The organism is Spirilliplanes yamanashiensis (assembly GCF_016863475.1).
Taxonomy (GTDB): domain Bacteria; phylum Actinomycetota; class Actinomycetes; order Mycobacteriales; family Micromonosporaceae; genus Spirilliplanes; species Spirilliplanes yamanashiensis.
Genome location: NZ_BOOY01000010.1, coordinates 57,245 through 100,183, shown reverse-complemented (window position 1 = coordinate 100,183; position 42,939 = coordinate 57,245). Strand labels below are relative to the sequence as shown.

Annotated in this window: 45 protein-coding genes, 1 tRNA gene and 1 pseudogene (1 of these 47 running past the window's edge); 20 read left to right on the top strand and 27 right to left on the bottom strand. The window is 74.0% G+C overall.

Annotated features, from left to right (window positions below):
* Positions 1-149: 149 nt before the first annotated feature.
* The 8 genes and pseudogenes from Sya03_RS09285 to Sya03_RS09250 all read right to left on the bottom strand — a co-directional run bounded on the left by Sya03_RS09285 (position 150) and on the right by Sya03_RS09250 (position 9,466).
* A complete protein-coding gene (locus Sya03_RS09285; protein ID WP_239107249.1) occupies positions 150-1,769 on the bottom strand; it encodes a DUF4153 domain-containing protein in 1,620 nt (539 codons plus the stop codon).
* A 225-nt stretch (positions 1,770-1,994) separates the two neighbouring features.
* Positions 1,995-3,077 (bottom strand): sensor histidine kinase, encoded by a 1,083-nt coding sequence (locus Sya03_RS09280; protein WP_203937803.1) that lies wholly within the window; start codon positions 3,075-3,077, stop codon positions 1,995-1,997.
* Positions 3,074-3,745, bottom strand: a complete 672-nt coding sequence (locus Sya03_RS09275; RefSeq protein WP_203937802.1) for a response regulator transcription factor — start codon at positions 3,743-3,745, stop codon at positions 3,074-3,076. The genes Sya03_RS09280 and Sya03_RS09275 overlap by 4 nt, the downstream gene beginning before the upstream one ends.
* 213 nt (positions 3,746-3,958) lie before the next feature.
* Positions 3,959-4,708, bottom strand: a pseudogene (locus Sya03_RS09270) (LytR/AlgR family response regulator transcription factor).
* The gene (locus Sya03_RS09265; RefSeq protein WP_203937801.1) at positions 4,705-5,913 is read right to left on the bottom strand and encodes a sensor histidine kinase; all 1,209 of its coding nucleotides are present in this window, start codon (positions 5,911-5,913) and stop codon (positions 4,705-4,707) included. The pseudogene Sya03_RS09270 and the gene Sya03_RS09265 overlap by 4 nt, the downstream one beginning before the upstream one ends.
* A gap of 23 nt (positions 5,914-5,936) precedes the next feature.
* A complete protein-coding gene (locus tag Sya03_RS09260) occupies positions 5,937-6,710 on the bottom strand; it encodes a ZIP family metal transporter (RefSeq protein ID WP_203937800.1) in 774 nt (257 codons plus the stop codon).
* Between the two features lie 225 nt (positions 6,711-6,935).
* Positions 6,936-8,483 (bottom strand): sugar transferase, encoded by a 1,548-nt coding sequence (locus tag Sya03_RS09255; RefSeq protein ID WP_370871920.1) that lies wholly within the window; start codon positions 8,481-8,483, stop codon positions 6,936-6,938.
* Between the two features lie 122 nt (positions 8,484-8,605).
* The gene (locus Sya03_RS09250) at positions 8,606-9,466 is read right to left on the bottom strand and encodes an Fpg/Nei family DNA glycosylase (RefSeq protein ID WP_203937798.1); all 861 of its coding nucleotides are present in this window, start codon (positions 9,464-9,466) and stop codon (positions 8,606-8,608) included.
* Between the two features lie 37 nt (positions 9,467-9,503).
* Here Sya03_RS09250 and Sya03_RS09245 point away from each other — a divergent pair, with 37 nt between their 5' ends.
* Genes Sya03_RS09245 through Sya03_RS09235 form a run of 3 tightly spaced genes read left to right on the top strand, consistent with a single transcriptional unit; the run spans position 9,504 to position 13,016 of the window.
* Entirely contained in the window at positions 9,504-10,667 is a 1,164-nt protein-coding gene (locus Sya03_RS09245) for a glycosyltransferase (RefSeq protein WP_203937797.1), read from the top strand.
* Between the two features lie 30 nt (positions 10,668-10,697).
* Positions 10,698-12,236, top strand: a complete 1,539-nt coding sequence (locus Sya03_RS09240; RefSeq protein WP_203937796.1) for an arylsulfotransferase family protein — start codon at positions 10,698-10,700, stop codon at positions 12,234-12,236.
* A 39-nt stretch (positions 12,237-12,275) separates the two neighbouring features.
* Positions 12,276-13,016, top strand: coding sequence for a hypothetical protein (locus Sya03_RS09235; protein ID WP_203937795.1), 741 nt, complete (start codon positions 12,276-12,278; stop codon positions 13,014-13,016).
* Between the two features lie 18 nt (positions 13,017-13,034).
* On the opposite strand, the gene Sya03_RS09230 is transcribed toward Sya03_RS09235, so the two are convergent.
* The 4 genes from Sya03_RS09230 to Sya03_RS09215 all read right to left on the bottom strand — a co-directional run bounded on the left by Sya03_RS09230 (position 13,035) and on the right by Sya03_RS09215 (position 16,096).
* A complete protein-coding gene (locus tag Sya03_RS09230; RefSeq protein WP_203937794.1) occupies positions 13,035-13,760 on the bottom strand; it encodes a CDP-alcohol phosphatidyltransferase family protein in 726 nt (241 codons plus the stop codon).
* Positions 13,735-14,796 carry an iron-containing alcohol dehydrogenase family protein gene (locus Sya03_RS09225; RefSeq protein WP_203937793.1) on the bottom strand — a complete coding sequence of 354 codons (1,062 nt, stop codon included), beginning with the start codon at positions 14,794-14,796 and terminating at the stop codon, positions 13,735-13,737. Before Sya03_RS09225 ends, Sya03_RS09230 begins: the two co-directional genes overlap by 26 nt.
* Entirely contained in the window at positions 14,784-15,515 is a 732-nt protein-coding gene (locus Sya03_RS09220) for a phosphocholine cytidylyltransferase family protein (RefSeq protein WP_203937792.1), read from the bottom strand. Before Sya03_RS09220 ends, Sya03_RS09225 begins: the two co-directional genes overlap by 13 nt.
* 131 nt (positions 15,516-15,646) lie before the next feature.
* Entirely contained in the window at positions 15,647-16,096 is a 450-nt protein-coding gene (locus Sya03_RS09215) for an NUDIX domain-containing protein (protein WP_203937791.1), read from the bottom strand.
* Positions 16,097-16,134: 38 nt separating this feature from the next.
* On the opposite strand from Sya03_RS09215, the gene Sya03_RS09210 reads away from it, so the two are divergent.
* The 3 genes from Sya03_RS09210 (at position 16,135) to Sya03_RS09200 (ending at position 20,087) form a co-directional block, all read left to right on the top strand.
* Complete coding sequence (locus tag Sya03_RS09210; protein WP_203937790.1) at positions 16,135-17,232, top strand: aminotransferase-like domain-containing protein; 1,098 nt, start codon at positions 16,135-16,137, stop codon at positions 17,230-17,232.
* A gap of 264 nt (positions 17,233-17,496) precedes the next feature.
* Entirely contained in the window at positions 17,497-18,627 is a 1,131-nt protein-coding gene (gene corA / locus Sya03_RS09205) for a magnesium/cobalt transporter CorA (RefSeq protein WP_203937789.1), read from the top strand.
* A 56-nt stretch (positions 18,628-18,683) separates the two neighbouring features.
* Positions 18,684-20,087, top strand: coding sequence for an Nramp family divalent metal transporter (locus Sya03_RS09200; RefSeq protein WP_203937788.1), 1,404 nt, complete (start codon positions 18,684-18,686; stop codon positions 20,085-20,087).
* A 24-nt stretch (positions 20,088-20,111) separates the two neighbouring features.
* Here Sya03_RS09200 and Sya03_RS09195 read toward each other — a convergent pair whose 3' ends face one another.
* Entirely contained in the window at positions 20,112-20,807 is a 696-nt protein-coding gene (locus Sya03_RS09195) for a hypothetical protein (RefSeq protein WP_203937787.1), read from the bottom strand.
* 116 nt (positions 20,808-20,923) lie between these two features.
* On the opposite strand from Sya03_RS09195, the gene Sya03_RS09190 reads away from it, so the two are divergent.
* Positions 20,924-21,349, top strand: a complete 426-nt coding sequence (locus tag Sya03_RS09190; RefSeq protein WP_203937786.1) for a hypothetical protein — start codon at positions 20,924-20,926, stop codon at positions 21,347-21,349.
* Positions 21,350-22,499: 1,150 nt separating this feature from the next.
* On the opposite strand, the gene Sya03_RS09185 is transcribed toward Sya03_RS09190, so the two are convergent.
* Positions 22,500-22,982, bottom strand: coding sequence for a hypothetical protein (locus tag Sya03_RS09185; RefSeq protein ID WP_203937785.1), 483 nt, complete (start codon positions 22,980-22,982; stop codon positions 22,500-22,502).
* 173 nt (positions 22,983-23,155) lie between these two features.
* On the opposite strand from Sya03_RS09185, the gene Sya03_RS09180 reads away from it, so the two are divergent.
* From Sya03_RS09180 to Sya03_RS09170, 3 genes are read left to right on the top strand one after another with little or no spacing between them, the layout of a single operon-like run.
* Positions 23,156-23,824 (top strand): MOSC domain-containing protein, encoded by a 669-nt coding sequence (locus Sya03_RS09180; RefSeq protein WP_203937784.1) that lies wholly within the window; start codon positions 23,156-23,158, stop codon positions 23,822-23,824.
* Positions 23,821-24,378 carry an isochorismatase family protein gene (locus Sya03_RS09175; protein WP_203937783.1) on the top strand — a complete coding sequence of 186 codons (558 nt, stop codon included), beginning with the start codon at positions 23,821-23,823 and terminating at the stop codon, positions 24,376-24,378. The genes Sya03_RS09180 and Sya03_RS09175 overlap by 4 nt, the downstream gene beginning before the upstream one ends.
* A gap of 37 nt (positions 24,379-24,415) precedes the next feature.
* Positions 24,416-24,904 carry a hypothetical protein gene (locus Sya03_RS09170; protein ID WP_203937782.1) on the top strand — a complete coding sequence of 163 codons (489 nt, stop codon included), beginning with the start codon at positions 24,416-24,418 and terminating at the stop codon, positions 24,902-24,904.
* On the opposite strand, the gene Sya03_RS09165 is transcribed toward Sya03_RS09170, so the two are convergent.
* A complete protein-coding gene (locus tag Sya03_RS09165) occupies positions 24,901-25,470 on the bottom strand; it encodes a cadmium resistance transporter (RefSeq protein ID WP_239107248.1) in 570 nt (189 codons plus the stop codon). The genes Sya03_RS09170 and Sya03_RS09165 overlap by 4 nt on opposite strands.
* Before the next feature lie 80 nt (positions 25,471-25,550).
* On the opposite strand from Sya03_RS09165, the gene Sya03_RS09160 reads away from it, so the two are divergent.
* Complete coding sequence (locus tag Sya03_RS09160) at positions 25,551-25,982, top strand: hypothetical protein (protein ID WP_203937781.1); 432 nt, start codon at positions 25,551-25,553, stop codon at positions 25,980-25,982.
* A gap of 3 nt (positions 25,983-25,985) precedes the next feature.
* On the opposite strand, the gene Sya03_RS09155 is transcribed toward Sya03_RS09160, so the two are convergent.
* Both Sya03_RS09155 and Sya03_RS09150 read right to left on the bottom strand, forming a co-directional pair.
* Positions 25,986-27,287, bottom strand: a complete 1,302-nt coding sequence (locus tag Sya03_RS09155) for a caspase family protein (RefSeq protein WP_275411438.1) — start codon at positions 27,285-27,287, stop codon at positions 25,986-25,988.
* Positions 27,288-27,413: 126 nt separating this feature from the next.
* On the bottom strand, positions 27,414-27,803 hold the full coding sequence (locus Sya03_RS09150) for a DUF5655 domain-containing protein (RefSeq protein WP_203937779.1): 390 nt from the start codon (positions 27,801-27,803) through the stop codon (positions 27,414-27,416).
* Between the two features lie 484 nt (positions 27,804-28,287).
* Here Sya03_RS09150 and Sya03_RS09145 point away from each other — a divergent pair, with 484 nt between their 5' ends.
* Together Sya03_RS09145 and Sya03_RS09140 are read left to right on the top strand one after the other, a co-directional pair.
* A complete protein-coding gene (locus Sya03_RS09145; protein WP_203937778.1) occupies positions 28,288-29,025 on the top strand; it encodes a hypothetical protein in 738 nt (245 codons plus the stop codon).
* A gap of 122 nt (positions 29,026-29,147) precedes the next feature.
* Positions 29,148-29,330, top strand: coding sequence for a hypothetical protein (locus Sya03_RS09140; RefSeq protein WP_203937777.1), 183 nt, complete (start codon positions 29,148-29,150; stop codon positions 29,328-29,330).
* Positions 29,331-29,612: 282 nt separating this feature from the next.
* On the opposite strand, the gene Sya03_RS09135 is transcribed toward Sya03_RS09140, so the two are convergent.
* Positions 29,613-29,704 (bottom strand) — tRNA-Ser (locus tag Sya03_RS09135).
* Positions 29,705-29,904: 200 nt separating this feature from the next.
* On the opposite strand from Sya03_RS09135, the gene Sya03_RS09130 reads away from it, so the two are divergent.
* The 3 genes from Sya03_RS09130 to Sya03_RS09120 all read left to right on the top strand — a co-directional run bounded on the left by Sya03_RS09130 (position 29,905) and on the right by Sya03_RS09120 (position 32,395).
* Positions 29,905-30,534, top strand: coding sequence for a hypothetical protein (locus tag Sya03_RS09130; protein ID WP_203937776.1), 630 nt, complete (start codon positions 29,905-29,907; stop codon positions 30,532-30,534).
* Positions 30,531-31,391: a hypothetical protein gene (locus Sya03_RS09125; protein ID WP_203937775.1), complete on the top strand. Its 861-nt coding sequence runs from the start codon at positions 30,531-30,533 to the stop codon at positions 31,389-31,391. Before Sya03_RS09130 ends, Sya03_RS09125 begins: the two co-directional genes overlap by 4 nt.
* Before the next feature lie 71 nt (positions 31,392-31,462).
* Complete coding sequence (locus Sya03_RS09120) at positions 31,463-32,395, top strand: NAD(P)H-quinone oxidoreductase (protein ID WP_203937774.1); 933 nt, start codon at positions 31,463-31,465, stop codon at positions 32,393-32,395.
* Here the strand turns inward: Sya03_RS09120 and soxR are convergent.
* Positions 32,378-32,821, bottom strand: a complete 444-nt coding sequence (gene soxR, locus Sya03_RS09115) for a redox-sensitive transcriptional activator SoxR (RefSeq protein ID WP_370871919.1) — start codon at positions 32,819-32,821, stop codon at positions 32,378-32,380. The genes Sya03_RS09120 and soxR overlap by 18 nt on opposite strands.
* 46 nt (positions 32,822-32,867) lie before the next feature.
* Between soxR and Sya03_RS09110 the strand changes: the two genes are divergently transcribed.
* Both Sya03_RS09110 and Sya03_RS09105 read left to right on the top strand, forming a co-directional pair.
* On the top strand, positions 32,868-33,548 hold the full coding sequence (locus Sya03_RS09110) for a thiamine pyrophosphate-binding protein (RefSeq protein ID WP_203937772.1): 681 nt from the start codon (positions 32,868-32,870) through the stop codon (positions 33,546-33,548).
* 5 nt (positions 33,549-33,553) lie between these two features.
* Complete coding sequence (locus Sya03_RS09105; RefSeq protein ID WP_203937809.1) at positions 33,554-34,420, top strand: transketolase family protein; 867 nt, start codon at positions 33,554-33,556, stop codon at positions 34,418-34,420.
* Here the strand turns inward: Sya03_RS09105 and Sya03_RS09100 are convergent.
* The 3 genes from Sya03_RS09100 to Sya03_RS09090 are packed head-to-tail and all read right to left on the bottom strand — an operon-like array spanning position 34,404 to position 36,847.
* Positions 34,404-35,093, bottom strand: a complete 690-nt coding sequence (locus Sya03_RS09100) for a glycosyltransferase family 2 protein (protein ID WP_203937771.1) — start codon at positions 35,091-35,093, stop codon at positions 34,404-34,406. The two genes, Sya03_RS09105 and Sya03_RS09100, sit on opposite strands and share 17 nt — an antisense overlap.
* 39 nt (positions 35,094-35,132) lie before the next feature.
* The gene (locus Sya03_RS09095; RefSeq protein ID WP_203937770.1) at positions 35,133-35,639 is read right to left on the bottom strand and encodes a hypothetical protein; all 507 of its coding nucleotides are present in this window, start codon (positions 35,637-35,639) and stop codon (positions 35,133-35,135) included.
* Positions 35,640-35,698: 59 nt separating this feature from the next.
* On the bottom strand, positions 35,699-36,847 hold the full coding sequence (locus Sya03_RS09090) for a thiolase family protein (protein ID WP_203937769.1): 1,149 nt from the start codon (positions 36,845-36,847) through the stop codon (positions 35,699-35,701).
* A 31-nt stretch (positions 36,848-36,878) separates the two neighbouring features.
* Here Sya03_RS09090 and Sya03_RS09085 point away from each other — a divergent pair, with 31 nt between their 5' ends.
* Entirely contained in the window at positions 36,879-37,292 is a 414-nt protein-coding gene (locus Sya03_RS09085; protein ID WP_203937808.1) for a PH domain-containing protein, read from the top strand.
* Here the strand turns inward: Sya03_RS09085 and Sya03_RS09080 are convergent.
* Together Sya03_RS09080 and Sya03_RS09075 are read right to left on the bottom strand one after the other, a co-directional pair.
* A complete protein-coding gene (locus Sya03_RS09080; protein WP_203937768.1) occupies positions 37,282-38,205 on the bottom strand; it encodes a rhomboid family intramembrane serine protease in 924 nt (307 codons plus the stop codon). The genes Sya03_RS09085 and Sya03_RS09080 overlap by 11 nt on opposite strands.
* Positions 38,206-38,230: 25 nt before the next feature.
* Positions 38,231-38,752, bottom strand: coding sequence for a peptidylprolyl isomerase (locus Sya03_RS09075; protein ID WP_203937767.1), 522 nt, complete (start codon positions 38,750-38,752; stop codon positions 38,231-38,233).
* A gap of 159 nt (positions 38,753-38,911) precedes the next feature.
* On the opposite strand from Sya03_RS09075, the gene Sya03_RS09070 reads away from it, so the two are divergent.
* On the top strand, positions 38,912-39,556 hold the full coding sequence (locus Sya03_RS09070) for a hypothetical protein (RefSeq protein ID WP_203937766.1): 645 nt from the start codon (positions 38,912-38,914) through the stop codon (positions 39,554-39,556).
* Positions 39,557-39,623: 67 nt separating this feature from the next.
* Here Sya03_RS09070 and Sya03_RS09065 read toward each other — a convergent pair whose 3' ends face one another.
* The 3 genes from Sya03_RS09065 to Sya03_RS09055 form a co-directional block, all read right to left on the bottom strand.
* Entirely contained in the window at positions 39,624-40,325 is a 702-nt protein-coding gene (locus Sya03_RS09065; RefSeq protein WP_203937765.1) for a hypothetical protein, read from the bottom strand.
* A gap of 70 nt (positions 40,326-40,395) precedes the next feature.
* Positions 40,396-42,684, bottom strand: a complete 2,289-nt coding sequence (locus tag Sya03_RS09060) for a putative bifunctional diguanylate cyclase/phosphodiesterase (protein ID WP_203937764.1) — start codon at positions 42,682-42,684, stop codon at positions 40,396-40,398.
* 135 nt (positions 42,685-42,819) lie between these two features.
* On the bottom strand, positions 42,820-42,939 hold the 3' end of the coding sequence (locus Sya03_RS09055; protein WP_203937763.1) for a signal peptidase I. The gene runs 597 nt beyond the window's last position; 120 of the gene's 717 nt are visible here — the last part of the coding sequence; its start codon lies off the right edge, out of view; it ends in the stop codon at positions 42,820-42,822.

Genomic DNA, 42,939 nt, shown 5'->3' with positions numbered 1-42,939 from the left:
GCCGGGCCCGCTCGTGCCGGGCCCGGCTGCGCCGGCGTCGGCTGCCGGGCCAGGGGTGGGCGGGTCGGTGCGCGGCGGGTCGGCGCCGGGCATGGTCATGGTGCGGAGTCTTGCGGGTTGCGGGGCGATGTCAAGGCGCCGCCGCGCCGTCAGTCCACCGGGCACCCCAGCGGCTTCCCGCTCACCGAGATGCCGGTGAGCAGCGGGCGGGCGCGCTCGCGGGCCAGGTTGAACTCGTACCACGACTCCCTGGTCAGGTTGAGCGGGGAGGCGTTCTCGCCGAGCAGGCACAGGCGCAGGTGGGCGGGCGCCCGGTCCAGGGCGGGCACCGCGTCGGCGGAGAGGTTGCGCAGGTACCAGACGTCCACCGGGCCGTGGTTCAGGTTGTACTCGGCGATCGTGCGGTCCGGGTCGACGGCGGCGAGGCCGAGCAGCGCCGCGACGCCCGCGGCGAGCACCGCCCGGGGCAGCCACGGCGCGCGCAGCCGGACGCCCGCGATCAGCACCATGACGAACACCGCGCCCAGCCACAGCTCGCACGCGAACACCAGGATCCGCAGCCGGGTCAGCCCGTACGCGTCGGCGTACACCCCCATCCGGTACAGCGCGGACGCGACGATGAGCAGGGTCAGCCCGGCGAGCAGCCCGAGCAGGACGCGGACGACGGTGCGGTCGCCCCGGCCGGCGCGCGGCGCCCAGCGGACCGCACCGGCCAGCACCAGCAGCGTCAGCCCGGTGACGACGAGCAGCTGCCAGAACCCGGCGCGGGCGTACTCCGCGTAGGTCAGCCCGGCGGTCCGCAGCACGTGCCCCGCGCCGCCGAACAGCACGGTGGCCTGCACCGCCACGAACGCGGCGAACAGCAGGACCAGCGCCGCCAGCGGGACGAGCCACTCCAGGCGGCGCACCGGCCGGTATTGCGGCACGTCCAGGTGCGCGGTCGCCGGCGGGGCGGCCCGCCAGTACGCGGCCCCGGCGACGGCCGCCGTGAGGACCGGGAACAGCAGCGCCCAGCGCGCCACCGTGCCCGCGTCGAGGGTCGGCAGCAGGGACGACACCAGTTCGGCGAACGCCGGGTCCGCCGACGCGAACAGCCCCCCGAACACCAGCAGCAGCACGGCCGCGACGGCGGCGGTCAGCGCGTACCGGGCGCGCGTGCCGTCGCCGCGGCGCAGGACGGCGGCCCCGCGGCTCAGCCACGGCAGGGCGCGCAGCGCCGCGATGGGCTGGCCGGCGACCGTCCAGGCCACCGCCCGCACCGACCGCCCGCCGCCGACGGCCAGCGCCGCCGTGAACAGCGACGCCAGCACGCACAGCGCGAACAGCCACCCCGCCGCCCGGAACGTGCCCACGGTCAGCAGCGCCAGCGTGGCCGCCGCCCACCCGATGCGGTCGGCGTGCCGGGCGGGCGGCTTCGCGGGGATCAGCGCGGGCGGCATCCGGTCGGGCGCGGCGGCGCGGCCGGCGACGGCGAGCGCCGCGGCGGCGCCCGTGCCCGCGACCACCCACCCCATGCCGGGCCGGTCGAGCGGCAGGGCGAGCGTGCCGAGCGCGGCGGCCCCGAACACGGCGACGACGGCGGCCGGCGGCGCGGGCCGCGCCGGCCCGGGCCAGCGCCGCCAGGTGACGGGCTGCCACGGCCCGTGCGCCGGCTGCAGGTGCAGTGGCGCCTGTCCCTCGGCGCCGGCCGCCTGCTGGAGGGCGGCGGTCTGCCGCCCGTGGGCCCACGCCGCCCCGGTGCCACCCGGCGGCGGGCCGGGCTGCGGCACCGGCCCGGGGTGGGGTGGGAAGGCCGACGGCCCGGCAGCGGCCGACGGCCCGGAAGCGGGTGGCGGCGCCGCAGCGGGCGGGGGCCCGGCCGGCGGCGGAGCGGGTTCGTCCGCGGCGGGGGGTGTGGTCGTCATCGGGTGCGCCTCCTGGAAGCGGGTGTACGGCATCGCCCGGCCGCCCGGCGGAGAGAGCCCGCGGACCGGTCATGACAGTGCGGTCGAGGCCTACGTGGAGCCGGTCAGCGCCGGTGTCGTGGCGCCCGGCAGGCGGACGTGGACGTGGCAGCCGGGGGCGCCGTCGTCGTCGGCCGGGTCGACGACGGCGATCGTGCCGTGGTGCAGCTGGACGACCCAGCGGGCGATGGCCAGGCCCAGGCCGGTGCCGCCGCCGGTGGCGCGTTCGCCGCGGGTGAAGCGTTCGAAGACGCGGTCGCGTTCGGTGGCGGGGATGCCGTCGCCGGAGTCGGCGACGGCGAACAGCAGGTCGTCGTCCTGGCGTTCGACCCGGACGCGGACGGTGCCGCCGGGCGGGCTGTGCCGGGCCGCGTTGTCGAGGAGGTTGGCGAAGACCTGGTGGAGGCGTTCCGGGTCGCCGGGGACGGTGAGCCGCTCATCGCGCACGTCGAGTTCGAACCGCACGTCGCGGCCGCCGCCGGCCGCGTTGACCCGGGCCTCGGCGACGACCTGGCGCAGGAAGCCCGCCACCGCGATGGTCTCCCGCTGCATCGGCACGACCCCGGCATCGAGGCGGGACAGGTCGAGCAGTTCGGCGACGAGGCGGCCGAGGCGTTCGGTCTGGGCGAGGGCGGTGCGCATCTCGGCGGGGGACGGCTGGGCGACGCCGTCGACCACGTTCTCCAGCAGGCCGCGCAGGGCGGTGATGGGGGTGCGCAGCTCATGGGACACGTTGGCGATGAGTTCGCGGCGCTGCCGGTCGGCGGCGGCCAGGTCGCTGGCCATCTGGTTGAACGCGGCGGCCAGTTCGCCGACCTCGTCGCGGGAGTGGGTGCGGACCCGGCGGGTGTAGTCGCCGTGCGCCATCTCCCGGGCGGCGACGGTCATCTGGCGCAGCGGCACGATCGCCCCGTGCGCCATGACCTGGAGCGTGACGAGCGCCAGCGCGACGGCGACGGCGAGGAACGACGCCCGTAGTGGGATCCACTCCAGGCTGTACCACAGCACGAGCAGGCCGACGCCGCCCGCGAACCCGAGCGCCAGCGACAGTTTCGCCTTGATGGAGCGCACCGGGTCGAGCGGGCGGGGCAGCCACCCGAACACCGCCCCGGCGATGCGGCGCAGCCGGCTCACCGGCCGACCTCCAGCGCGTACCCGACGCCGTGCACGGTCCGGATGAGGTCGGCGCCGAGCTTGCGGCGCAGGCCCTTGATGTGGCTGTCGACGGTGCGGGTGCCGGACGCGTCGGCCCAGCCCCACACGTCCGCCAGCAGGCGTTCGCGGGGCAGCACGGTGCGCGGCCGCCCGGCGAGGTGCACGAGCAGGTCGAACTCGGTGGGGGTCAGGTGCGCCTCGACGCCGGCCCGGGTGACGCGCCGCTCGGCGCGGTTGATCTCCAGGTCGCCGAGGACGATGGGCGGCTCGCCGCCGGCCGCCTTCGTCATGCGCCGCAGCAGGGCGTGCACCCGCGCGGCCAGCTCGCGCATGGAGAACGGCTTGGTGAGGTAGTCGTCGGCGCCGACGGCCAGGCCGACGAGCAGGTCGGTCTCGTCGTCGCGGGCGGTCAGCATGAGGACGGGCACGGGCCGCTCGGCCTGCAGGCGGCGGCACACCTCCAGCCCGTCGAAGCCGGGGAGCATCACGTCGAGCACGACGGCGTCCGGCCGCAGCCGGCGGGCTGCCTCGACGGCGCCGGGGCCGTCGCCGGCGACGTGCACGGCGAAGCCCTCGGCCCGCAGCCGCGCGGCCACCGCGTCGGCGATCGTCCGCTCGTCCTCGACGACCAGAATCGTCCGCTGCACGTGCCACCCCTGTCGCTCCGGTGGACCGACCGGGTCGTACGCCCCCGTGCCGCACGACCCGACCGGCCGCCGCACCCCGTCGACTGACTTTCTAGCCTGCCGGGGCAAGCGGCCCTGTCGACAAGCAGCTTATGGATCACCCGTGGTGGCCCGGGGGTGGCGTTGTGAACAACCTGTGGAGAAACCCGCCCTGTGGACAAGCCTGTGGATAACTCAGCGGGTCCAGTCCTGCTTCGCCGCGCGGACCAGCCGGTCCTTCAGCTCGCGGGTGTGCCGGCGGCTGACCGGCAGCTCGGTGCCGTCGACCACGACGACGTACCCGGAGTTGGTGAGCCGCAGCTCGGCGATCAGGGCGAGCTGCACGAGGAACGACCGGTGGATGCGCACGAACCCGGCGTCCGCTCACCGCTCGGCCAGCGTCGCCAGCGACACCCGCACCAGGTGCGACGCGTCGAGGGTGTGCAGGCGGGCGTAGTCGCCCTGCGCCTCCACCCAGCGCACCGCCGACCGGGGCAGCATGCGGGTGGTGCCGGCCAGCTCGACGGGGATGGTCGGGTCGGGCGGGGCGGCGGCCGGCGCCGGTCGGGGCGCGGGCCGCACCTCGGCGACGCGGCGCAGGGACTCGGCGAGCCGCTCCCGGCGCACGGGCTTACGGACGTAGTCGGTGACGCCCAGGTCGAACGCGTCGACGGCCCCGTCGTCGTACGCGGTGACGAAGACGATCGCGGGCGGCCGGGAGAACCGGCGCAGCACCCGGGCCAGTTCCATGCCGTCGAGGCCGGGCATGCGGATGTCGAGGAACACGGCGTCGACGTCGGTGTCGCGCAGTACCCGCAGCGCGTCGGTGGCGTCGCCGGCGGTGTGCACGGCGGCGACGCGTTCGTCGGCGCGCAGCAGGTACGCCAGCTCGTCCAGGGCGGGCGGCTCGTCGTCGACGGCAAGCACGGTCAGGTGGCCGGTCACGACGCCCGTACCCCCGGGTGGAACTTCGGCAGCCGGATGCTGACCTTGGTGCCGGCGCCCAGCGCGGTCTCCACGACGAGCCCGTACTGGTCGCCGAAGACCGACCGCAGCCGCTCGTCGACGTTCGACAGCCCGACGTGCTGGCCGTCGCCGTCCCCCGCGGCCGCGGCGGCCACGCCCGCGGCCAGTGACTCCGGGTCCATCCCCACGCCGTCATCCTCGACCGTGATGTGGCACTCGGCGCCCGCGTCCCGGGCCTCGATGCTCACCATACCGACGCCCGGTTTGCGCGACAGTCCGTGCCGGACGGCGTTCTCGACCAGCGGCTGCAGGCACAGGAACGGCAGGCCGACCGGCAGCACCTCGGGCGCGATCAGCAGCCGCACCTGCAGCCGGTCGCCGAACCGGGCCCGCTCGATGGTGAGATAGCGGTCGATGGCGCGCAGCTCCTCGGCGAGCGTCGTGAACTCGCCGTGCTGCCGGAACGAGTACCGGGTGAACTCGGCGAACTCGAGAATCAGCTCGCGGGCCCGCTCGGGGTCGGTGCGCACGAACGAGGCGATCGCCGTCAGCGCGTTGTAGATGAAGTGCGGGCTGATCTGCGCGCGCAGCGCCCGTACCTCGGCCTTGGCGAGCCGCTCGCGCGACGAGTCCAGCTCGGCCACGGCGAGCTGCGAGCCCGCCCAGCGGGCGGTCTCGCGCGTCGCCTGCACCAGACCGGGAGCCGGCGGGTCGTCGGCGATCGCGATCAGCGCGGCCGCCGCGCGCCGCCGCGGCGCCAGCAGGGGTACGACCACAGCGCCCCGCACCACGCAGTCCACCCGGTCGCACGGCAGGTCGGCCTCGCTCAGCACGGCCGACCGCTGCCCGGCGATGACCTTGCGGGTGGCGGCGACGAGCTGGTCGGCGTGGTGCTGCCCGCGCCCGTCGCAGGCCAGCACCTTGTCGGCGTCGGCGACGACCACCCCCACCGCCCCGATGAGCGTCCGCAGGTGCCGCACGGCCCGGGCGGCGGACGCGGCGGTCAGCCCGTCCCGCAACGGCTCGGCGGCCAGCGACGCGGTGTGCAGCACGTCGTAGGTGGCCCGCTGCATGGCCGTGGCGATGCCCCGCCGGGCCCGCAACCGCAGAACCGCCACCACGGCGCCGGCGAGCGCGGCGACGAGCGCCAGCACGGCCAGCACGGTCGGCAGGTCAGCCCTCACGCGGGCATCCTGCCACGGTCGGCTCAGAGGGTGGCGAGGACGAACGACAGCACGAACCCGGCGGTGGTGGCGAGCGCGACCGTCGGCCCGCCCTTCTCGTACGCCTCCGGCATCAGCGTGTCGGCCAGCGACGCCAGCACCGCGCCCGCCGCGAACGCCAGCGGCAGCGAGATCGTCTCCGGGTCGGCGCCGGACAGCGGCCCCGCCCCGACGACCACGGCGACGGTGAGCAGCGCCGCGCACGCCAGCCACGTGCCGAGGATGAACGTCTGCGAGCGGCCCTGCGCCCGCATGGACGCGCTGCCGACCAGCGCCTCCGGGAAGTTCGACACGAAGATCGCCGCGAGCAGCGCCAGCCCGCCGGTCCCCTCGCCCAGCGAGACCCCCAGCGCCACGTTCTCGGGTACGCCGTCGAGCGTCACCGCGGCCAGCAGAGCCAGCCCGGCCGCCCCGGACCGCGACGCCGCCGACGCCGCCCGGTCGCTGGCGGCGGCGTCCGGGTCGAGCTTCTCGCTGCCGTGCTCCTCCGGCCGGCCGCCGCGCGCCACCCGGTCGAGCCAGGCGCTGAGCACGGTGAACACGACCGCCCCGACGATCAGCCCGAGCGCGGCCCGCCAGATCCCGCCGTGCTCGTACGCGTCCTCGAACAGCTCGAACGACAGGGCGGTGATGAGCGCCCCGGCCGCGAACGCCAGCATGACGGCCAGCACCCGCTTCGGCAGCTGGACCCGGGCGCCCACCACCGCGCCGATGACCAGCGCGCTGGAGGCGATGACCCCGAAGATGAGCGCTTCCATGCCGCTCTGTTACCCGGCGATTCCGATTTCGACCGCGGTGGATGCTCCGGCCTCGCGATCGGTGGCCGCGGTGCGGCGCCACGCCCCGCGAGCCGGAAGCAGGGTGTCGAGGGCGACCCGGCAAGGTTCCGGGGGTGGGGTGGCCCACGGAGGGATCAAGCCTGACCGCCCGGAGTGGGCCACCCCACCCCCGGAACCGACCCACCGCAACCGGCCCGGAAACCGCTAGTAGGCGCCCTTGCGCTTGAGCACGACCCAGATCGTCCGCCACAGGATGGCGAGGTCGTAGGTGAGCGACCAGTTGTCGACGTAGTAGAGGTCGAGGCGCACGGCCTCGTCCCACGACAGCTCGGAGCGCCCGCTGACCTGCCACAGCCCGGTGATGCCCGGCCGCACGAGCAGTCGCCGGCGGACGTCGCCGAGGTAGTCGCCGTCGTCGGCGGGCAACGGGCGGGGGCCGACGAGGGACATCTCGCCCTTGAGGACGTTGATGAGCTGGGGGAGTTCGTCGAGGGAGGTGGCGCGCAGCTTCTTGCCCATGGGGAAGATGCGGGGGTCCTCGCGCATCTTGAACAGCATGCCGTCGCCCTCGTTGAGTTCCTCGAGGGTGGCGCGGCGCTCCTCGGCGTCGACGGTCATGGTGCGGAACTTCCAGACCCGGAAGGTGCGGCCCTCGTGGCCGACGCGGGGCTGGCGGAAGAAGACCGGGCCCTTGGGGTCGCTGACGCGGATGCAGATGGCGATGACCAGCAGCAGCGGCGACAGGATGAGCAGGCCGGCGGCGGCGGCGACGCGGTCGAGGAGGTTCTTGGCGAGCCAGCCGATGCCGCTGAGGGTGGGTTCCTCGACGTGCAGCAGGGGCAGGCCCTCGATGGGCCGGATGTGGACGCGCGGCCCGGCGATGTCGGTGAGCTGGGGGGCGACGACGAGGTCGACGCCGGTGCCTTCGAGCTGCCAGGCGAGGCGGCGCAGTTCGCCGGGTTCGGCGCTGGCGGAGCCGCAGACGGCGATGGTGTCGGCGCCGACCTCGCGGACGAGGGCGAGGACGTCGCGGCCCGCGTACACGGGGACGGGGGTCTCGACGCCGCGGGCGGCGGCGTAGCCGTCGGTGAGGTGGATGGCGACGGGGATGAGGCCGGCGGCGGGGCTGCGGGTGACGGCGGTGTAGACCTCGAGGGCCTCGGGAAGGGTGCCGACGAGCACCATGCGGTGGGCGCCGTGGCCGGTGCGGCGGCGGGCGACGTGCAGCACCTGCCGGGCGCCGTAGCGGCAGAGCAGGATGAGGACCATGGCGCCGACGAGGACGGAGCCGACGGTGGCGCGGGACAGGTCGGTCTTGGTGGCGAACGCGACGAACGAGACGCTGGCGGCGACGACGACGAAGGCGCGGACGACCCGTTTGAACTCGTCGCTGCCGAGGCCGAGGTAGCGCCGGTCGTAGCTGCCGCTGCCCCAGAGCACGATGAGCCAGGCGGTGGGCAGGGCGAGGTAGGCGACGAGGTTGAAGACGCCCTCCTGGCCCTGGAAGCCGGCGCCGGCCTGTTCGAAGGTGGTGACGGCGAGCCAGCTGGCGAGGACGGCGCAGGCGTAGTCGAGGACGAGCAGCACGGCGATGTACGGCCGGTGCCAGCGGGACACCCGCCGGTGTGAGCGGGTCCAGGCGGAGCGGGGCACGCCGTTGCGCGGCGGCTGCTCCTGCCACTCGAAGCTGTCGTAACGCAACGTGCTGCTCCGGCTGCTGTCGGTTACCGGGCGTTGGAGGCTCGTCGTCACCTGACCTACGTCCTCCCGCACGACTCGCGTCGCCCAACCTTCCGTGGGACCGGGCCACTATACCGATGGATGCAGCCTCCGGTGCGGGCGAACTGACCGGTTCGTGTCCCGAATGTGCCCCGTCACCGAATCAGCTTGGACAGTCTCCGGTCGGCGAGTGGCTTGCCGTTGGTCTGGCAGGTGGCGCAGTACTGCAGGCTGGAGTCGGCGAACGAGACCTCACGGACCGTGTCGCCGCAGACGGGGCACGGTAACCCGGTGCGAGCGTGGACGCGCAGTCCCGCCCGCTTCTCGCCCTTCAGCTCGGCCGCCTTCTGCCCCACTGAACGGGCCACCGCGTCGGTCAGCAGCTGGCGGGTCGCCGCGTACAGCCGGGCCATCTGCTCGTCGGTCAGCTTGTTCGTCAGCGCGAACGGCGACAGCCGCGCCAGGTGCAGGATCTCGTCGGAGTAGGCGTTGCCCACCCCGCACAGCACCTCCTGGTCGGTCAGCACGCCCTTGACCTGCCCGCGCCGGCCCCGGATGCGCTCGGCGAACGTGTCGGCGTCCACGTCGAGCACGCCCGGCCCGAGGCGCGCGATGCCCGGCACGAGGCGCGGGTCGGTCACCAGGTAGGCGTTGAGCGACTTGCGGGTGCCCGCCTCGGTCAGGTCGAAGCCGGAGCCGTCGTCGAGCCGGATCCGCAGCGCGATCGGGCCCTTGCCCGGCTTCAGCGGGGCGGCGCCCGGGAACGCCTCGCGGTAGTGCAGCCAGCCCGCCCGGGCCAGGTGGGTGACGAGGTGCAGCTCGTCGCCGAGGTGCACGTCGAGGAACTTGCCGTGCCGGGACGCCCCGGTGACCTCCAGGCCCGTGGCCGCGGTGGGCGGCGGGTCGAACGTCTTCATCACGTTGAACGCCACCACCTCGAGGCGCTCGACGCGCCGGCCGACCGCGCGGTCACGCAGGTACGCGGCGAGGGCTTCGACCTCGGGCAGCTCAGGCACGGGTTCACGGTAACGCGGGGGGCTAGGCTGCGACACCGTGAAGGTGGTCGTCGCACACAACCGGTACCGCACGGGCCAGCCGTCGGGCGAGAACGTCATCGTCGACGCGGAGATGGCGCAGCTGCGCGCCGCGGGCGTCGAGGTGATCCCGTTCCTGCGCGAGTCCGACGCCATCGCCACCATGTCGAAGGGCGAGAAGGCGCTGCTGCCGATCTCGCCGATCTGGAACCGGTCCGCCCAGCAGGACCTCGCGCGGGTCATCGGCGAGCACCGGCCCGACCTGCTGCACCTGCACAACCCGTACCCGCTGCTCTCGCCCTGGGTCGTGCGCACCGCGCACGCGCACGGCGTGCCGGTGGTGCAGACCGTGCACAACTACCGGCAGGTGTGCTCGTCGGGCCTGTACTTCCGGGACGGCCACGTCTGCCACGACTGCCGCGACAAGGCGTTCGGGCTGCCCGCGATCCGGCACCGGTGCTACCGCGACTCCGCGCTGCAGAGCGCCCTGATGGCCACCACGCTGGCCGTGCACCGGCCGACGTGGAAGTCGGTCGACCGGTACGTGGCGCTCACCGACGGCATCGCCTGGCACCTGCGCGACTACGGCATCCCGCGCGAGCGCATCACGGTCAAGCCGAACGCGATCGACGACCCGGGCGAGCCGGCCCCGCCCGGCGACGGCTTCCTCTACTTCGCCCGGCTCAGCCCGGAGAAGGGCGTCGGGCTGCTGCTCGACGCCTGGCGGCGGCACCCCGACGGCGCGCTGGGCACGCTGCGCGTCGCGGGCGACGGCGAGCTGCGCCCGCTGGTCGAGGCGGCCGCCACAGAACGCTCCGACGTGGAGTACCTCGGCATCCTCGACCGGGCCGGCATCCAGGCCGCGCTGCGCGCCACCGCCGTCGTGGTCGCCGTGCCCACCTGGCACGACGTGCTGCCGACCGTCGTCATCGAGGCGTTCGCCGCGGGCCGGCCCGTCCTGGGTACGGCGATGGGCGGCATCCCGTACCTGATCGGGCACTCCGGCGGCTGGACGGTCGAGCCGACGGCGGACGCGGTGGCGGCGGCGCTGCCCGCGGCCCGGGCGGGCGCGGCGGCGGCCGCCCCGGCGGCGCGGGCCCGCTACCTGGACACCTTCCATCCCGACGTGGTCACCCGGCAGCTCATCGACATCTACGCCGATTCATACGCTTCTCACAGGTAGATCACCGCCGAAACAGGGAACGTTGGCGGCGTGGCGGAGACGGACGAGACACGACAGGCCTGGTCCCGGCGGCAGCTGCTGATCGCCGGCGGCGGCGCGGCCGCGGCGGCCGTGGCCGGCGGCGGCGCGGGGTGGGCGCTGCGCCGGCCCGCGGAGACGGCGCAGCCCGCGGCGGAACCGGCGGCGGCGCCCCCGCGCTACCGCTCCCGCCCCGACCTGAACGCGCTGCCCCAGGTCACCGTCACCACCGCGGCGGCGGGCGCCGCGTCCGGGTACGTGTTCCTCACCCCGGCCTCCGGCAAGGGCCTGTGGGGACCGCTCATCGTCGACGACGCCGGCGAGCCCGTGTGGTTCCGCAAGGTCCCCGACCCGGCCACCGTCGCCATCGACTTCAAGGCCCAGCGGTACCGCGGCAAGCCCGTCCTGACCTGGTGGGAGGGCACGATCGGGGGCACCGGCGGGCAGGGCGTCGGCCAGGGCGAGTTCGTGATCGCCGACCAGGCGTACCGCGAGATCACCCGGGTCCGGGCCGCCGGCACCGAGCAGGCCGACCAGCACGACTTCGTCATCACCGGCGACGACACCGCGCTGTTCTGGGTGTACGACCCGGTGCCGCGCGACCTGTCCGCGCTGGGCGGGCCCGCCGACGGCGTGCTGCACGACGGCCTCATCCAGGAGATCGACATCGCCACCGGGCGCGTCGTGTGGCAGTGGCGGGCGAGTGACCACGTCGACCTCGACGAGTCGTACGCGCCGCTGCCGCAGGGCGAGAGCGCGAAGCTCCCCTACGACTACTTCCACGCCAACTCCGTGGGCGTCGACGCCGACGGCGACATCCTCGTCTCCGCCCGGCACACCTGGGCCTGCTACAAGATCGCCAGGCGGTCCGGCGAGATCCGGTGGCGGCTCGGCGGCAAGCGGTCCGACTTCCCGCTGGACGAGCGGTCCACGTTCTCCTGGCAGCACGACGTGCGGCGGCGCCGCGACGGGGCGTACAGCCTGTTCGACAACGGCGCCGGCGTCACCAAGGAGCGCGACTACTCCCGCGGCCTGGTGCTGCGCCTCGACGAGGCCGCCCGCACCGCCACGTTCGTCCGCGAGTTCGTGCAGGAGCAGCGCGTGTCCGCGCCGACGCAGGGCTCGTTCCGCGAGCTGTCCGACGGCGGCTCCTTCGCCGGCTGGGGCCAGAGCCCGCACTTCACCGAGTACGCGCCCGACGGCACCGTCCGCTTCGGCGGGCACCTGCCGCTGGACAACCAGTCGTACCGGGCGTACCGGATGGACTGGGAGGGCCTGCCCACCGACCAGCCGGCGCTCGGCGTGCGGGTCGAGAACGGCGCCGTGATCGTCAGCGCCAGCTGGAACGGCGCGACGAAGGTGGCCCGGTGGCGGGCCCGCGCCGGCGGCCAGCCCGGCCGCGACACCCTCGCCGCCGTGGCGGAGACCGCGCGCACCGGCTTCGAGACCACCCTCACCGTGCCCGGCACCCCGGAGTACGTGGTGGCCGAGGCGCTCGACGCCGCCGGCAACGTGCTCGGCACCAGCTCGGCGGTGCCCGTCCGGATCTAGCCGGGCGAGCCTGGCGCGCGGTCGCTAGGCTGCCGCCCCGTGAGCCCGCTTCCCGTGCGCCGCGCCGCCCTCGCCGCCGCCGCCGTCCTCTGTGTCCTCCTGCCCGCCGCGCCCGCCGGCGCGGCGCCCGGCGACATCCCCGGCACCCCCACGGAGTACTACTCCGCCGGGTCCGCCGACACGCAGCCGATCCACCCGTCCGCCGGCGGCTGGTCGGTGGTCGCGAACGACGACACCCCGATGCGGCTGCGCCGGGCGCTGCCGGTGTTCGTGCCGCCGCGGCCCCTCTTCCCGGTGCTCACCGAGGCGGTGCCCGGCACCGGCTGGGTGGCGGCCTACCACGGCCCCGGGGGCCGCGCGCCGGGCGAGCGGCTGCGGGTCGAGTCCTACCGGCAGGGCCCGGTCGGGCACTACACCGTCCAGTTCATCGACGGTGGCACCGAGGTGCTCCCGGACAGCGCGTTCACCGTCGGCGTGGAGAAGGCGCGCTGGCTGGCCGACCTGCGGCACGTGCGCCTGACCCGGGGCCGGCGCGTGACGGTCACGGTGACCGGCGGCGCGGCCGAGTCGGTCAGCGTGCTGCGGTTCGACCCGGCGCGCCCGACGTCCGCCGTGCAGAACTGGAACGACGCCCTGCACAACGAGTACATCGGCAAGGCCGAGCCCGACCACGTCACCACGTTCTCGTTCACCGCCGACGTGGACGGTGTGTACGGCCTGCTGTTCCGCCGGCTGGGCTACTACGCGGACACCGCCGAGGTGACCCTCAGCACGAGCTGATCGGCCCCCCGCGGTGCGTCAGCGCAGCGACTCGCGGCCCGAGAACAGGATGCTGGCGCCCAGGAAGCCGCCGTTGACCAGCGTGAACGCCGCCACGACCCAGATCGTCCAGCTCGGCATGACGGTCAGCACCAGCCCGGCGGCCAGAATGACCGCGCCGTAGTCGCGGACCAGCTTCAGCACCCGCACCGGCAGCGACGTCGAGGTGACGATGCTGGCCGCCTGCGGGCCGTGCTGCATGACGCTGGTGACCAGGTTGACCATCCAGGTGCCCGCGAACGCGGCCAGCAGCCACGCCGGCGTCTCCGGCACCTGCGCCTCCGCGGTCGCGGCCAGCGCCGCCACCAGGGCGATCTGGCCGGCGACGTCGCACAGCACGTCGACCCGGCCGCCCGCGGCGCTGGTCTGGCCGGTGACCCGGGCGAGCTGGCCGTCGGCGCAGTCCAGCGCGTACGCGGCCTGCCAGCCGAGCAGGGCGAGCAGCCCGATCGCCCAGAACGGCACCCGGCCGTCGGCCACCGGCTCGGCCGCGGCCACGACGACCGCCGAGACCAGCACGCTCAACCCCAGGTTGGCCACCGTGAGCACGGTCGGCGCCAGCCGCCGGTGGTACGCCCACAGCGCGACGCGCGCGCCGAGCCGCTGGCTGACCGCCTCGCTGAACAGCCCGCCGCCCCGGTTGACCCGGTAGAAGTCGGCGACCGTGGGGGCGTTCGGGTCAGTGGTCGGCGACGGCGTCGACATACTCGCCCATCTTCCTGCGGATCTGGGCCGGCTCCAGGGCCAGGTGCTCCAGGATCGTGTACCGGTCGGGGCGGGTGCGCGGCGCGAACTCCACCGCGTCGACGAAGTGGTCGTCGCTGATGCCCAGGTCGAGGTGGGTGCGCGGCAGCTCGTGCCGGGCCAGGCACTCGGCCATCTGGACGAACCGGCGCTCGTCGCCGCGCAGGAACGTGCAGAACAGCGCCCCGAGCCCGGCCAGCTCGCCGTGCGACGCGGTGCCCGGCAGCAGCGAGTCGACGGCGTGCATGATCTCGTGGCAGCCGCCGCTGCACGGGCGGCTGCTGCCGCACACCGCCATCGCCAGCCCGCTGGAGATGAGCGCCTCGGCGAGCACGGTGACGAACGGGTCGTCCTGCATGCCGCCCGGCATGGTCAGGACGGCCTCGGCGCCGACCCGGGCCAGCGACGCGGCCAGGCCGTCGACGGGCTCGCCGCGCACCTCGCGGGCCAGCTCCCAGTCGGCCAGGGCGCTGATGTTGCTGATGACGTCGCCGACGCCGGCGCGGTTGTGCCGCTCGGGCCCGTCCTCGACGAAGTCGAGGTCGACGATGACCGCGATCGGGATGTGCACCCCGTACGAGCCCTTGATGCCGTCGTTGACCAGCGACGCGACCGGCGACGCGATGCCGTCGTTGGCGAGGCTGGTGGCGACCGACACCATCGGCATGCCCCACCGGGTGGCCGCGTACTTCGCCGTGTCGATGGTCTTGCCGCCGCCGATGCCGACGACCGCGTCGTACGACCGCGACCGCAGCTTGCCGGCCAGCTCGACCGCCGAGTCGAGGGTGCCCCCGGCGGCCGTGTAGACGTCGGCGGAGCCCAGGTTGGGCTTGATCAGTTCGGCGATCTTCTCGCCCTGGCCCGGTCCGACCACCACCGCGACGTCGCCGCCGGCGGAGATGCGGCCGTCGGCCAGGATCCGGCCGAGGTCGGCGACCGCGCCCCGCCGCACGTCGATGTGCAGCGGCGCCATGATCGTCCGAGCTAGTAGCGGCATGCGATGTCCCGCGCCTTGGCCAGGTCCTCGTGGTTGTCGACCTCGACCCACGGGATGTCGCCGATGGTGGCCGCGCGCACCTCGCCGCCCCGGTTCGCGTACTCCTGGTAGCCGTCCTCGTAGTAGAGGTTCGGGTCCCGCTCGAACGTCGTCCTCAGCGCGTCGGCCAGGTCGGCGGCCACGTGCGGCTCGATGAGCGTGGCGCCGATGTACTCGCCGAACGCGTCCGCCGGGTCCATCAGCTTGGTGATGCGGGTCAGCCGGCCGTCGGCGTCGAAGATGGTCTTCATCTCCTCGTCGGCCAGCTTCTTCACGTTGTCGACGGCGAGCAGGATGCCCGGCCCGCGCTGGGCCAGCAGCGTCTCCTCGACGCTCACCGGGTGCACGGTGTCGCCGTTGACGAGCAGCGCGCCCTGCGCGAAGTGGTCGCGCGCCAGCCACAGCGAGTACGCGTTGTTCCACTCCTCGGCCTTGTCGTTGTGCACGAGGCTGATGGTCACGCCGTACTTCTGCTCGAAGGCGTCCTTGCGCTCCTCGACGGCGTTCGCGCAGTACCCGACGACGATCGTCACGTCGGTCAGCCCGGCGGCCGCCAGGTTCCGCAGCGAGATGTCCATGATCGTGGTGTCGCCGTCGACCGGCACGAGCGCCTTGGGCAGGGTGTCGGTGTACGGGCGCAGGCGGCGGCCGGCTCCCGCGGCGAGGACCAGACCGATCATGGGTATTCCTCCAGAACAGAAGGCGACGCGGAGGCGACGAAGGGGTGTCGCCCAGCGAGGATAGCGCTGGGTGACATCCGGGACCGGCGGGCCGTCGATCCTTCAACGGTCCGGGGCACGTCCGCGACGCGTCAGAGCCCGATCGTGTGCAGGGTGGCGAAGCCGTCCTCGGCGATGCGGCGCAGCAGCCCGTCGTCGATGTGCCGGTGCTCGTCGAGCACGTCCAGGTCCGACTCGGCGAGCCACCGCCACTCGGTGTGCTTGCCCTCCTCCAGCCGGGGGCGCAGCAGGTCGCCGTCGACGCGGACGAGGAAGTCGGACTCCAGCCGGTCGACGCCGTCGTCGCCGCGGTAGGCGTAGTCGCCGATCAGGCCGAGGATGACGGAGACGCGCCAGCCGGTCTCCTCGGTGACCTCGCGGTGCAGGGCCTCCTCGACGGTCTCGCCCGGCTCGACGTGGCCGCCGACGAAGTCCCAGCAGTTCGGGAAGAGGCGGCGGTGCGGGGAGCGGCGCTGGACGAAGATGCGGCCGCCGTCGTCGACGACGAGGGCGCTCGCCACACGCAAGGGCTCGACCGGCACATCAGCCACCTTAATCGGACCTCGTAAGCTTGCTGGCCATGAGCGCTGAGCAGCTGATCTCGTTCGCCCGTGGGGCGCCGTCCCTGGACATCGTCGACGTCGAAGGGCTGAAGGCGGCCGCCGTGCGCGCCTTCGAGACGGACCCGGCCGGGGTGACCGCCTACGGTACGTCCGTCGGCTACCTGCCGCTGCGCAAGTGGATCGCGGACAAGCACGGCGTCACGCCGGAGCAGGTGTTCGTGACGAACGGCTCGATGCAGGCCGACGCGTTCCTGTTCGACCACCTGGTGCAGGCGGGCGACGCCGTCGTGGTGGAGAAGCCGACCTACGACCGCACCCTGCTGAGCCTGCAGCAGAAGGGCGGCAAGGTGCACCAGGTCACGATCGAGCCGGACGGCATCGACGTGGCCGAGCTGCGGCAGCTGCTGGAGTCGGGGCTGCGCCCGAAGCTGGCGCACATCATCCCGAACTTCCAGAACCCGGCCGGTGTGACGCTGTCGCTGGACAAGCGCCGCGAGCTGCTCGAGCTGGCCGCCGAGTACGGCTTCACGATCTTCGAGGACGACCCGTACGTGGACATCCGGTTCCGCGGCGAGGCGCTGCCGTCGATGTTGTCGATGGACACCAGCGGCGTGGTGGTGCACGCGTCGAGCTTCACCAAGACGGTGGCCCCGGGCGTGCGGGTGGGTTACCTGGTGGGCCCGGCCGACGTGATCGGCGCGATCGCGAAGAAGGCCACCAACCTCTACATCTCGCCGGGCATGGTGGCGCAGGCGATCGTGCACCAGTTCTGCGTGTCGGGCGACATCGAGCGGTCGATCGCCACGGTCAGCACGGCGCTGGCCGAGCGGGCCACGGTGCTGGCGGCGGCGCTGCGCGAGCACATCCCGGGCGCGACGTTCACCGAGCCGGACGGCGGCTACTTCCTGTGGGTCGACCTGCCGGAGGACGTGGACGTGGAGAAGCTGTTCCCGGTGGCGACCGCGAAGGGCGTGGCCGTGGTGAAGGGCAGCGACTTCCTGCTCGACGGCGGCCGCAGCTCACTACGCCTGGCGTACTCGGCCGTGACGGTGGACCAGATCGACGAGGGTGTGCGCCGGCTGGCCGCGGCCATCGACGAGACGCGTGGTAAGTAGCCGACTGTCGGGTTCCCGACACTAGGGCCCGGAAGTCGGTCTGACGTTTCCGTTCGGACCGGCTCCGGGCCCACAATGCTGCGAGCGCCCGGCCGTGCGACCGCACGGCCCCGGGCCCCGGAACACCACCCCCCGCCCCCATCGGTGCCGGGTGGGCCGCTCGCACCCCCCACCCCCCGAAGCGGTCGGTCCACCCGGCGCCCAGCGGCCGAGCCCCGGCCAGGCGTAGCCTCGTTGGGGCTCTAGCTAGGGGGAGGCGGCGACATGGGCGACAACGGATACGGCGTACGACCGCCGCGCACCCTCACCAAGGCGCTCGCCGCGCCGGTGCGGGCGATGAACCGCATCCTCGGCGCCGCCGACGACGGCAGCCTCCCCGTCGGCCCCGGCGACGACCGCAGCTCCGTCGTCGACTGCGGCGTCTACGTGGACGGGGTGCGCCAGCCCGGCGACTGGACCTACGTCGACGCCCTCGCCGCCGCCCGCCGCGAGACCAACGCGTTCGTCTGGCTCGGCCTGCACGAGCCGTCCGCCGCCGAGATGGCCGGCATCGCCGAGACGTACAACCTGCACGAGCTGGCCGTCGAGGACGCCGTCAAGGCGCAGCAGCGCGCCAAGCTGGAGCAGTTCGGCGACACCTACTTCCTGGTGCTGCGCACCGCGCGGTACGTGGAGCACAGCGAGCTGACCGAGAACTCGCAGATCGTCGAGACCGGCCAGGTGCTGATCTTCATCGGCCGGAACTTCGTCATCACCGTCCGGCACGGCAAGGGCTCCCGGCTCGGGCCGCTGCGCGCGCAGATGGAGACGAAGCAGGCGCTGCTGGAGCAGGGCCCGTGGGCGGTCGCGTACGCCGTCACCGACCGCGTCGTCGACGACTACGTCGAGGTGGCCGACCAGGTCGAGGACGACCTCGACGTCATCGAGGAGGGCGTCTTCGCCCGCACCGGCGGCACCGGCATCCAGTCGATCTACCAGATGAAGCGCGAGCTGGTGGAGTTCCGCCGCGCCGTCATCCCGCTGCAGCGCCCGCTGGCCACCCTGACGACCGCGCAGAACCACATCGTGCCCAAGGAGATCCGCCGCTACTTCCGCGACGTGCAGGACCACCTGGTGCGCACCGTCGAGCAGGTGGCGTCCTACGACGACCTGCTCAACTCCATCCTCCAGGCGCGGCTGGCGCAGGTGACCGTCGACCAGAACAACGACATGCGCAAGATCGCGGCCTGGGCCGGCATCGCGACCGTGTGGACCGCGTTCGCCGGGGTGTACGGCATGAACTTCGACTACATGCCCGAGCTCACCTGGCGCTTCGGCTACCCCGTGCTCATCACCGTGCTGCTGGCGATCTCCGTGCTGCTCTACCGGGCGTTCCGGCGCAACGGCTGGCTCTAGGACTTGCGCCCCCACCGGGGCTGGGTGATCGTTGGAGGGCCCGTCCTGGAGGAGTCGTGGCCACCACCTTCCCGACCCGTCACCTGCCCGGTCCCGAGGTCCGCGAGATGCCACCGGCGCCTTCGCGCTACGGCCGTCTCATCGGCCCCGGCATCATCGCCGCCGGTGTCGGCCTCGCGTCCGGCGAGTTCATCCTCTACCCGTACATCGCCTCCCAGGTCGGCCTCGTCTTCGTCTGGGCCGCCCTGATCGGCCTGGGCACGCAGTACTTCCTCAACATGGAGATCGAGCGCTACACCCTCGCCACCGGCGAGACCGCGCTCACCGGATTCAGCCGGTACTGGCGGCACTGGGGGCTGGTCTTCGCCCTGCTCACCTACTTCGCGAACCTCTGGCCCGGCTGGGCCACCAGCTCCGCGACCCTGGTGACGTACATCTTCGGCGGCTCCGTCCGGTGGATCGCCATCGGCATGCTGCTCACCATCGGCCTCATCCTCACCCTCGCCCCGGTCGTCTACGTCGCCCTCGAACGCGCCCAGATGCTCAAGGTCGCCGCCGTCCTCATCCTGTTCGTCGTCGCCGCGTTCGTCGCCATCGGCGCGTCCGCGTGGGGCGACGTGGGCCAGGTCATCACCCGCCCCCGCATCCCCGTCGAGGAGCTCGGCTTCGCCGTCCTGCTGGGCGCCCTCGCCTTCGCCGGCGGCGGCGGCGGGCAGAACCTCGTGCAGTCCAACTGGATCCGCGACAAGGGCTACGCCATGGGCAGCTACGTGCCGCGCCTGGTCAGCCCCGTCACCGGCGCCCCCGAGGCCGTCCCCAGCACCGGCTACACCTTCGAGCCGAACGACGAGAACCTGCGCCGCTGGAAGGGCTGGTGGCGGTTCGCCAACATCGAGCAGCTCACCACGTTCGTCGCCATCACGTTCGTGACCATCCTGTTCACCTCGCTGCTGGCGTACTCGACGGTCTTCGGCCGCGAGGGCCTGGCCAACAGCATCGGCTTCCTCGAGGTCGAGGGCGAGGTGCTCGGCGAGCGCGTCGGCTCCTGGTTCCAGTACCTGTTCTGGGTGGTCGGCGCGTTCTCGCTGTTCGCGGCCGCCCTCGGCATCGTCGACTACACCACCCGCCTGGCCGCCGACGTCATCAAGACCTCGTACGCCCGCAACGCCAACGAGAGCAAGCTCTACGCGGCCCTGGTGTGGGGCCTGGTCACCGTCGGCATCCTGGTGGTGCTGGCCGGCTTCGACCAGCCGCTCATCCTGCTGGTGATCTCGGCGGTCGTCGGCGGCTTCATGATGTTCATCTACTCCGGCCTGCTCATCCTCGTGAACCGCAAGATCCTGCCCAAGCCGATCCGGGTACGGGGGGTGCGGCTGGCCGCGCTGATCTGGTCGATCCTGCTGTTCGGCACCCTGTCGGTGCTGACGTTCGACGCCCAGATCCGGCGGCTGTTCGAGTAGCCGCGCGCCGCGGGGCCGGCCCCCTCAGCAGCTCATCCGGGCTCTGATCCGGGCCGGCACCGCGCCGCACGGGTCGTCGCCGTACTGCCGCCAGTACGGGTCCAGCGCCCACGTCCACCGCCGCTCCTGGTAGCGCAGCACCACCCAGCCGATCGCGTCGTAGCCGCGCACCGGCGCGTACGCCTGACCGGCCTGGCAGGTGACCGCGCCGGTGACGGTCAGGTCGACCGGGCTGCCCTCGAAGACCGTGCTCGCCTGGGCGTCGGCGGCCCGCTCGAACTCGGCTCGGGACAGGCAGGGCCCGTACGCGGGCCCGCGCGGCTCGCCCGCCGGCGCGGCGGCCGGGTCGTCGGGGCCGGGTGGGGCGGCGATGCTGCGCACGTCCGCGGCGATGCGGACGCCCGCGCCGCCGCGCAGCTCGCTGTAGAGGGTGCCGTCGCCGGTGACCACGGCCTTGAGGGCCGCGCCGACCTGCCGGACGGCGAGCAGCGGGCCGCCGTCGACGCTGACCCAGCGCGTGCCGTCGAGGCGCCACAGGCTCGGCGGCATCATCGGGACGCCGCCGGACGGGTCGCAGATGGAGCTGCTCATCGTGGCGTACAGGCGGCCGTCGCGGCCCCACCACGCGTCGCGCAGGAACGGCTCGGCGGCGCCGTCGGAGCCGTCGGTGACGGCGGCCGTCGCGGTGTCGGCGGGGGCGCCCCCGCCGAGGTCGGCCACGCGGACCGGCCCGGGGTGGCCGCAGTCCGCCGAACGACTCGATCACCGAGTACACGAGCCGGCCCCGGCCGGCGGCGACCGCCTGCACCTCGGCCAGCTCGCCGAAGGTGTCCACGGTGCGGCCGCCGCCGTCGGGTCGCGCCCAGACGAGGGCGCCGCCGGCACCGCCGCGGGTCAGCACGGCGAACCCGCCGTCGCCGCCGGCCACCGCCGCGCTCGCCCGCTGGCCCGCGGGCAGCGGCGGGCGCACGGTCCGGGCGGCCGCGGTGCCGGCGAGGTCCTGCAGCCGGACGGCGCCGCCCCGGTCGACCCAGGCCACCACCGAGCCCTCGACGGGTACGGCGTCGGCGCAGCCGCACCGGACGGTGCGCCGGGTCCCGTCGACGGCGTTCAGCGCGAGGATCGCGCCGTCCTCGGTGGCGGCGAACGCGTACCGGCCGTCGGCGGTGAACCGGGCGGGTCCGGCGACGGCGCCGGCGGCCCGGTGGGTGACCCGGTCGCCCCCGACCACGGCCAGCTCGCCGCCGGTGGCGTACGCGTAGCCGGGTTCGCTGCGGGCCAGCTCCTCGGCGACGAGCCCGAGCACCTCGTTGGTGTGCTGGATGAGCCGGGCCTCGTTGCCGTGGAAGCACGTGCCGAGCAGCGCGAGCAGCCAGTACGTGCGCACGTCGAGGTCGGCCTTCTGCCCCAGCGCGGCCAGCTCGCGGTCCCATCGGGCCCGCAGCGGCGAGGAGGTGACGCGGCACTCGGCGACCCGTTCGGGGTGGTCGCCGGACGTCGCGGACGCCACCGGCACGACGACGTCGCCCATGTCGACGTCCGGGCCGCGCAGGAAGAACAGGCCCGGCCCGGTCTCGACGACGAGGCGGCTGGTCAGCGTGTGGACCCGGGTCCCGCCCGGGTAGGGCTTCAGTGGCGTCATCTCCGGGCTGCCGGGCGCGAACGCGTGCGTGGCGGCCAGCCAGTCGACGACGTAGTTGAGCTGGTCGCAGCCGACCACGTCGAGGTCCCGGCACAGCACCACGAGCTGGTGCAGGATCGCGAACAGCGCCGCCGTCGCCCGGTTGGACGCCGCCGCCGCGTCCGCCGCCGCGTCGGCCAGCGACGACCCGATCCCGGAGATCAGCGAGCCCTCGTACGGCGTGCCGAGGGTGACGACGAGCCCGACGCGCTCGCGGCGCTCGGCGCCGCCCGGCGCCCGGTCGGTCAGCGACCACCGGGTCATCAGGCCGCCCATGGAGTGCGCGACCACGATCATCCGGTGCCCGCGGAACGCGGGGTGGGCGGTCAGGCAGCCCTCCGCCTTGAGGAACTTGTCCGCGCCGCCGCCGTCGGCGAGGAAGAAGCGGTGCGCCTCGGCCGTGTAGTCCAGGGTGTACACGGCCGCGCCGGGCAGCTTCTGCAGGTTTCCGAGCAGGCTGTGCTGCGTCTTCGGCGTGACGGGAAGCGTCGACAGGTCGGTGGGCTCCGACCACATGCCGGGCTTGCCGAGGAACCACCCGTGCACGAGCAGGATCGGGGTCCAGCTGCCGTCGGCGTGCGGCCGACGCTGCACGCCCTTCTCCAGCCCGGCCAGCTGCACGGGCGCGCCGCAGGTGGCGGGCGGTGCGGGGACCTCGGCCGCGGCGGGCGCCACCGGCACGGCCAGGACGGTCAGGACCAGCAGCACCGCCAGGGCGGCGCGGCGGGCCCTCACCGGGCCTCGTCGATCGGGGTGGTGCTGAGGACGCGCCAGGCGCCGCCCTCCTGCACCGTGACGAGCCGGAACCGGACGCCCGGCTGCCCGGGCCGGGTGGCGGTGACGGTGATCGACGCGACGGCGCCGGTGCGGTGCCAGCTGGCCGGGTCGACGGCGAGCGTGGTCCCGGCCGGCAGCGCGCGGCGGACGTCGCCGAACTGCTCGCGGGCGCTCGCGGTGAGCGCGCTGGTGTCCGCGGCGGCGAACTGCGCGGGCAGCTGTGCGACGAGCGCGGTGACGGCGGCGAGGCGTTCGGGCTCACCGGGGTCGGCCGTGGTGCGCACGACGACGGCGTCGGCCGGGGCGGCCGGGGCGGCGGGCGTGGCCGGCGCGTCGGCCTGCGGCCACAGCAGCACCGCGACGGCGGCGAGCCCGCCGAGGGTGAGCACGCCGGCGCCGAGCAGCGCGTAGACGCGCGGACTCCTGGACAGAGCCACCCCTGCACCTCCAGGTGATCGGGCAGATGCACAGGGTAGTGACGGACGGGACGCCGGTGACCCGGCCGTTGGGACTCTTCTTCCGGGCGGTGTCGATCCGCGGGTCGGCCGTTCGTGCAGGGCGGCCGCGAAACGCCGTCGACTTCCGGGCCCGCGCCCGGTATGCAGGGCGGATGGGAACGATCCTGTCGGTCAACCTCGCCGTCCCCGAGCTGAGCACCGCCAAGTCCGTCGGCGTGACCGGGATCAACAAGCGGCCCGTCGACGGACCCGTCGCGGTGCGCGCCCCCGGCCCGAAGACGACCGGTCTGCACAGCGGCCTGGTCGGCGACCAGATCTTCGACATCCAGCACCACGGCGGCGACGACCAGGCCGTCTACGCGTACGCCCGCGAGGACTACGACTGGTGGGAGGAGCGCCTCGGCCGCACCCTGCCCGGCGGCCTGTTCGGCGAGAACCTCACCACGGCCGGCGTCGACGTCAACGGGGCCGTGATCGGCGAGCGCTGGCGCATCGGCGCCGACCTGGTGCTGGAGCCGACGTTCGGGCGCATCCCGTGCGCCACGTTCCAGGCGAAGATGGGCGAGCCGCGCTGGCTGAGGACGTTCACCCTGGAGAACCGGCCCGGCGCGTACCTGCGGGTCGTCGAGCCGGGTGACGTGCGCGCCGGCGACCCGGTGACGGTGACCGACCGCCCCGCGCACGGCGTCACGATCGCCGCCGCGTTCGGGGCGTTCATGACCGACCGGGACCGCCTGCCCGCGCTCGCCGCCACGCCGGGCCTGCCCGGGCCGCTGCGTGAGTTGCTGGAGGAGCGGCTGGGACTACGGTCACAACCATGACGACACTGCCGAACCGGCCGCACACCGCCCTGCTGGTCATCGACGTGCAGCAGGGCGTCGTGGCGGGCGCCCACGAGCGCGACGCCGTCGTGGCGAACATCGCCGGTCTCGTCGAGCGGGCCCGCCGCGAGCGGGTCCCGGTCGTCTGGGTCCAGCACTCCGATGACGGCCTGGCGTACGGCAGCGACGAGTGGCGCATCGTCGGCGAGCTGACGCCCGACCCGGCCGAGCCGCGCATCGAGAAGAACTACAGCGACTCCTTCGAGGACACCACGCTGGAGACGGTGCTGGCGGGGCTCGGCGTCGGCCGGCTGGTCGTCACCGGCGCGCAGACCGACGCCTGCGTCCGCTCGACGCTGCACGGCGCGCTGGTCCGGGGGTACGACACCACGCTGGTCAGCGACGCGCACACCACCGAGGACCTGTCGCAGTGGGGCGCCCCGCCGCCCGGCCAGGTCATCGCCCACACGAACCTGTACTGGGCCGACCAGACCGCCCCGGGCCGCACCGCCGGCACGGTGGAGACGAAGGACGTCTCGTTCGCCCCGTCGTGACGCCGCCGGGCCCGGGCCGTCCGCTTACGATCGAGGGGTGTTCCCCGACGACAACTGGAATGCGCGCGACCGCTACCTGACGGAGCGCCAGCAGACCCTCGACGCCCGCGAGCGGCTGCTGGACGCCCGCGAGCGGCGGCTGGCCGGCCTGGAGGCGAAGACGACCGTCCAGCGCGAGGCGGTGGAGGAGCGCGAACGGGTGGTCGCCGAGCGCGAGGTGATCGCCGAGCGCCGCGAACGGGAGGCCAACGAGCGCGAGGCGCTGGCCGACAGCCGCGAGACGAACGCCACGACCCGCGAACGCCTGCTGGACGAGCGCTCCGCCCAGGGCGACACCGAACCGCCGGACCCCCTGGACCGCATCGAGGAGGCGTTCGCCCGCGAGGTCTCCCGGCTGGACCGCAGCGACGCGTTCCTGGAACGGTCCCGGGCGGCGGTGCAGCGCGCCCAGGCCCGCCTGGACGCCCTGCGTCTGGCCCGGGAGACCCCGCCCCCGCCCTCGCCGCCCTCCTCGCCGCCGTCCTAGCCGCCGCCCTCAACGAGGATCACCACGCCGATCCCGATGAGCACCACCGGCAGGATCACGTGCCCCCACCGGCCGAGCACCCGCGCCGCGACCGGCCGCGTCGCCAGGAACCAGCCGCCCGCGCACCACACCGCCACCCCGGCGAGGAACACCGCCACGTACACGGCCATCGCCCCGCCGCCGGCCACGGCGAACACCGGCACGTACACCCCGATGTTGTCGCCCCCGTTCGCGAACGTGACGGCCGCGACCTGCCACACCCCGACCGCGTCGGCGGGCTCGCCGTCGTCGTCGCCGCGGCGCCACAGCGCCCACGCCGCCTTCAGGCCGAGAACCAACGGCAGGATCCCCAGGTACGGCACGACGGCGTCCGGCAGCAGCCCGGCGCCCAGCGCCCCCACCACCGCCACGGCGACGATCCCGGCGAACCCCAGGTACTGCCCCGCGACGACCCGCCACGCCCGCCGCCCGGCCACCCGCCCGAAGAACACGGCGAGCACCAGCAGGTCGTCGATGTTGGTCACCGAGAACATGCCGGCGGCCTGCCACACCGGCGCCCAGCTCACCGGACGAGTATCCCTTGAGTACCCGGGCTGAGTACGCCAGCTCAGGACCGCCCGGCCGGCGCCCCCGTAGGTTCACCGCCATGACTTCGATCTCCGCAGGCCAGAGCCGTTCCAACCCCCGTTTCCCGGTGCTGGGAACCATCGCCGTCGCGGCCGGCGCCGTGCTGACGTGGTTCGCATGGCTGGGCTGGGACAGCCAGTACCAGGTCGACCCGGCGACGGGCGTCAGCAGCGGCCCGTACGAGGCGTGGCAGGTGGTCGGCTGCGCCGTGACCCTGCTGGCCCTGTTCGTCGGCGCCCTCCTGGCGGGCGTCCGCCCGGTCCCGGCGGGCGCCGCCCTGACCGTGGCGTTCACGGCGGCCTGGACCGCCCATGCCGCCGCCACCGACGACACCGGCCTGTACGGCGTCGGCATGTTCATGCTGCTCATCGGGCTGGGCCTGGCCACCACGGTGGTCGGCGCCGTGACGATGGAACTGCGCGGCCGCTGGGCCGCCCGCCGCCGGCGCTGAGCGTCAGTCCGGCCCCGCCGCGCGGCGCAGATACGCCCCGAGCGGCACCGCGGTCAGCACGACGAAGGCCAGGTGGAACAGGCGTTCCCGGCCCTCGGCGCCGAGCGCGGGGTGGGTGAGCGCGGCGAGGGCCCCGCACACCGCCAGCGTGCCGGCCACGTTCAGCGGCACGGCCTCGGCCAGCGCCCGCAGGAACGGGCGCGGCTTGCGCGGGACGACCACCGTGCCCAGCAGCCGCGCCCAGCGCAGGAACGGCCCGCGCCCGTCGGCCCGCACCGGCGGGCCGAGCGCCCCCACCACGGCGTAGGCGGCACCCCAGGCGCCCCCCGCGAGGGCGGCGGCCAGCGCCGCACCGGCGACACCCGGCGCCACGTACTCGTCGGGCAGCGCCCCGTACGCCCACCGCGCCAGCACCCAACCGACCAGCCCCGACACCCCAGCGGCGGCGGCCGCGGCCGCCGCGAGCGCGCCCCACCAGGCCGGCTGCCGGACGACCGGCTCCGCCCCGGCGGGCGCCGGCGGCAGCACCGCCGGCGGCGCCGCCGCCCCGGCGGGCCGCCCCGACCGGCCCAGCACGATCCGGCCCTGCACGTCGAACTCCCACTTGCGGGGACTCTGCCGCTGCGGCAGGTCGGCCAGCCGGCGGCGAACGAACTCGTGCGCGTCGTCGACGGAGACCAGCCCGTCCCCGTCGAGGTCCGCCTCGCCCGTCGCCAACCCCGCGATCAACGCCTCCGTGAACGCCGAGCGCGCCGCCGAACCCCGCACCGCATCCCCGTCGAACGCGTACTGCGCCGCGTCCGACGCCGTCAGCACCACCATGCCCCGCGCGTCGAAGTGCGCGGCCGTGTGCACCTGCGGATCCGACTTCACCCGCAACCCGGTGGCGAACGCGCCGCTGTAACAGCAGTCCAGAACCAGCACCTTGCGCCGCGACCGGCACCCCAGCAACAGCTCGTTGACGAACCCCGCCGGCGTCGCCGTGGACGGCAACCGGTCGCGCCGGGTGTCGCGGGCCGCGAAGTACAACCGCCCCTGCTCGTCCTTCAACCCGTGGCAGGAGAAGTACAACAGCAGCAGGTCCCCCCGCTCCCGCTCGGCCAGGAAATCGTCGACCGCCCGCCGCACCTCCGCCGACGACCCGTCCACGAGCACACTGACCTCGAACCCGCAGACCTCCGGATCCGCCAGCACCCGCGCCAGCCCGGCGGCATCCCCGGCCGGCGCCACCAACCCGGCCAGCCCGGCATCGTCGTACACCGCATTGGCCACGATCAACGCCCGCCGCGACCCGTCCCCGGCCATCCCGGCGTCACCCGCCGGGCGCGAGCGCCGCCGCCGTCATGACTCCACCATCGCCCCAGTCTCGCGGTGCCCGCCGCCGAAGGCCACTGTGTCCGGTGGCCGTCACCGGCAGGCCGGCACCGGGGGTCATCCCCTCGCGGATCCCGGGGCGGCGGCGTCCCCCGCCGCCTCCCGCAGCCACCCGGCCACCTCGTCGTCCACGTCCCGGACGGAATGGATCTCCAGGTGATGCATCCAGGTGCCGGCGGCGGGGTGCACGATCTCCTTGAACCTGTCCGAGCGCAAACGCCGGCGCAGCGCGATCGAGAGCACGATGTCGGCCGCCGGCTTCGCCAGGTACTGCCCGGGCAGCCAGAGGAAGGCGAAGCCACGTCGCCGGCGAAACGCCACCTGACTCTTCGAGACGCGCACAGTGACGTCCGGCGCGACACGGCGCACCAGGTCGTCGACGTGCCGGAAGACGGTGAGGCCCTCGCCGACCTCGGCGAAGAACTCTTCGGGGGTGGTCTGGGCCATGTCTGATGTTGCCCGCAATTGCGCCGGCCGTCACACTTTTTCCATCCACACAACCAGCCGAGTCCGGCCTTGGAAGGGCAGGTCCGCCCACCGTCCGCCGACGCGGTCGCTCGTCTCCCAGCGCGTCAACGATGCGGTCTGGCGCGGTCCGTGAGCCGTCGCAGTGCCGCGATCAGCCCTTGGCCGCCCAGAGGCCCGCTGTGAAGCGAGGTGTCTGACAGCGTGACGTGCCGCCGGCTGGCATCGGTCCGGTGGGGCTCAACCGGGGCCTACGGCTCCGTGAGTGCCCGTAACCGGTGGCGGTCGCTCACGATGGACGTACGCGGGCTGAAGAGCGGAGGGCAGCTGCCGACGCGGGACGCACTGACCCGGACCTTGCGGGACGGCGGCGGCGCCGAGACGGTGAGAAGTGGTCCCAGGCCATGTCGGGGTCCCGGCGAGAACATCAGCCGCGAGTGTCGTACTCCGGCGTTATGGTCCGCGCATGGCCGACCTGGATGAACCAAGGTCCCAAGCGGAGAGCGATGCCATGTCCGCCTTCGGCTTCGCCTGCAACGTGGAGGATGCGGGCCCTGAACGGTTCGCGGCCACGATGAAGGTGGCTTTGAACCTCTACGGCTGCGATGCCGCCCGGATCCGGGCGGCGCTCGAGCTGTGCCGGGAGCGGCAGGGTGACGCCGGCGAAGAACACGACCCGAGAATCGCATTTCTCGAGCAGGCGTTGCAGCACCTCGATGCCGTCGGTGCCGATACCGACGAAGCCGGCCGGCAGCGCTTCTCCGAGCAGCTGTCCCAAGAGCTGTTCCCCGACCCGCAGCCGTACCAGTGGCCGCGGCGGGTGGCGCTGCGGCGGTGGTGGCCGCGGCGCTGGTGGCATCAGGCGCGGCTGCGCTTCGAGCACCAGCTGCCAGAGCAGCCTGACGGTCACCACCTGATGCTGCTGCGGCTCGGCCGGCGGATTGTCGGCAAGCTGGACTACCAGGTCTGCGACCAATGCCGGCGCGGATACCTCCGTAAGCTGGACGTATATGAGCCTTACAAGGGTCTGGGCTTGGGTGAGCGCACCATCCGTACCATCCTTCGGCGGCACCCCGGGTACCGGTGGCGCACCACGGTCCACTACCCGACCGCGGGCACCTTCTGGACGAAGATGGGCGTCCGGTTCGGCGGATTCGAAGCCGAGGCGGACGGACCCTGCCCACACCTGCGCAACGGGCGCTAGGGAACGTTGCTGTCAGTGACATGTCGGCTATCCGGCATCCGCACTGCTGTACTGGCAGGCTCGCGTATTCGATTGGTGCGAGCTCCCTCGGGCTGACTACCTCGGGTGACAAGATCGGACCCATGACGTCCGAATCTCCAGAACTGGTCGACCTGTTCGCAGCCCAGGAGGCCGCCCGCGAAGAACTGCGAGTCCTCCTTGAAAACAGCGAGGCTGGCGGACCGCGGTGGGCGGAGGTGCTGCCGTACGTCAAGAAGTGTGAGGAGGCTGCGGCCGCGATCGAGCGGTTCCAGGTTCCGTCGTAGGCGGGCGTACCTGATCGAACAGGCCCTGGTCGACCGGCAGAACGAGCAGTCGGACGGCTCCTTCGTGCGATCGTCGCCCTAGGCCGGCGCCCTGGAACTGCATCGCGTCTGCCTTCCTGCGCAGTCGGTGTGGCAGCCACGCGCGGCGGCCGTTGGGCCGCATTTGGGCGAGCGTGCCAGCCCCAGCAAGATCGAGCGGGACCGAGTGAGGCCGGCCCCGCATGCGGCAGAGGCCCCGTCGGGCTGCGTTCACGCAGCTCAGCGGGGCCTTTCGCGTCGTAGTGGCGGAGGGTGTGGGATTCGAACCCACGATGAGTGTCACCACCCATAGCGGTTTTCAAGACCGCCGCCATCGGCCACTAGGCGAACCCTCCCCGGCGTCGCCGGGCCGAGCCGGTGTCGCCGCTATCCAGTCTGCCAGATCCCTCCGCGTCGCCCGTCCGAGGATCAACCGCATCGACCTCGGCGAATCTTCGCTATCAACCTCCAACTGCGTGGTTAGGGTGAATAGGACCACAGTGAGCAGGAGTGTGCAGAGAGGGCAGGATCGGGCGTGAGGCGACGGATCGGTCCCGTGCTGCTCGTCGGGGCGGGCGTTGCCGGGTTGTTGACGCGGTATGCCGGCGTCGACATCTTCCCCGCGCCCGTGCTCGGTGTGCTGCTCGCCGTCGTGGTGGCGGTGGATGCGGGGCGGCGGCGTCCGGTGGGGTCGGTGATCGCCGCGGTGCTCGTCGGGATTCTGCTCGCCGCCGCGTTCGGGGTCGGGGGCATCAGTGTGCCGCCGGGGCTGACGGCGTCGGCGTTGCTGGTCGCCGGGGTGTTCGGGCTGGTCGGGGACCAGGATCCGGAGCTCGACGACGTGTGGAGCGGGTTGGCCGTGTTCGTGCCGCGGCGGGTGGAGCTGGAGCGGTCGCCGCGGGTCGTGTCCGTGACCACGGTGTTCGCGAAGGTCGTTGTGGAGCTGAGCGAGCCGCGGGGGGTCGTGGAGGTCCGGGCCGCGTGTCTGGGCGGGACCGTCGATCTGGTCGTACCCGGGGACTGGGATGTGTTGATCGGGGACCTGGACGGGCGCGACATGCGGTTCAGCGGTGAGTCCGACGGGCTGTGGGACGGCCTGCCGAAGGAGACCCCGACCGTCGTGTTGCGGACCGCGGGTCGGTCCGGGTCCGTCATCGTCCGGAAAACCGCCTTGGAGGCGCGATGAGCCAGGTCAATGTGTACGCCCTGCTCACCACCCTGGGGGCCGTCGTGGTCGCCGCCGCGGTGCTGGCCGGGTCGATGGCGTACCGGGCGCGGCAGCGCCGCACCGGGCGGCTCGGGCGGCTCGAGGACGCCGTGATCGGGCGGCAGATCGAGGATCTCGCCGCGGGTTCGATGGCGCCGGAGGAGGCGACCCGCATGCTGCGTGAGCTGCGCTACCTGCCCGGGACGGGCGTGGCCGGGGCCTATCGGCCGACGCCGTCGCCGTGGCAGTACGCGATGAGTTTCCCCGAGTCGGAGAGCGGGGCCTCGCGGCTCGGCTACCGGCTGTTCAAGTGGTTGCTCATTCTCGCGTTCTTCCTGCTCGTGGGCCTGATGGGGTACGCGTGGTGGACGTACCCGACGACGGCGGACGCGACCGCGCTGCTGCCGGCGGCGTCCGGCCTGGACGCCCGGCTGGAGGCGATTCGGGAGCTGCGCCGCGACTGGCTGCAGCAGGTGAAGGACCTGGGGCAGATGTTCGTGCTGACGCCCGTCGTGCCGCTGATCGCCGCGGTCGTCGGTTACCTGTTCGGGGTGCGGCGCAGCACGCCGTCGGGGCAGGAGGCGCAGGCGCCGTCGGCGCCGGCCGTCGCCACCGAGGCGGAGCTGAACGAGGAGAACCCGGACGGCGCCGTGGCCGAGTGGGCGGAGCGGAACCTGGCGAAGCCGCAGAGCCGGCGGGGCGCGGCCCGGCCGCCCGCGGCGGCGCCGGCGTTCGACCCGGAGGCGGTGCTGGCGGCGGCGGGCGGCAAACCGGCCCGGCGGCTGTCCGCCGGGCGCCGCAAGGCGGACACCGCCGCCCCGGCGATGCACGAGTAGCACCGCGGCGAGCCGTACGCGACGGCCCGGGCCATCAGGCCCGGGCCGTCGCCGTGCGCGAGACTGGTGGCGTGCGTGCCGTGACGATCTCCGAGCCCGGTGGCCCCGACGTCCTGACCTGGACCGAGGTGCCCGACCCTGTGCCCGCCGACGGCGAGGTCGTCGTCGACGTCGTGGCGGCGGGGGTGAACCGGGCCGACGTGATGCAGCGCCGCGGCCTGTACCCGCCGCCGCCGGGCGCGCCGGAGTACCCCGGCCTGGAGTGCAGCGGGACGGTGGACGGCCGCGAGGTGTGCGCGCTGCTCAGCGGCGGCGGCTACGCGGAGCGGGTCGCCGTGCCCCGCGGGCAGCTGCTGCCGGTGCCGCGCGGGCTGAGCCTGGCCGAGGCGGCGGCGCTGCCCGAGGTGGCGTGCACGGTGTGGTCGAACGTGGTCGACGTGGCCGGGCTGCGGGCGGGCGAGACGCTGCTGGTGCACGGCGGCGGCAGCGGGATCGGCACGTTCGCGATCCAGCTCGGCAGGGCGCTGGGGGCGCGGGTGGTGGCGACGGCCCGGGCGGCCAAGCACGAGCGGCTGCGGGAGCTGGGCGCGGACCGGGTCGTCGACTACACGGCCGAGGACTTCGTCGCCGCCACCGAGGGCGGGGCGGACGTGGTGCTCGACATCGTCGGCGGGTCCTACCTGCAGCGCAACGTCGACGTGCTGCGCACCGGCGGGCGGATCGTGACGATCGGGCTGCAGGGCGGGCGCAGCGGCGAGCTGAACCTGGGGGCGCTGCTGGCGAAGCGGGCGTCGATCACCGCGACGACGCTGCGCTCGCGGCCGGCCGAGGACAAGGCGCGGATCGTGGCGGGGGTGCGCGAGCAGGTGTGGCCGCTGGTGGAGGCCGGCACGATCCGGCCCGTCGTCGACCGGACGATGCCGATGGCGCAGGCCGCCGCGGCGCACGCCCTGATGGAGTCGAGCGACCACCTGGGCAAGATCGTGCTACTGGCGCGGGGCTAGCAGCACGCGCGGGCCGGGGCCCTCGGCCGCCAGCCGGTCGCCCGGGTTGTACAGCTTGCACGTCTGCATGCTGAGGCAGCCGCAGCCGATGCACCCGGTCAGCTCGTCGCGCAGCTTCTCCAGCAGCGCGATCCGGTCGTCGAGGCGGGCCCGCCAGCGCTCGGACAGCCGGGCCCAGTCGGCCCGGTTCGGGGTGCGGCCCTCCGGCAGCGAGGCGAGGGCGTCGCGGATCTCCTCCAGCGAGACGCCGACCTGCTGGGCGATGCGGATGAACGACACCCGGCGCAGCTCGGTGCGCCGGTACCGGCGCTGGTTGCCGGTGGTGCGGGTGGCGTGGATCAGGCCGAGCCGCTCGTAGTAGCGCAGCGCCGACGGGGCGACGCCGCTGCGGGCGGCCAGCTCGCCGATGGTGAGGGTGTCCGCCACCACTGCCCCTTTACCTCAACCGCGCTTCAGGTTGCAGGCTACCGGCATGACGACGACGACCACCGGGGCGGAGCGGCTGCCCGCCCTGCTGCGCCGGCTGACCGGCGACGAGAAGCACTCGCCGAGCGCGTACTCGACCCTGGACGTGCTGTGGGTGCTCTACGACCGGGTCCTGCGGGTCACCCCCGCGACCGTGGACGCGCCCGACCGCGACCGGTTCCTGCTGTCGAAGGGGCACGGCCCGGCCGCCTACTACGCGGTGCTCGCCGCGAAGGGCTTCGTACCGGAGGCGTGGCTGGACGACCTGGCCGGCCCGGACAGCCGCCTCGGCCACCACCCGGACCGCACGCTGGTGCCCGGCGTGGAGATCGGCTCCGGGTCGCTGGGGCACGGGCTCGGCCTGGCCGTCGGCACCGCGCTGGGGCTGCGGGCGCAGGGCGAACAGGCCCGGGTGTACGTGCTGACCGGCGACGCCGAGCTGGACGAGGGCGCCAACCACGAGGCGGTCGCGTACGCGGGCGCCACCGGCCTCGGCAATCTGACCGCCGTGGTGGTCGACAACGCCAGCGCCACGCACGGGTGGCCGGGCGGCGTCGCGGCGCGGTTCCACGGCTGGAGCTCGGCGGTGGTGGACGGGCGCGACCATGACGCCCTGGCGGCGGCGCTGACCGGGCACGACGGGCGCCGGCCGCACGTCGTGGTGGCCCGGGTGGAGCCGAAGTGGTGACCGGCATGCGGGAGGCGTTCGTCGACACGGCGTCCGGGCTGCTGGCGGGCGACCCGCGGACCGCCCTGGTGCTGGCCGACATCTCCGCCGACGCGTTCCTGCCCGCGCAGCGGCGGCACCCGGAGCGGGTGCTCAACGTCGGCATCCGCGAGCAGCTCATGGTCGGGGTGGCGGGCGGGCTGGCGCTGACCGGGATGCGGCCCATCGTGCACTCGTACGCGCCGTTCGTGATCGACCGGGCGTACGAGCAGATCAAGCTCGACCTGGGGCACCAGGACGCGGGCGCGGTGCTGGTCAGCATCGGGGCGTCGTACGACGCCGCGAGCGCCGGCTACACGCACATGTCGCCGGGCGACGTGGCGCTGCTCGACACGCTCGACGGCTGGACGGTGCACGTGCCGGGGCACCGCGACGAGGTGGCCGGGCTGCTGCGCGCCGCCGCCGCGGGAGACGACCGCGTCTACATCAGACTGTCCACGCTGGAGAACCGGGCGGCGCACGCACCGCGCGGCCTCACCGTGGTGCGCGGCGGCGGCAGGGCGCTGGTGGTGGCGGTCGGGCCGATGCTCGACCCGGTGCTGGCGGCGACGGCCGGCCTCGACGTGACCGTGGCGTACACGGCGACGCCCCGGCCGCTCGACACCGCCGCGCTGCGCGCGCTGGCCGGGACCGACGTGGTGCTGGTCGAGCCGTACCTGGCGGGGACGTCGAGCCGGCTCGTCGCCGAGGCGCTGGCCGACCGCCCGCACCGGCTGCTCGCGCTGGGCGTGGGCCGGGCCGAGCTGCGCCGCTACGGCAGCCCGAAGGACCACGCGCGGTGGCACGGGCTGGACGCGGCCGGGCTGCGGGCCTCGATCAGCGGTTGGCTCTGACCCGCTCGCGCCCCAGGATCCACAGCGCCTCGACGCCGTCGCGCCAGGTGATCTTCTTGCCGTCCTCGCGGTTGCGGGCCCGGTAGCTGATCGGCACCTCGTACGGGCGGATGCGCCGGCGCAGCAGCTTCGCGGTCAGCTCGGCCTCCATGCCGAAGCCCTGCGAGCGGATGTCCAGCGACCGGTACAGCGGCGTCGGGAGCAGCTTGAAGCAGGTCTCCAGGTCGCCGATGTAGGAGTTGTAGAGCACGTTCGCGGCGGTGGTCACGGCGCGGTTGCCCATCACGTACCAGAAGCTGTACGCGCTGTGGCTGCCGAACGTGCGGTTGCCGTAGACGACGGTGGCGCGCCCGTCCAGCACCGGCTGCAGCAGCACCGGGATGTCCTGCGGGTCGTACTCCAGGTCGGCGTCGAGGATGACCAGGTAGTCGCCGGTGGCGGCGGCCACGGCCGTGCGGATCGCGGCGCCCTTGCCCCGGTTGCGCGGGTGGGTCAGCACCCGCAGCCGGTCGTCGTCGTGCCGGGCGAGGATCTCGTGGGTGCCGTCGCGGCTGCCGTCGTCGACGACGATCAGCTCGATCTCACACGGGTACTCGACGGCGAGGGCCTGCTTGAGGGCCTCACCGACGCGTTCCTGCTCGTTGAAGACCGGCATGAGGACCGAGAGCTTCACGCGGCGCTCCTAACCGAAGGGGGCGCCCAGCGTAACGCCTCAGGCCGTGGCCGGGCTGAAGTGTCGCACGCCCGTCAACAGGCGGGGCTCCGCGTGCGCCGCCGCGTGGGCGGGGACGGGCGCGGTGCGCAGGCCGGCGCGGCCGCGGAACACGTGCTCCAGCAGCTCGGCGGTGTGCCACACCTGGTCCGCCTGCGGGACGCGCAGGAAGAAGCGCTCGCGCACCCCGTCCACGGCGTCCGCGGCCAGCTCGACGCCGCCGCGGCGCAGGTCCGGGCTCCACGTCACGTTGCTGAGGTGCCGCAGGTCGGTGTTGAGGTGCAGGTGCAGGCGCCGCATCACCCGGGTCTCACTGGTCACCACCAGGCGGCGGTAGGTAAGCACGAGCATGGCAGCGCGGCCGCCGGCGACGCAGCGCGACACCAGCACGGTGGTGTCGTCCCCGTCGACGCAGCGGCGGACGATGGGCATGTGGCGGGACACGGTGGGGATGGGCACACCGGCCTCGGCCGTGGCGGGGAGGAACGTACGGGAGAACACGTCCATGCGCGGTTCAACGGTAGGACTTTTGGTTATGTGACGGCACCACCGCGATGAATGTCTAATTACATCCGCTCGACGATGGTGGCGTTCGCCATTCCGCCGCCCTCGCACATGACCTGCAGCCCGTACCGGACGCCGGTCTCCCGCATGTGGTGCAGCATCGACGTCGCCAGCCGCGCCCCCGAGGCGCCGAGCGGGTGGCCCAGCGCGATCGCGCCGCCGCGCGGGTTCAGCCGGGCCGGGTCGGCGCCCGTCTCCACCAGCCACGCCAGCGGCACCGGCGCGAACGCCTCGTTCACCTCGTACACCCCGATGTCGGCCAGGGTGAGGCCGGCGCGGCGCAGCACCTTCGCGGTGGCCGGGATCGGCGCGGTGAGCATGACGACCGGGTCGTCCGCGGCGGCGACGGCGGTGTGCACCCGGGCCAGCGGCCGCAGCCCGTGCGCCGCCGCCCACTCGCTCGTGGTCACCGCCAGCGCGGCCGCGCCGTCCGAGATCTGCGACGCCGAGCCCGCCGTCACCACGCCGTCCGGCCGGAACGGGGTCTTCAGCGCGCCCAGCTTCTCCAGCGTCGTGTCCCGGCGGATGCCCTCGTCCTCCTTCGCCCCGCCCACCGGCGTGATCTCGGCCGAGTAGTCGGCGGCGGCCGCCCTGGCGTGGCTGGCCAGCGCGTACTCGTCGAGCCGGCCGCGGGTGAAGCCCCAGCGGGCGGCGATCATCTCCGCGCCGACGCCCTGGTTGAACGGCACCGGCTCGCCGTCGCCGAAGCCCGGCACGCCCGCGTAGCGCTCCCGCACCGCCGGCCCGTACGGCACCCCCGACACGGTCGCCGACGAGCCCATCGGCACCCGGCTCATCGACTCGACGCCGCCCGCCACCACCACGTCCGCCTGCCCGGCGATCACCGCGGCGGCCGCCACGTGCAGCGCCTGCTGGCTCGACCCGCACTGCCGGTCGATCGTCGCGCCCGGCACCGACTCCGGCCAGCCCGCCGCCAGCACCGCGTTGCGGCCCACGTTCCACGACTGCTCGCCGACCTGGCTCACGCAGCCCCACTGCACGTCGTCCACGTCCGCCGGGTCGAGGCCGGTGCGCTCGGCCAGCGCCCGCAGCACGTGCCCCGACAGGTCGACCGGGTGCACCCCGGACAGGCCGCCGCCGCGCCGGCCCAGCGGGGTCCGGACGGCGCCCACGATCACCGCGTCACGCATGACTTCACCGTACGCTCGTCCGGTGCACGAGATGGCCTGGCGCGTTCCCCCGAAGCTGCCCGCCGCGAAGCTCGCCGGCGTGGTCCTGCTGCCCCTGCTGGCGTGGCTGATCCGGCCCGACGACGTCGTCGTCTGGGTGCTCGCCGGCGTCAGCGCCGCCGGCCTCGCCGCCTGGGCCGCCCGCGACCTGCTCGTGCCGGTGCGCCTGAGCGCCGACACCGGCGGGGTCACCGTCGTGTCCGGCTGGTCGCGCCGCCGCCGGCTCGCCTGGGAGCAGATCGAGCGGGTACGCGTCGACCGCCGGGAACGCGTGGGCCTGTCCAGCGAGATGCTGGAGCTGGACACCGGCGACCAGCTGCACCTGTTCAGCCAGTACGACCTGGGCACCGCGCCCGAGGACGTCGCCGCCGCCCTCGCCGCGCTGCGGACCGGCGCTAAGCCGTGAGCGCGCGGGCCGCCGTCACCACGACCAGCAGCAGCACCACGGCGGCGCAGCCGGCCACCTGGACCGGCGTGCGGCGCTCGCGCGGGGCGTAGGCCAGCGCGGCCGCCACCACCCCGCCCGTCACCAGGCCGCCGATGTGGCCCTCCCACGACAGGTTCGGGATCAGGAACGTGATGATCACGTTCATCACCAGCAGCGCCACGATGCCCGACGTGTCGCGGCCCAGCCGCCGCAGGATCACGAAGAAGCCCGCGAACAGGCCGAAGAGCGCCGTCGACGCGCCCGCGCCCAGGCCGCCCGGGTCGAGCAGGTACACCGCGACGTTGCCGCCCAGCCCGGCGATCAGGTACAGCGCGGCGAAGCGGGCCGGGCCGAGCACCGTCTCCAGCTGCCGGCCCAGCTGCCACAGCGCATACATGTTGAACAGCAGGTGCACGAGGCCGTAGTGGATGAACATCGCCGTGACCAGGCGGTAGAAGCCGCCGTCGTCGATGCCGGGGAACACCGTGCCGATGCCCGGCACCGCCCCCTGGTACAGCTCGCCCGTGGCGGCCAGCGTGAACGAGAACGGCGTGACGGCGCCCATCGCCTGGTAGGCCGTGACCCCCGTGAACAGCCCGTTGCCGATCAGCGTCGGGATGCCCGCGATCACGACGCCGATCACGGCCGCCAGCAGGTTGAGGCCGATGAGCGCCTTCGTCACGTACCCGGCCTGGCCGGACAGGCTGCCGCCGAACGCGGTGCGGGCCTGGCGCTGCGTGCGGCGGCCCTCGGCCACGCACTCGGGGCACTGGAAGCCCACCGACGCCGGGTTCATGCAGTCCGGGCAGATGGGCCGGTCGCACCGGACGCACCGGACCCCGGTCTCCCGCGACGGATGGCGGTAACAGACCGGGGTCGTCGGCGCACTCATGTTTCGAATGTACCCGGCGGGAAGATCAGCTCTCGATCTCCACGCGCTCGATGACCACGTCCTCGCGCGGCCGGTCCTGCGGGCCGGTCGGCGTGTTCGCGATCGAGTCCACGACCTTCGCGGACTGGTCGTCGGCCACCTGGCCGAAGATGGTGTGACGGCGGTTCAGGTGCGGGGTCGGGCCCACGGTGATGAAGAACTGCGAGCCGTTCGTGCCGGGCCCGGCGTTGGCCATCGCCAGCAGGTACGGCCGGTCGAACACCAGGTCGGGGTGGAACTCGTCGGCGAACTGGAAGCCCGGGCCGCCGCGGCCGGTGCCGGTCGGGTCGCCCATCTGGACCATGAAGCCGGCGATCACCCGGTGCGAGATCGTGCCGTCGTAGTAGGGGCCGCTGCCCTTCTGCCCGGTCCGGGGGTCCGTGTACTCCTTGGTGCCCTGCGCCAGTTCCACGAAGTTGCGCACCGTCTTCGGCGCGTGGTCCGGGAACAGCTGAAGGCGGATCGGGCCATGGTTCGTGTGCAGGGTGGCGTAGACAGCCTCAGCCACGGGTACTCCTGTCGTCGTTACGGTCGCCGGCCCGTCCACGTGGGCGGATCGGCGCAGACAGTTCTTTCCATACGGATACTCCCATGTGCCCGTTCCGGGTGTACGGGGGTACCTGACGGGGGAGGATGCAGGAGACGGAACCACAGGAGGTGGGCACTGGTGTTCGGAATCGTGCGGCGCAAGAGCCATGGACTGATGGCGCGCAGTGAGTTCGGTCAGGGCGTGGAGCACTTCAGGGCGGCGGCGACCCATGCGGCCCGCGGCACGGGTGCCACGGTCGGCCCGAAGCTGGAGTCGGCCCGCGGCCGGGTGCAGCCCGCTGCCGGCAAGGTCCGCGACGTGGCCTCCAGCGGCTGGGGCACCGCCCTGGCGACCCTCGCGCCGCTCGCCGCCGCGGCGACCGAGGGCGCGCGGCAGGCCGGTCGCAAGACCGACAAGGCGGGCAAGACCACCCGCAAGGCCGGCGGCAAGCAGGCCAAGAAGCTCGACCGCAAGGCCCGCAAGATGGTGGGGCGCAAGCAGTCGAGCAGCAAGGGCAAGCTCCTCGGCCTCGGCATCGCCGGCCTCGCGGTCGGTGCGATCGGCGCCATGGTGCTGCGCAAGCGGCAGCAGGAGCAGTGGGACGAGTACGACCCGAGCCAGCCCATCGGGGCCGTCGGCCAGGAGACCATCCCGGCCGCGATGACCCCGGAGCCGGCCCGGACGGCCACCCTCTCGTCCGTCCCGGACGAGAAGGACCAGACGTCGTCGGCCCAGCACAGCCCGACCGTCGCCAAGATGGCGGGCGGCGAGAGCCCGAACTGAGCTGGGACAGCACGGCCGCGGCCCGTTCCCCTGCGTGGGGAGCGGGCCGCGGCCGTGCCGCGCTCGGTCAGGAGGTCTGCTGGGCGACCCACCGGCCGTCGCCCGACACCACGATCCGGAACGTGCCCTGCCGGCCGTCGGCGGCCGTGAGCAGGCACGAGTACGTGCCCACGCCGTCGGAGTCGACCAGCTCGGCGGCGCAGGCGGCCGCGGCGGGCCGGCCGGCGCCGGTGTCGCTCAGCACGGCCTGCTCGACCGTCGTGGCGTCGTACTCGGGGCCGGAGGTGGCGAGCCAGGCCGTCCAGAAGACCGCGTACGGCACGAACGGCACCCAGAACGCGACCCAGTACCGGCGGGTGCTGTGCCCGGCGGCCCGGGCCTTGCCTGCGCGCAGCGCGGCCGAGATCGCGCCGAGCGCGCCCAGCACGAGCGTCGTGACGACCACCCAGCCGACCCCGGGCGCCTTCCCGGCGGGCGCGTGGGCGGCGGTGTAGGCGGGGACGGGCGGCGCGGCTGGGGCCGGGGCCCAGGCGTGCGCATAGGCGGCCGGCGCGGGTGCCGGCGCGGGTGCCGGCGCGGGTGCCGGCGCGTAGGCCGGCGCCGGGGCCCAGGTGGGCGCGTAGGCCGGCGGGTGGGCCGCCGCGGGCGTCGGGGGGTAGGCCGGCGGGGGCGCGCCGAGGTAGCCGGGCGGGGCCGGGTCCGCGTCGGGCGTCAGGAAGCCCGGCAGCGGGCGGGCCGGCTCGGTGCCGTACGGCGTCTCGGTGGTCATGGTTCCCCCGTCGGATGGTCGTACCGTGTCGCAGGTCACCATCGACCGGCCGGGGGCCGGGGTGAGGGGTTCAGGCCACCCGGGCCGGGGTGTGCGCGGCGGCGAGCTCGCCCTCGACCTGCTCGACCGACAGCGGGCGGGCGAAGTAGAAGCCCTGCACCACCTCGTAGCCGAGGGCGCGCAGCCGGTCGGCCTGCTGGGCGGTCTCGACGCCCTCCGCGACCGTGTCCAGGCCCAGCGCGCGGGCGAGCTGGATGACGGCGACGGCCATCGTGTCGCGGCGGTCACCGGCGTCGGACTGGGTGAAGGAGCGGTCCAGCTTCAGCTCGTCGACGGGGCAGTCGTGCAGCAGGGTGAGCGTGGACTGGCCGGTGCCGAAGTCGTCGAGGGCCACCCGGATGCCCATCTCGCGCAGCGCGTGCAGGTTCGTCACCGAAGCGCCCAGGGTCAGCACCGTGGTCTCGGTGATCTCCAGGACCAGGCGGTGCGGCGGCAGGCCGGTCTCGGCGAGGATCTCGGCGACCTGGTCGGGGAAGGTGGCCTCGCGCAGCTCGCGGGCCGACACGTTGACGTTGATGACCTGCGGGGCGGCGTCGCCGTAGCGCTCGGTCCAGGTGACAGCCTGGCGGCAGGCCCGGGCCAGCACCCAGCGGCCCAGCGGCAGGATGAGGCCGGTGCGCTCGGCGAGCGGGATGAAGTCGGCGGGCGAGACGAGGCCGCGCTCCGGGTGCTTCCACCGGATGAGCGCCTCCACGCCGACCATGCTGGCGTCGTCGAGGCTGACCAGCGGCTGGTACAGCAGGAACAGCTGGTCGGTGCCGAGGGCCGCGCGCAGCTCGGCGCCCAGGTGGGCGTGGTCGTTGGAGCTGCCGCCCATGTCGGGGCGGTAGTGCAGGTGGCTGGCGCCGCCCTGGCGCTTCGCCGCGTACATGGCGACGTCGGCCTGGCGCAGCAGCTCGCTGGCGTTGTCGCCGTCGCGGCCGTCGGCGACGCCGATGCTGGCGCTGACGAGCAGCTCGTGGCCGTCCGCCCAGAACGGCGACGACAGCGAGTCGAGCATGCGCTGCACGGCGATGTCGGCGCCGGTGGGGTCGGTGCCGTCGAGGACGACGACGAACTCGTCGCCGCCGAGCCGGGCCACGGTGTCGTGCTCGGTCAGCTGCGCGGCGAGCCGGCGGCCGACCGCGACGAGCAGGGCGTCGCCGGTGCCGTGGCCGAGCGTGTCGTTGATCGTCTTGAAGCTGTCCAGGTCGATGAGGGCGACGCTGAGCGGCCGGCCGTTGTTGTTGGCGAGCGCGTGCTGGAGCCGCTCGGCGAAGTACGCGCGGTTCGGCAGCTGGGTCAGCGCGTCGTGGGTGGCGCCGTGCTCCAGCCGGTCGAGCAGGCTGCGGTTCTCCCGGTACGCGGTGACCTGCCGGATCACCACGAGCGCGGTGAGCAGCACCGCACCTGTGGCGACGGGCGGCAGGTGGGCGGTCTGGCGCGCGGCGACCAGCGACAGCAGCAGCGCGTCGACGGCCACGACGGCCAGGTACGGCAGCACGCTGAACGGGTTGCGCCGGCCCGGCAGCGCGGTCACGGGCCCGGCCCGGCGCTGCTGCTCCGCCGACCAGACGACGTAGAACAGGACGACCGGGATGACGTACAGGATGGCGTTGTACTTCGGCTGCTCGATGAGCAGCCGCTGGGGCACCGTGCCGAGCGAGCCGGCGATCAGCGCGGCCGCCATCAGGCGCAGCGAGCCGCGGTCGATGACGCCGTCGTTGGACAGGGCCACCTTGGCGACGGCGCCGATGCCGATGAGCACCATCGCCAGCATCCAGAACTCGGCGTTGGCGTCGCCGCTGCCCGGCACGCCGGTGTTGGTGAAGAAGTGCCACAGGAAGACGCCGGTGCCGAGGGCGACGGTGGCCGCGTCGAGCCACACCCGCAGGCGCTCGCCGTTGCTGCCGGCGTTGACCGGGATCCGGTACAGCGCCCAGAGCAGCAGGAACAGCGCCACGGAGTAGCTGGCGAGGGCCGGCAGCGGCGGCTGGCGGACGGTCATGTGCGGGTTGAGCACGGCGTCGGCGGCGCCGGACAGGGCCCCGACGCCGACCATCGCGACGGCGCCGGTGACCGTGCGCCAGTACGCGCGGGCCTGCGCCGTCAGGAAGGGCTGCCGGGAGGTGCGGGCGCAGTACGCGGTGGCCAGGACGGCGGAGACGGGCGCGGACAGCCAGATGAGCCCGACGGGCACGGTGGGCCCGAGCTCGTTGAGCAGGAACAGAGCGCTCGCGACGACGGCGACGGCGGCGGCGATCAGGGTCGGCCGGTTCCGGCGGCACCAGAGCGGGAACGCGCGGATTCGCTGGTCCACGTGCGCCCTCCCGTCCGTCGGATGGTGTGCGGCCCGGGGGCGGGGCGGGGCCGCACGGCGCCGCTCCGACGCCTGGTTGGCTCATCGGCGCAGCAGCGCCGGGTCTGAAGAGTTTCGCAGGCGTCGAAGCGCCCGTCACCTCGTCGCGGCGATCAGCCGTCTGACCTGCGGCGCGTCAAGATCGTCGTCGGCCTCGTCGGACGCCGGGTCGCACCCGAGGGGTTCTTCGTCCGAGAAGTCCGATTCACTGTCCGG

Excerpts from the sequence above, each read along its gene's own strand:
- Sya03_RS09260 (WP_203937800.1), bottom strand. The coding sequence starts at position 6,710 with ATGGAAGCGCTCATCTTCGGGGTCATCGCCTCCAGCGCGCTGGTCATC.
- Sya03_RS09085 (WP_203937808.1), top strand. The coding sequence starts at position 36,879 with ATGGCCTGGCGCGTTCCCCCGAAGCTGCCCGCCGCGAAGCTCGCCGGC.
- Sya03_RS09140 (WP_203937777.1), top strand. The coding sequence starts at position 29,148 with ATGACGTCCGAATCTCCAGAACTGGTCGACCTGTTCGCAGCCCAGGAG.
- Sya03_RS09105 (WP_203937809.1), top strand. The coding sequence starts at position 33,554 with ATGCGGGAGGCGTTCGTCGACACGGCGTCCGGGCTGCTGGCGGGCGAC.
- Sya03_RS09145 (WP_203937778.1), top strand. The coding sequence starts at position 28,288 with ATGGCCGACCTGGATGAACCAAGGTCCCAAGCGGAGAGCGATGCCATG.
- Sya03_RS09155 (WP_275411438.1), bottom strand. The coding sequence starts at position 27,287 with ATGGCCGGGGACGGGTCGCGGCGGGCGTTGATCGTGGCCAATGCGGTG.
- Sya03_RS09220 (WP_203937792.1), bottom strand. The coding sequence starts at position 15,515 with ATGATCGGTCTGGTCCTCGCCGCGGGAGCCGGCCGCCGCCTGCGCCCG.
- Sya03_RS09210 (WP_203937790.1), top strand. The coding sequence starts at position 16,135 with ATGAGCGCTGAGCAGCTGATCTCGTTCGCCCGTGGGGCGCCGTCCCTG.
- Sya03_RS09175 (WP_203937783.1), top strand. The coding sequence starts at position 23,821 with ATGACGACACTGCCGAACCGGCCGCACACCGCCCTGCTGGTCATCGAC.
- Sya03_RS09080 (WP_203937768.1), bottom strand. The coding sequence starts at position 38,205 with ATGAGTGCGCCGACGACCCCGGTCTGTTACCGCCATCCGTCGCGGGAG.
- corA (WP_203937789.1), top strand. The coding sequence starts at position 17,497 with ATGGGCGACAACGGATACGGCGTACGACCGCCGCGCACCCTCACCAAG.
- Sya03_RS09090 (WP_203937769.1), bottom strand. The coding sequence starts at position 36,847 with ATGCGTGACGCGGTGATCGTGGGCGCCGTCCGGACCCCGCTGGGCCGG.
- Sya03_RS09065 (WP_203937765.1), bottom strand. The coding sequence starts at position 40,325 with ATGACCACCGAGACGCCGTACGGCACCGAGCCGGCCCGCCCGCTGCCG.
- Sya03_RS09110 (WP_203937772.1), top strand. The coding sequence starts at position 32,868 with ATGACGACGACGACCACCGGGGCGGAGCGGCTGCCCGCCCTGCTGCGC.
- Sya03_RS09230 (WP_203937794.1), bottom strand. The coding sequence starts at position 13,760 with ATGTCGACGCCGTCGCCGACCACTGACCCGAACGCCCCCACGGTCGCC.
- Sya03_RS09160 (WP_203937781.1), top strand. The coding sequence starts at position 25,551 with ATGACTTCGATCTCCGCAGGCCAGAGCCGTTCCAACCCCCGTTTCCCG.
- Sya03_RS09225 (WP_203937793.1), bottom strand. The coding sequence starts at position 14,796 with ATGCCGCTACTAGCTCGGACGATCATGGCGCCGCTGCACATCGACGTG.
- Sya03_RS09150 (WP_203937779.1), bottom strand. The coding sequence starts at position 27,803 with ATGGCCCAGACCACCCCCGAAGAGTTCTTCGCCGAGGTCGGCGAGGGC.
- Sya03_RS09125 (WP_203937775.1), top strand. The coding sequence starts at position 30,531 with ATGAGCCAGGTCAATGTGTACGCCCTGCTCACCACCCTGGGGGCCGTC.
- Sya03_RS09095 (WP_203937770.1), bottom strand. The coding sequence starts at position 35,639 with ATGGACGTGTTCTCCCGTACGTTCCTCCCCGCCACGGCCGAGGCCGGT.
- Sya03_RS09180 (WP_203937784.1), top strand. The coding sequence starts at position 23,156 with ATGGGAACGATCCTGTCGGTCAACCTCGCCGTCCCCGAGCTGAGCACC.